Annotated in this window: 45 protein-coding genes (2 of these 45 running past the window's edge); 16 read left to right on the forward strand and 29 right to left on the reverse strand. The window is 39.6% G+C overall.

Going from position 1 to position 57,671, the window contains the following annotated elements:
- Positions 1-947, forward strand: the 3' portion of a protein-coding gene (locus CHB71_RS04910; RefSeq protein ID WP_089355788.1) for a Kelch repeat-containing protein. 289 nt of this gene lie to the left of the window's left edge; 947 of the gene's 1,236 nt are visible here — the last part of the coding sequence; its start codon lies beyond the left edge, outside the window; it ends in the stop codon at positions 945-947.
- A gap of 325 nt (positions 948-1,272) precedes the next feature.
- Here the strand turns inward: CHB71_RS04910 and CHB71_RS04915 are convergent, their stop codons facing one another.
- A complete protein-coding gene (locus tag CHB71_RS04915; protein WP_089355789.1) occupies positions 1,273-2,301 on the reverse strand; it encodes a LacI family DNA-binding transcriptional regulator in 1,029 nt (342 codons plus the stop codon).
- Between the two features lie 268 nt (positions 2,302-2,569).
- Here CHB71_RS04915 and CHB71_RS04920 point away from each other — a divergent pair, with 268 nt between their 5' ends.
- Genes CHB71_RS04920 through CHB71_RS04940 form a run of 5 tightly spaced genes read left to right on the forward strand, consistent with a single transcriptional unit; the run spans position 2,570 to position 9,417 of the window.
- Complete coding sequence (locus tag CHB71_RS04920) at positions 2,570-5,254, forward strand: TonB-dependent receptor (protein WP_179213312.1); 2,685 nt, start codon at positions 2,570-2,572, stop codon at positions 5,252-5,254.
- Between the two features lie 56 nt (positions 5,255-5,310).
- Complete coding sequence (gene gtfA, locus CHB71_RS04925) at positions 5,311-6,795, forward strand: sucrose phosphorylase (RefSeq protein WP_089355790.1); 1,485 nt, start codon at positions 5,311-5,313, stop codon at positions 6,793-6,795.
- Positions 6,788-8,224 (forward strand): MFS transporter, encoded by a 1,437-nt coding sequence (locus CHB71_RS04930; RefSeq protein WP_089355791.1) that lies wholly within the window; start codon positions 6,788-6,790, stop codon positions 8,222-8,224. Before gtfA ends, CHB71_RS04930 begins: the two co-directional genes overlap by 8 nt.
- Positions 8,221-8,544: a glutaredoxin family protein gene (locus CHB71_RS04935; RefSeq protein ID WP_089355792.1), complete on the forward strand. Its 324-nt coding sequence runs from the start codon at positions 8,221-8,223 to the stop codon at positions 8,542-8,544. The genes CHB71_RS04930 and CHB71_RS04935 overlap by 4 nt, the downstream gene beginning before the upstream one ends.
- 3 nt (positions 8,545-8,547) lie before the next feature.
- Positions 8,548-9,417 (forward strand): carbohydrate kinase family protein, encoded by an 870-nt coding sequence (locus tag CHB71_RS04940; protein ID WP_089355793.1) that lies wholly within the window; start codon positions 8,548-8,550, stop codon positions 9,415-9,417.
- A gap of 1,280 nt (positions 9,418-10,697) precedes the next feature.
- Here CHB71_RS04940 and CHB71_RS04945 read toward each other — a convergent pair.
- The 3 genes from CHB71_RS04945 to CHB71_RS04955 form a co-directional block, all read right to left on the reverse strand.
- Entirely contained in the window at positions 10,698-11,297 is a 600-nt protein-coding gene (locus CHB71_RS04945; protein ID WP_089355794.1) for a methyltransferase family protein, read from the reverse strand.
- Positions 11,298-11,302: 5 nt separating this feature from the next.
- Positions 11,303-13,459 carry a TonB-dependent receptor gene (locus CHB71_RS04950; RefSeq protein WP_089355795.1) on the reverse strand — a complete coding sequence of 719 codons (2,157 nt, stop codon included), beginning with the start codon at positions 13,457-13,459 and terminating at the stop codon, positions 11,303-11,305.
- Between the two features lie 73 nt (positions 13,460-13,532).
- Positions 13,533-13,934, reverse strand: a complete 402-nt coding sequence (locus CHB71_RS04955; RefSeq protein ID WP_089355796.1) for a Fur family transcriptional regulator — start codon at positions 13,932-13,934, stop codon at positions 13,533-13,535.
- 930 nt (positions 13,935-14,864) lie between these two features.
- Here CHB71_RS04955 and CHB71_RS04960 point away from each other — a divergent pair.
- From CHB71_RS04960 to CHB71_RS04975, 4 genes are all read left to right on the forward strand, one after another.
- Entirely contained in the window at positions 14,865-15,689 is an 825-nt protein-coding gene (locus CHB71_RS04960) for a DNA adenine methylase (RefSeq protein WP_089355797.1), read from the forward strand.
- 9 nt (positions 15,690-15,698) lie between these two features.
- Entirely contained in the window at positions 15,699-17,993 is a 2,295-nt protein-coding gene (locus CHB71_RS04965; protein WP_221406677.1) for a DGQHR domain-containing protein, read from the forward strand.
- A gap of 6 nt (positions 17,994-17,999) precedes the next feature.
- Positions 18,000-18,878 carry a hypothetical protein gene (locus CHB71_RS04970; RefSeq protein ID WP_089355798.1) on the forward strand — a complete coding sequence of 293 codons (879 nt, stop codon included), beginning with the start codon at positions 18,000-18,002 and terminating at the stop codon, positions 18,876-18,878.
- A gap of 175 nt (positions 18,879-19,053) precedes the next feature.
- Positions 19,054-19,491 carry a hypothetical protein gene (locus tag CHB71_RS04975; RefSeq protein ID WP_089355799.1) on the forward strand — a complete coding sequence of 146 codons (438 nt, stop codon included), beginning with the start codon at positions 19,054-19,056 and terminating at the stop codon, positions 19,489-19,491.
- A 747-nt stretch (positions 19,492-20,238) separates the two neighbouring features.
- Here the strand turns inward: CHB71_RS04975 and CHB71_RS04980 are convergent.
- The gene (locus tag CHB71_RS04980; protein ID WP_089355800.1) at positions 20,239-22,950 is read right to left on the reverse strand and encodes a DEAD/DEAH box helicase family protein; all 2,712 of its coding nucleotides are present in this window, start codon (positions 22,948-22,950) and stop codon (positions 20,239-20,241) included.
- A 281-nt stretch (positions 22,951-23,231) separates the two neighbouring features.
- On the opposite strand from CHB71_RS04980, the gene CHB71_RS04985 reads away from it, so the two are divergent.
- From CHB71_RS04985 to CHB71_RS05005, 5 genes are read left to right on the forward strand one after another with little or no spacing between them, the layout of a single operon-like run.
- Positions 23,232-23,429, forward strand: coding sequence for a helix-turn-helix transcriptional regulator (locus tag CHB71_RS04985; protein ID WP_089355801.1), 198 nt, complete (start codon positions 23,232-23,234; stop codon positions 23,427-23,429).
- Positions 23,426-24,760 carry a toll/interleukin-1 receptor domain-containing protein gene (locus CHB71_RS04990; protein WP_089355802.1) on the forward strand — a complete coding sequence of 445 codons (1,335 nt, stop codon included), beginning with the start codon at positions 23,426-23,428 and terminating at the stop codon, positions 24,758-24,760. Before CHB71_RS04985 ends, CHB71_RS04990 begins: the two co-directional genes overlap by 4 nt.
- Positions 24,757-26,274: an argonaute/piwi family protein gene (locus CHB71_RS04995; RefSeq protein WP_089355803.1), complete on the forward strand. Its 1,518-nt coding sequence runs from the start codon at positions 24,757-24,759 to the stop codon at positions 26,272-26,274. The genes CHB71_RS04990 and CHB71_RS04995 overlap by 4 nt, the downstream gene beginning before the upstream one ends.
- Positions 26,275-26,291: 17 nt before the next feature.
- A complete protein-coding gene (dgt, locus tag CHB71_RS05000) occupies positions 26,292-27,683 on the forward strand; it encodes a dGTP triphosphohydrolase (RefSeq protein ID WP_089355804.1) in 1,392 nt (463 codons plus the stop codon).
- On the forward strand, positions 27,667-28,395 hold the full coding sequence (locus tag CHB71_RS05005) for a hypothetical protein (protein ID WP_089355805.1): 729 nt from the start codon (positions 27,667-27,669) through the stop codon (positions 28,393-28,395). Before dgt ends, CHB71_RS05005 begins: the two co-directional genes overlap by 17 nt.
- An 839-nt stretch (positions 28,396-29,234) precedes the next feature.
- Here CHB71_RS05005 and CHB71_RS05010 read toward each other — a convergent pair.
- The 15 genes from CHB71_RS05010 to CHB71_RS05080 form a co-directional block, all read right to left on the reverse strand.
- Positions 29,235-30,587 (reverse strand): DEAD/DEAH box helicase, encoded by a 1,353-nt coding sequence (locus CHB71_RS05010; RefSeq protein WP_089355806.1) that lies wholly within the window; start codon positions 30,585-30,587, stop codon positions 29,235-29,237.
- 54 nt (positions 30,588-30,641) lie between these two features.
- The gene (locus tag CHB71_RS05015; RefSeq protein WP_089355807.1) at positions 30,642-31,523 is read right to left on the reverse strand and encodes a sterol desaturase family protein; all 882 of its coding nucleotides are present in this window, start codon (positions 31,521-31,523) and stop codon (positions 30,642-30,644) included.
- A gap of 9 nt (positions 31,524-31,532) precedes the next feature.
- On the reverse strand, positions 31,533-32,447 hold the full coding sequence (locus CHB71_RS05020) for a sulfurtransferase (protein ID WP_089355808.1): 915 nt from the start codon (positions 32,445-32,447) through the stop codon (positions 31,533-31,535).
- Positions 32,434-32,892 (reverse strand): hypothetical protein, encoded by a 459-nt coding sequence (locus CHB71_RS05025; protein ID WP_089355809.1) that lies wholly within the window; start codon positions 32,890-32,892, stop codon positions 32,434-32,436. Before CHB71_RS05025 ends, CHB71_RS05020 begins: the two co-directional genes overlap by 14 nt.
- A gap of 8 nt (positions 32,893-32,900) precedes the next feature.
- Positions 32,901-34,124, reverse strand: a complete 1,224-nt coding sequence (locus CHB71_RS05030; protein WP_179213313.1) for a sulfite oxidase — start codon at positions 34,122-34,124, stop codon at positions 32,901-32,903.
- 194 nt (positions 34,125-34,318) lie between these two features.
- Positions 34,319-34,732 carry a YeeE/YedE family protein gene (locus tag CHB71_RS05035; protein WP_089355810.1) on the reverse strand — a complete coding sequence of 138 codons (414 nt, stop codon included), beginning with the start codon at positions 34,730-34,732 and terminating at the stop codon, positions 34,319-34,321.
- Positions 34,733-34,742: 10 nt separating this feature from the next.
- Complete coding sequence (locus CHB71_RS05040) at positions 34,743-35,303, reverse strand: YeeE/YedE family protein (protein ID WP_089355811.1); 561 nt, start codon at positions 35,301-35,303, stop codon at positions 34,743-34,745.
- 33 nt (positions 35,304-35,336) lie between these two features.
- Positions 35,337-36,746 (reverse strand): MBL fold metallo-hydrolase, encoded by a 1,410-nt coding sequence (locus CHB71_RS05045; RefSeq protein WP_089355812.1) that lies wholly within the window; start codon positions 36,744-36,746, stop codon positions 35,337-35,339.
- A gap of 59 nt (positions 36,747-36,805) precedes the next feature.
- Complete coding sequence (locus tag CHB71_RS05050) at positions 36,806-38,527, reverse strand: SulP family inorganic anion transporter (protein WP_089355813.1); 1,722 nt, start codon at positions 38,525-38,527, stop codon at positions 36,806-36,808.
- A 60-nt stretch (positions 38,528-38,587) separates the two neighbouring features.
- Positions 38,588-39,208, reverse strand: coding sequence for a Crp/Fnr family transcriptional regulator (locus CHB71_RS05055; RefSeq protein WP_089355814.1), 621 nt, complete (start codon positions 39,206-39,208; stop codon positions 38,588-38,590).
- Positions 39,209-39,272: 64 nt separating this feature from the next.
- On the reverse strand, positions 39,273-40,418 hold the full coding sequence (locus tag CHB71_RS05060) for a tetratricopeptide repeat protein (RefSeq protein ID WP_089355815.1): 1,146 nt from the start codon (positions 40,416-40,418) through the stop codon (positions 39,273-39,275).
- A 14-nt stretch (positions 40,419-40,432) separates the two neighbouring features.
- Positions 40,433-42,976 carry a DNA gyrase subunit A gene (gyrA, locus tag CHB71_RS05065; protein WP_089355816.1) on the reverse strand — a complete coding sequence of 848 codons (2,544 nt, stop codon included), beginning with the start codon at positions 42,974-42,976 and terminating at the stop codon, positions 40,433-40,435.
- A 107-nt stretch (positions 42,977-43,083) separates the two neighbouring features.
- A complete protein-coding gene (locus CHB71_RS05070; protein ID WP_089355817.1) occupies positions 43,084-44,175 on the reverse strand; it encodes a hypothetical protein in 1,092 nt (363 codons plus the stop codon).
- Between the two features lie 92 nt (positions 44,176-44,267).
- On the reverse strand, positions 44,268-45,218 hold the full coding sequence (locus CHB71_RS05075) for an FKBP-type peptidyl-prolyl cis-trans isomerase (protein WP_144017334.1): 951 nt from the start codon (positions 45,216-45,218) through the stop codon (positions 44,268-44,270).
- Positions 45,219-45,249: 31 nt separating this feature from the next.
- A complete protein-coding gene (locus CHB71_RS05080; RefSeq protein WP_089355819.1) occupies positions 45,250-45,861 on the reverse strand; it encodes a hypothetical protein in 612 nt (203 codons plus the stop codon).
- Between the two features lie 108 nt (positions 45,862-45,969).
- On the opposite strand from CHB71_RS05080, the gene CHB71_RS05085 reads away from it, so the two are divergent.
- Positions 45,970-46,263: a thiamine-binding protein gene (locus CHB71_RS05085; protein ID WP_089355820.1), complete on the forward strand. Its 294-nt coding sequence runs from the start codon at positions 45,970-45,972 to the stop codon at positions 46,261-46,263.
- On the opposite strand, the gene CHB71_RS05090 is transcribed toward CHB71_RS05085, so the two are convergent.
- The 9 genes from CHB71_RS05090 to CHB71_RS05130 all read right to left on the reverse strand — a co-directional run.
- On the reverse strand, positions 46,264-47,658 hold the full coding sequence (locus CHB71_RS05090; protein WP_089355821.1) for a COG3014 family protein: 1,395 nt from the start codon (positions 47,656-47,658) through the stop codon (positions 46,264-46,266).
- A 108-nt stretch (positions 47,659-47,766) separates the two neighbouring features.
- A complete protein-coding gene (locus tag CHB71_RS05095) occupies positions 47,767-48,351 on the reverse strand; it encodes a penicillin-binding protein activator LpoB (protein WP_089355822.1) in 585 nt (194 codons plus the stop codon).
- Positions 48,352-48,394: 43 nt separating this feature from the next.
- Entirely contained in the window at positions 48,395-50,812 is a 2,418-nt protein-coding gene (locus CHB71_RS05100) for a TonB-dependent receptor (protein WP_089355823.1), read from the reverse strand.
- Positions 50,772-51,425 carry a ribulose-phosphate 3-epimerase gene (gene rpe / locus CHB71_RS05105; RefSeq protein ID WP_089355824.1) on the reverse strand — a complete coding sequence of 218 codons (654 nt, stop codon included), beginning with the start codon at positions 51,423-51,425 and terminating at the stop codon, positions 50,772-50,774. Before rpe ends, CHB71_RS05100 begins: the two co-directional genes overlap by 41 nt.
- Complete coding sequence (locus tag CHB71_RS05110; RefSeq protein ID WP_089355825.1) at positions 51,425-53,071, reverse strand: S8 family serine peptidase; 1,647 nt, start codon at positions 53,069-53,071, stop codon at positions 51,425-51,427. The genes rpe and CHB71_RS05110 overlap by 1 nt, the downstream gene beginning before the upstream one ends.
- Positions 53,061-53,723: a hypothetical protein gene (locus CHB71_RS05115; protein WP_144017335.1), complete on the reverse strand. Its 663-nt coding sequence runs from the start codon at positions 53,721-53,723 to the stop codon at positions 53,061-53,063. Before CHB71_RS05115 ends, CHB71_RS05110 begins: the two co-directional genes overlap by 11 nt.
- A 68-nt stretch (positions 53,724-53,791) precedes the next feature.
- Positions 53,792-54,907, reverse strand: a complete 1,116-nt coding sequence (gene mnmA, locus CHB71_RS05120; RefSeq protein ID WP_089355827.1) for a tRNA 2-thiouridine(34) synthase MnmA — start codon at positions 54,905-54,907, stop codon at positions 53,792-53,794.
- 92 nt (positions 54,908-54,999) lie between these two features.
- Positions 55,000-55,854 carry a hypothetical protein gene (locus CHB71_RS05125; RefSeq protein WP_089355828.1) on the reverse strand — a complete coding sequence of 285 codons (855 nt, stop codon included), beginning with the start codon at positions 55,852-55,854 and terminating at the stop codon, positions 55,000-55,002.
- Positions 55,851-57,671 carry the 3' portion of a class I adenylate-forming enzyme family protein gene (locus CHB71_RS05130; protein ID WP_089355829.1) on the reverse strand. Its footprint extends 24 nt past the window's final position, so 1,821 of the gene's 1,845 nt are visible here — the last part of the coding sequence; its start codon lies off the right edge, out of view; the stop codon is at positions 55,851-55,853. Before CHB71_RS05130 ends, CHB71_RS05125 begins: the two co-directional genes overlap by 4 nt.

A 57,671-nucleotide genomic window follows, 5' to 3' on the forward strand; every position in this document is an offset into this window, starting at 1 on the left:
GAACTACCATTGAAACTCGCGCTGAGAATTTAGACCTAAATTCAATATACTTTGTTAAAGTATTTGTCAAACTGGGCAATAATGAAGTTTTATACGGTCAAGAGTTTAGTATTACTACATCAAAAGGTGATTTCTGGGTCGAGCTAAATTATCCTGAGCAATATAAATACCTTGATAGACCAATAAGAGTTGCACATGAAGGTAAGTATTTCTATGGTATAGGAATGGATGATGGTGTGAACAGATCGTGGCATTCTTACAATACACAAAGTGGCATATGGACGGAGTTGAGCTCATATCCAGGTACCGGCGGATTTGACGGAACTGCATTTGTTATTAATGATAAAATATATGTAACTGCTTTTTCACACAGTAAGGAAACCTGGGAATACGATACTGAACTTGATCTATGGACTCAGAAAAGTGATTTACCTGTTATGGAATATGGAGGATTTTTCTCTTTTTCTTACAACAATGAAGGTTATGTTGGAGGGGGGTATGGCAACAACCAAGTTTGGAAATTTAATCCCTCCGATGAATCGAATGGTTCGGATGTAAGAGGAAATCCACTAGGAAAGTGGCATCAATTAGCGGATCATCCAAATTTTGAATTTTCCAGATCGCAAGGATTTGCTATGGGCAATAAAAAGTACGTTCTTAGTAAAAGCAGAATTTTCGAGTATGATATAGAAGGGGATGATTGGTCGTTGATTACAATCAGTCCATTTAATTTTGGATTACCATTTGGTATTGATAATACCATATATATCGTTGGCGAAAATGATGTGAGAACATATAATCTGGATTCTTCTGAATGGAGTACCCTGGGTTCATCGCCTTACAGTAATTATGTGAGGTTGGTATATGCTGATGCCTTTATTATTGGAGGTGCCGTATACATAGGGGATTTTGCCAGTTTTTATCGATACATTCCTTTAGTGGAGTGAACCTCAATAGTCTCAAAGTAAATCTGAATGCTAAATAGCAATATGATACGATATTCAATCGTTCATAGCTATTTATCCTACGCGGACTGAAATAATGTCTATTATTGGTAACACATAATGTGTTCGTTGATGGCCTGCGTTATGTCTGGCCCGACCGTAGCGTCGGGGTTAATATAGCTTTGGGTTCAGGGTGGGATTAATAGTTTAGGGGGATCGAGCACTCTTCCATCTTTTTAAGGCATGGGAGTGAGGTTGCTAAAAACTGAATGTATGCAGCTATCACACTAAATCCCTACTTAATTTGCAGGTAATACTTACTTAGTTCTTACGTGCTTCCTCTTTTGATCAAGTGGGTGTCAAGTACTATTTGTTTAGAACCAAACATGTGATTAGGATCCTTTTTTCTTAGTTCAATATCTTCAATAAGTAGCTTTGCTGCAGTTTCTCCAATTTCATATCCGGGTTGATGGATGGTGGTTAATGGTGGCTGTGAAACCTGTGCAATTTGAGAATCACTAAAACCAACAATTTTCATGTCTTCAGGGATATTCAATTTTGCATCCTTTAATGCATTCAGGGCACCAACACCCACCTGATCCGTAACTGCAAATATTCCATCTGGGGGTTTAGGTAGTTTTAATAACTCCTTACAAAATTGATACCCTTCATCATATACAACTTCTGTACATTCTTTAACTAGCGAAGGATCAAACACCATATTGGCTTCAATTAATGCCTTTTTATATCCTTCAAACCTTCCAATGGAATTCAAGGGTTTTTTGGGACCCCTGATGTGAGCGATCCGTTGACAACCCGAATCAATAAGATGCTTTGTTGCATTATAACCACCTAAGCAATCGTCAATGGTTACTTTATTGCAATGAAATTTATTGTCTACTTTGTCAAACATGACAACTGGAATATCATATTCTTTAAGAATGTCAAAGTGCTTTGTGCCCTTAGTTTCATTAGTTAATGAGACTAAAACTCCATCAACCTTGGTGCTAAATAATAAGTTCACCTGCTTCTTCTCCATTTCCAGCCTATTATTCGAAAGAGTTATAAGCACTCGATAGCCATTTGACTCAGCGTGGTTCATTATGCCATTGATTACACTAGAAAAGAAATAATGGACAATTTCAGGTATAATCAGTCCGATGGTCTTTGATCCCTTTCCTCGAAGTGCAACTGCTTGGGAGTCTGGTTGATAATTCAATTTTTTTGCTAATGCGTGAACCTTCTTTTTCGTATCCTCACTGATGTCGGGATAATCTTTTAATGCTTTGGATACCGTTGTAACGGTGATTCCAAGCTTTTCAGCAATGTCTTTGAGAGTAATTCTATGTTTAGTCATATATCGCTGTTCCGAAATTTACGGTAAAACCCACACATTGCTATTTAGAATGATTCTAAATTAAAATTTTTTGATATAGCGAAATGGATAACGTTAACGTTTTCGTTCACATATAATGTTTCTATCTATTGTTTTAGTCCTGCTAAACACAATAAATTTTCAAATAATTTCAATCTGAACGCTCTTTTTTATGAATACTTCAATTGTAGCCAAATATTATAAGGACAATATGAGATATTCAAAAATTAGAGAACGAAACAAAATGACAATGAAAACAATATTAATCACAAACCCATCTCATACCTTCCTTAGATTGATAGGTATGATTGTAGTTTTTCTAGGGTGCATTGCAAGCACTTTTGCGCAAACCCAAATTTCAGGAACCATCACAGACGAGACTGGTGAAGCAATTCCTGGTGTAACAGTAGTTATTCAGGGGACTTCTCAAGGAAGTGTCACAGGAATAGATGGAACTTACGCGTTTTCAACTAGTTTAAGTGGAGACTATGTATTAAGTATCTCATTTGTAGGCTATAAAACAATTTTACAGCCAGTGACATTAGGATCTGGCGATGTGAGTCAGGACTTCCAGTTAGAACTTGACATGATAGGTTTGGATGAGGTAGTAGTTACAGGTGTTGTAAACCCTAAATCTAAGCTGGAATCAAGTGTTTCTGTTACTACATTAAATCCAAAGACAATTGTACAGTCTGCCCCAAGAACAACGGCAGAAATATTCAGAACCATTCCGGGTATTAAGGCTGAAGCTTCTGCAGGTGATGGCAATACCAATATTACCGTTCGTGGTGTCCCAATATCTGCTGGTGGATCAAGGTACCTTCAACTTCAAGAAGATGGTCTCCCTGTGCTTCTTTACGGCGATATTGCATTTAGCACACAAGATCAATACGTAAGAGCAGATCAGACAATTGCTCGAATTGAAGCCATTAGAGGTGGGTCAGCAGCGACAACTACAAGTAATGGACCTGCCGGTATTATCAACTTCATTTCTAAAAACGGGAGTGTTGAAGGAGGAAGTGTTGGGACCTCATTCGGTGTTAACTACAATTCAATAAGAACAGATTTTGAATACGGATCTCCGATTGGCAACAACACATCCTTTCATATTGGTGGATTTTTCAGACAGGGTGAGGGTCCTAGAAATGCGAATCACACCGTCAATCAAGGAGGACAGATCAAGGCAAATCTGACCAAGTACTTCGATAAAGGTTTAGCAAGAGTATATTATAAAATGCTCAATGACAGAACCGCAGCGTATATGCCTATGCCCATCCAAGTGAGTGGGACAAACTCAGACCCAACATGGGAATCTGTTCCTGGGTTTGATGCTGTGTCCAATGGTTTACAAACTCCTTTTTTCCAACAAAATTTTGGGCTAGGACCTGATGGAAATGCAAGAAATGTTGATATTTCTGATGGACTTCATACCAATACGCATACAGTTGGCGCATACCTTGAGTTCGATCTTCCAAATGATTGGACCATCTCAAGCAATTCACGTATGGCATTTAATAGTGGCCGTTTTGTGGCTCCTTTTACTGCTCAGGTGGGAACTACCGCAAGCATTGTAGAGCCTATTTTAATAGCAAACGGAGATACAACTGCAGCAGGTGCCGTTTTGCCATACACAATGAATAGAGTTGCAAATGGAAGCACATTTAGTGATACTCCAAACGGTCTTATTCAGCGCATCCATTTGTTCGATGTAGAACTTGAGAATTTCAACAATTTCATGAGTGATACACAACTCAAGAAGTCTTTTGGAGAGCTTGGGGTTACTTTTGGCCTTTTCAAGTCGTATCAAAATATAGAGATGTCTTGGCTGTGGAACACTTACCTGATGGAAGTTGGTGAAGATGCTGATCTGGTAAATGTTAATGCCAATGGAGCTGATGTAACCGATGACGGACTGGTTAATTATGGAGTGCCATTATGGGGTAACTGCTGTACTGGTAAATACAATACGAATTACGATGTGACAGCTCCATATCTAAGTGCATCTTACGAAGTATCCGATGATTTAAACATTGATGCGAGTGTTAGATATGATAAAGTGAGGGTTGCGGGCTTGGTCACACCAAGTCAGCAAGTAGCGAACTTTGATATCAATGGAAACGGCACAATAGATGCTCCAGAAAGAAGTGTTTCTCGCGTAGACAATGCTAATGCTAAGATTGTTAATTACTCTTATGACTATGTCAGTTATTCTTTTGGCGCAAACTATCTACTATCCTCAGATAATGCCGTATTTGGACGTGTCAGTCAGGGATATGTCGGCAATGGAGAACGAGCAACGTGGCATCAGGGTGGACCTTATCTGGAAAATGGAGCTCCTAAGAACTCACTGTTTCAAGCGGAAGTAGGATATAAAAAACGATTTAATAATGGAGGTCTTTTTGTTACAGGATTCTATGCTAAAACAGAAGAAGAAGCAGGTGTTGAGGCTACCACTCAGCGTGTTTTGAGTAATGATTACCGATCATATGGATTAGAAATTGAGAGTAATTTCAGGTTCAATGCCCTTGATTTTAGAAGTGCAATCACTTATGTAGATGCAGAAATTGTAGATAATGATGGAAACACCAATATCGGGAATACACCCAGGAGACAACCTGCATTGCAATACAATTTGCTGCCTTCTTATAATTTCTCTGGTGGTCATGCCATCGGGCTTAGCTTAATTGGACAGACAAAAGCATATGCTCAGGATAATAACGATTTAATCATGCCAGGGTACATGATTGTCAATGCCTATGTGGCAGCCCAACTTTCTCAAGGCTTGGTATTCTCCTTAAATGCTAACAATCTGACTAATACCATTGGTATTACAGAATCAGAGGAAGGATCGATCACTGAGAATGCAACGAATTACATTCGAGCCAGGTCAATTGCCGGAAGATCAATAATGGCCAGTCTCAATCTTACGTTCTAAATAGTTGGTTGATACATTGATTTGATAGGGTGGCTTAGCCACCCTTTTTTACCACTATGAATAACAAGGTTCAATTAATTACCTATGCGGACAGGTTTGGTGATGGTGATATAGCCAGCCTTCATCGTCTTGTTAAGCAGGAACTGTCAGATGTAGTTAAAGGGATACATTTACTCCCATTTTTCTTTCCAATTGACGGAGCTGATGCTGGATATGATCCGCATGACAATAGGGTTGTAGATGCACGCTTAGGTTCCTGGAATGATGTTCAAAATTTGTCGAATGATTTTCCGACTATTGTTGATTTGATCATCAATCATGTTTCGGACAAGTCAAAGGAATTTCAGGATGTTCTCGAGAAAGGTAGCAAATCTGAATACTTTGAACTCTTCCTTACTAAAGATAAGGTTTTTGGAGGCCTACCGAATGAAGAAGATATAGATAAAATTTACAGGCCCAGACCTAATAGACCTTTCTCCCTAAGGAGACTGGAAAGCGGGGAGCATATAGAGTTCTGGACAACTTTCAGCCACAAACAGATTGACGTTGATATGTATTCTGAACAAGGCCAAGAATATGTCAATTCGGTTTTAGAAGTATTTGCAGAAAATGGAATCAAAACCATCAGGCTTGATGCCGTTGGGTACGCAATAAAAAAGGCAGGCACTTCATGTTTCATGATACCCGAAACGTATAGTTTCATAGAGAAGGTTGTAGAAAAAGCTCACAAGCATGGTATTGAGGTGTTGGTTGAGATTCATGCTCATTATGATGAACAAATCAAGATTGCCAAATACACTGATTATGTCTATGATTTTGCATTACCGCCACTTGTTTTGCATAGTATCATTTCACAGAATTTTGATCGCTTAAAACATTGGTGGTCTATTAGTCCAAGGAATTGTATTACGGTGCTGGATACGCATGATGGAATAGGGGTGATGGACGTTGCTTCCAATGGGAATAAAGAGGGCTTACTGAGTAACGAAGAACTGGATAAGCTGGTAGAAACTATTCATGAAAACTCAAAAGGACAAAGCCAAAAAGCAACCGGAGCTGCAGCCTCCAACCTGGACCTTTATCAGGTAAACTGTACGTATTATGATGCTTTGGCAAGAGATGATAGAAAATACCTTGTGGCACGCGCAATTCAATTATTCAGTCCGGGTATTCCTCAGATTTATTACATGGGTTTATTGGCCGGTACTAACGACATGGATCTGCTATCAAACACGAATGTAGGAAGGGATATAAATAGGAGCTATTACAGTTCAGATGAAGTCAGGGAAAGGTTGAGGCAACCTGTTGCAAAAGCCTTATTTCGATTGATAAAATTTCGAAATGAGCATCCATCTTTTCAAGGTGAATTTCAATTGGAAGAAAGTGATTCTGAAGTGCTGCATGTATCTTGGAAGCATGGCAAATTCATATCTGAATTAAAAGTGGACTTACACAATGGAATTTTTTCCATCTCATATGAAGATGGGAATAATACCGAATTTCTGAATTTTCAAGAAATAGAAGCTAAGAGTGATGTTTAAGAAACCAAGACTTAATTTCTGGCAAATCTGGAACATGAACGTAGGATTCTTCGGCATCCAATTCAGTTTTGGTCTCCAGCAAACGGCCGTGAATCCAATCTTCTCCTTTTTAGGTGCCGATCATGCTGATTTACCGCTACTAAATCTTGCCGGACCCGTAACAGGCCTGATTATTCAACCAATCATTGGTGCAATTTCTGATAAGACCTGGATACCTGGCTGGGGTAGGAGAAAGCCGTTCTTCATGATAGGAGCCATTTTGGCCAGCCTATGCCTTTTTGCATTTCCATATAGTTCTGAATTATGGTTTGCTGTTGGGCTGCTGTGGATTCTTGATGTGGGCAATAACACCGCAATGGAACCCTACCGTGCGTTTGTTGGTGATAAATTGGCGGATGACCAACTTACCTATGGGTTTCAAATGCAAAGCTTATTTGTTGGCGCTGGTATTACGTTAGCCAATTTCTCCATCTTTATGTTCCAGGATTGGTTTAGCGATCCAAGCGTGAGTTCAAGTATCTGCGACCCTACTGGTGAGACTGTTTCATCTATTCCTACCTGGGTATACTATTCATTTTTTCTAGGCGCTATCGCTTCAATTATTACAACAGTATGGACGGTAGTTACTACCCCGGCCATTCCTCCGTCTGAGAAGCAATTAGCTGAATTAAAAGAATTTAACAGCAAGCCGTTTGGGACAAGGATTTCGGAACCATTCAAAGAAATTGTGGGGGCGATTGGTGACATGCCAAAGTTGCTAAAGGATCTCTCGCTTGTTTACCTGTTCCAGTGGTATGCACTTTTTATCTATTGGCAGTTCATAACGCCCATGTTGAGAAGAAGCATGTTTGGAATTAGCAATGAAGACATAACGAAACTTGAAGGCATTAAAGAAACCTGCATGGCAGGCGGTGACATTATTCCAGCAGATTTGGGATTTGCAGAGCGCATACAAAACATGTCTGAACAAGCATTGGCTCAAACAGGCCTGATGAACGGAACTTACAATTTTGTAACGATGATAGTAGCCTTGGCTCTTGTGCCGATCGCAGCTAAAGTTGGAAACAAGCTAGTGTACGTTACCAGCCTTTTTCTTACAGGAATTGCCATGTTTATGCTACCATTTATTCAAGATCAATGGTTATTACTTTTTCCAATGATTCTATTTGGTATAGGATGGGCGACCATGATGGGTGTGCCATACTCCATGGTTTCTAAGGTGATACCTCAGGAAAGGAGAGGAGTTTATATGGGGATTGTCAACATGATGATAGTCATCCCAATGTTCATTCAAACCCTTTCATTTGGACCTATTGTAAAGCACTTGCTAAATGACAACCCGATCAATGCCATTCTGTTTGCAGGAACTTCATTTTTAATTGCGGGATTTTTAGCGTTGAGGCTTAAAGTTTCAAATCAATATTTATGAGCCTAAAGAAATTAACCTTTCTCGCATTGATATTCTTTGCATTTGCCTTTGCATCCATGCAGACCAATAAGGTGGTTATTTATGGAAGTGATTCATGCAATCATTGTATTGATCTTAAAAAGGATTTAGATAGTGCAAAAATCGAATATCAGTTTCACGATGTAGAGCAAAATAAGGAGAAAGAGAGTGAAATGATTGCTGTTTTGAATAAACATCGGAGCGATGGATATGTCACATTTCCATTGGTGGAAATTAACGGGGAAAAGTTAATCAATGGGGCCACTTTGGTTTTAATTAAAGAAGCGCTAAAGGAAGACTAGCAAATGAACATTCTTGTTTTCGGTGAAATACTGTGGGACATCATTGAGGAGAAAGAACACCTTGGCGGAGCGCCATTAAACTTTGCTGCGCATACCGCTCAATTAGGAAATAATCCCTCCATTATTTCAGCTATCGGGAGAGACCGGCTAGGAACACAGGCCTTGCAAGAACTTTCCAAACTATCAATTGATACGCAGTTTGTTCAGGTTTTAAAAGAAACACCAACAGGCACAGTACAGGTTAAGTTAGATAATGGGCAACCACGGTATGAAATCATTGAAAAAGTTGCCTACGATTACATTAGTTTTGATGAAATTGACACCCGTTTATTGAGTGAATATGACGTCTTTTATTTTGGCACCTTAGCTCAAAGAAGTCGAGAAAGTCGTGATACGCTTGCCAAACTATTTGTCCATGGCTCTTTCCAGCATATATTTTGTGATTTAAACCTACGTAAAGGTTGTTATTCCACTGAAACGATCACTTCATCTATTGAACAATGCACCATTTTAAAGTTGAATGATGAAGAGGTTGAGGTGGTCTCGAGCCTGGTATTTGATAGCAAGTCAGGTGATCCATCAGAATTTTGGAAATTGGTTAAGGATCGATTTCCGAATGTTGAAATAATGATTGTCACGCTTGGGAAGGAAGGATGTCAGATTATGACAAAGGATGTTGATCTACACATTCCGGCTGAACCTTGTCAAGTGAAGGATACCATCGGAGCTGGGGATGCGTTTTCTGCAGCTTTTGTAAGTGACTATTTAACGCATGGGGATCTAACGCTTGCAGGTCAAAAAGCAAACAAGGTTGCAGCTTTTGTAGCATCTTCCAACGGGGCAATACCTCAATTACCAGCTGATTTTTTGTAGTTGCCAATAGTTAGGTTTAGGATCTTTATTATGTTAAGTAGAATCTCATTTACGTGCTGGAAAGGCAAAATACCGAGAGTGCGGCGATTTGTGTTGGGAGTGATTATTTTACTCATACGCACAAGGCATGCGCACAGCCTCTCGTGAATCTCACTGCGTTCGATTTATCTCATACGCTCAGGCATGCCGCACAACCCCTCGTGAACCTCACTGTGTTCGATTTATCTCATACGCTGAGGCATGCGCTTAATCCCTCGTGATTCTCGCAAGCTCGAATTGACCTAGATTTTGTTTCGGGCGTCTGCCAAAATCACGTGTAGGCCATGTGGGATGGCTGGATTGATTTTGGCTTGATTTCTTTGTTTACTTTCTTCATCTAAGGAAGAAAGTAAAAGCCCAGCGGCTCGAGCGGGATTGAGCGTGAATGATTCATCCAGCGAATGAATCTAGCGAGAAGACAGGCTGTAGCGCTAGACGAACACAGAGCCAATCTAAATCATCACAACAGACTTATACTTCGACAGGCTCAGCATGACAGTCTGTTTTGTTGTTCGCCAAATGGCTTGTGCTGTGAGCCAAACAGAGCGGTGGCCTGGCAAGTGTTCCCGACGTTTCGTAACGTTCTATATTAAAGTATTCAGAATCAATGGCTAGGAACTAATCAAATATTCGAATCTCGTGCATTAGAAAGTCGGGATCTCTTGCATTTGGGCTGGTCATCCGCCATCTGGCGGAAAATGCGGGTGGGCTGAAAGCTATTAATAGGCGCTGGGCCAGGGCAAAGGTGTGCGATGGAATCGTGCGCCTGTCTGCCGACAGGCAGGCTGGCCGAGCGGCTACCGAAACCTCGGCCCGGTTAATATAACGGCTAATTACTCATACCCACTGGCATGCGCTCAAAAGCCCTCGTGAATCTCAGCAAAGCTTCGATTTATATAACACCTCAGCTAGAAGCTCTGAACCCAAAAGGTCATCACTCAAAAACGTGCACGTCAAAATTCCCTGCGATAGCAGGTTAACATAATATCATTATATAATCTAAGCTGACAGATATTCGTCAAACAGCGCAGCAGTAATAAATAACAGCTTTGTTATATAATGGCCTGCGTTATGTTAATGTAGCTTAGGGATTGAGGGGAGGGACTAATCATTTTTCTTTAAAGAGGGGGGAGAAAAGAGTTTTTCATTAGGGCAGGGTAGACACACTCTTTTGACATCTTGGGTCTTAGCGTTAGATTAGAGCGGATGACAAATGTGTGTGGCTCTTGTGTAGGCCTAGTTTAAATCCATCTTCTAACCTGTAATTTATAACCCAAATAATCTTGACCTTGAACACTTTCAAGATATTCTTCTTCAAGTCGAACCTGCGTCTGAATAGTCACAAATGTCACGTGTAGAATAGAGAAACTAAGGATGTTCGGAATAATCAGAAAGGTTCCTAAATAGGAAATGAGAACTCCTAGAAAAATTGGATTTCGAGAATATTTGAACAACCCATTGCTAATTAATTCGGTCTTCTCATTGTAGTCAATACCAATCCTCCATGATTTAGACATTTGATATTGTGCAATGCTCGTCCAAAGGAATGAAATAACGAGAAGAATCAATCCTATGGTTTTAAGCCAATCAATTTCCAAGTATTGAATAGGCACTAGATAAGAATACCAAGGTAAATAAAAAGAATAGATTCCAATGGAAACCCAAGTGCCAAGCACCATCAATTTATACACACGACCGATATAATCGTGAGCTTTTCCCGTATTGCCAAAAACAAAAGGATTAACCCCTGTTTGCTTCCATAATATGACAGATCTTAAAACAAAAACCAGCAATAAATAGAGTAGGGTAGCAATGGGTAAAAATATTTGATAAAAAGTCATAATTATTAAAGTTCTAAAATGAGTCCGGCATTGATAATTCGTCCATCAGTTGGAGCCCAGAGTTCCGGAAAATCAGGTTTCAAGTGCGTATCAATTTGGAAATCTTCCAATTTGTGCTGCCTGGTATCCGTGAAGTTCTCGAAATTGATATATAGGCTCAGTTTATTGATCTTACGCATGACCATGAAACCCATCATCCAATAATCATCGGTTTGTGTTCGATCATTTCTGAATTGTGATCCAGTATAGTAGGCTTCATATCCAATTCGCCATTTGTCTTCCACTTCATACATCAGTACTGAACCTATATTATGTTTTGGAGTAAGCGGTTTTTGCTCATTCAGATTATCGTACTTTAATCGAGTATTGATTAAAGCATAATTGGCAAATAGCTTGAAATCACGATAGCCCAGCTTGATATTAGTTTCTATGCCTTGGCTAGTAATTGGCCCATCCGCATTTTCATAAAAGAATTGACCCTCATTATTCTCAAGGAACACCATTGCATCATTCAGTCTAGTATAGAAAAAGAGTTGATTGATAGACAATGTCCAGTCATCACCAAGTAATGTCTTGTAGTTGATGTCTAAATTTCCACCAACGGAGCGTTCGGCTTTTGTACTGGTACTGATAGGCAAAATCCCTTGATAGGTCAGGTTTTCGGCATCTTCTGTAAAGATAGTTGGGAGCTTGTAACCTAATCCACCACCGATACGGGTTGACCAAGAATCATTGATTTTCCGAAGAATTGAAAGTCGTGGTAAGGCAAAGAAACCATAGTCCAGATCATAGTCAAATCTCAAACCTGTTTCCAGTGTATATTTTTCAGAAAAATCAAACGTGTTTTGTGTAAAGGCTCCATAAGTCGTGTAGCTATAATCACGTTCTAGCGAATCAAATGGATTCTCATCAAACTTATCGGTGTACAGGTTCAATCCTGAAATCCAATTGGATCGAGAGGTGCCATAGTTATAGGCCACCTCACTAAAAGATGACCATTGCTTGCCCATAAATATGAAATCAGGTTCTGTAATCTCACGCTCGAAATAAGTAAGACTATTTTTGATGCTGATCGACCTATTTTCATCAATTTGATTTTGATAAGTTAGTTGATAAGAAAATCTATCAGATTCATTTTCCTCAGTGAATTGATGGATGCCGTTTTCATCATTATTTATCACTTCCATATCGCCACCTAACCGATTTTCAAGTGTACTATTGAGTGTCAAACGTAAACTTGATTTTTCATCCGGGTAATAGAAAATCGAGGGATTCAAAGTTAAGCTTCTGATTCTTGGAATATCGCTAAAATCATCATTATTGGGGTCGTACGCTTCCTGGCGATTAGCTGAAGCATAGAATGTGAGTCCAAATTTGTTGAATCGCTCGGCATAGAATCCGTTGAACGTGGTTCCCAAAGCTTGAGTTTGATCAACCATCAATCGAAGCTTTCTTTCTTCTTCTTGAGGCGTGTAAGTAACCAAATTGATTAAACCTGCAATCGCACCCCCTCCAAATAGTGTAGAGTTACTTCCCTTAATCACTTCCACCTGTCTCAAGTCCAATGGAGGTATTTGCATGATACTTAGCCCACTAGAAAATCCACCGAATAGGGGAAAGCCGTCTTTCAGAATTTGGGTGTACCGTCCATCCAAACCTTGTATTCTGATACTTTGATTGGCTGAACTAGCCGATGTTTGCTGCATCTGAATACCTGTGCTTTCACGCAACACCATAGCAATATTGGAGGATTTCATGATGGCTTTTTCTTCCAATTCCTCTGAGCTTATGGCCTCTATTCGAGTTGGGATGTCGTCAATGGTTCTGCTGCTCCGAGTAGATGTTACAATGACTTCTTCAAGTTCCTCACCTTCAACTAATTCAATAATTTGAACATCGTTCAAAGGGAAAATATATGTTTGTTTGAATGGGCGATAACCCACAAAAGAAACAGAAACCTGAATGGTATCGGTTTCAATATTGGGTATCTCGACATGACCATTTAAGTCTGTAACGGCTCCAATAGTTTTACTGATTTTCACCGTTGCTCCTAATAGGGGCTCGTTTTCTTCCTTATCTATGACATGGGCTTTAAATGTATTTTGAGCTTGTGCTAATGAACCCAAAATGAACGATAGTAAGCAGATTATTATATATTTCATCAATGACGTATTGCCTAAATGTTTAATTACAATGCAATACTATGAAATAGGTTATGCAACCTATTTGCAAAGTTTAGGGGCAGTTTGCACAAGTGCCCTTGTACACCATACTGGCACTTGCCGCTCTAAACCCTGATGGGATATGTGTTTGAGGTATTTTAGATCCTGTTAGGCAGTATGTTTCTCCACACTTTACACAATGAAAATGAATATGCTGGTCTTGTGGTTCGCATTCACATCCTTCTTCACACAGGGCATATTTCACTGCGCCCGTACCGTCATCTATGCTGTGTATGAGTTTCTTATCTTCAAATGTTTTAAGCGTTCGATAAAGAGTGGCTTTATCCGCACGCTCAAACTTAGCCTCAAGATCAGTGAGACTAATAGCGGCACCCGTTTCTACCAACTTTTTTAATACCAACAATCGCATAGTTGTTGGTTTAATATCGCGTCCGGCTAATTTCTTTTCAAGCATTTACAAAGAAACAAATAAAGGCAGATAAAAGCTCAATATTATGTTAAGTAACGTCATTCTTCGTATAGGCGGGTTGGCCTGGCAAAATACCCGGGCGTGGGTTGGCCTTTGTGCGGCTGATAGGTGATTATTTTGGCTAGATTTTTTGCTTCCTTTTTTATCAATGAAAAAAGGAAGTGCCTGCCCGGCATGAGGGCATCAAGCGAACGCCATACGAAAACAAATCAATCAATTTGTGAGCTACACGATCTACGATACGGTGGGTCGGGAAAACACAAGTGTTCCTGACGTTCTGTAACGTTATATTTCAACGTAATCTATACCAATGGTCAGTGACCATTCAAATATTCGATTCTCAGCAATCAGGAAGTCAGGATCTGTTGTGTGTGCGGTTGGAGAAAAACTCTTTGAGGGTTGGCCAAAAAAGAAAAATTATTAGGCGCTTGGGATCAGGGCACGGCTAAGCGCTGGTTGAGGCGCTGGCCCGAGCGGCTACTTAATATAACGTCTAATTATATAACACCTCAGCTAGAAGCACAATCTAAAAACTTAAACTTTAGAAGCACTACACGTCAATACTCGCCGGCCTAGATGCCGGCTTAACATAATATCATTATATAATCTAAGCTGACAGATATTCTTCAAACAGCGCAGCAGTAACAAATAACAGCTTTGTTATATAATGTCCTGCGTTATGTTAATATAGCTTCGGTTTCAGGGGCGGGATTAATAGTTTAGGGTTTGGTCTTTTTTCGTCCTTACAAGCAGTCACTTAATTTCAGGTAGTCACGAGCACTCTTTCAACTTTTAAGGATAGGATGGAGGGAAGTAAAAGGTGAATGTGTGCGGAATATATAAAACGGTTCTGTATTTTTCATTTATGTTCTTAAATTGTAGTTTTTATTATTTAGATAACTCAGAACAGATTAAATGAAGCCATTTTTAAGATGGGCTGGCGGCAAAAATTGGCTAGTAAAACATATTGATTCAATCGTCGACTTGAATCATTTTAATAGTTACCATGAATTATTTCTTGGCGGAGGATCAATCTTTTTTCATCTAAATCATACTAATCAGGTTTTCTTATCAGATTTAAATGGTGCCCTAATTAATACCTACACACAGGTTAGAGATAATGTTGAGGATGTCATTAACTACCTATATACTTATACAAATAGCGAGGAATTCTATTACCAAATAAGACCGATTCAATTTGATGATCCAACAGAACAAGCTGCTCAGTTTATTTATTTAAATCAAACGTCATTTAACGGGATTTACAGAGTAAATCTTAATGGCATATATAATGTTCCATACGGTCGAAGAACTAAAGATTTCATACAGGCAGATTTGTTAAGAGAGGCATCAATTAAACTGCAAGGTGTAAACTTAGAGGCTGGACCTTTTTATGATTTTTCAAATAATATCCAGGAAGGAGATTTAGTATTTCTAGATCCACCATATACCATTACACATAATAATAATGGCTTCATTAAATATAATGAGCACCTATTTTCGGAAGAAGATCAAAGAGGATTGTCGAAATTCATTCAACAAATAATTGAGGTAGGAGCATACTATATCTTGACTAATGCCGCCCATCACGATATACAAACAATATTTCATCATAACCCTCCCATAACTTTATCCCGAGCAAGTTTGATTGGAGGGAAGCAGGCAAACAGAGGAAAATATGATGAATTTTTATTCACCAATATAGAAACTGAATTTATTACCGAAAACAGAAGTAAATAGGATCCACCAATGCTTATTACTGAAGATAAAAAAATTGAACTTTTTGGAAGACTCGTTACTGCTGGAGAGTTAAAAAAAGAGTTAAATAAACGTAACAAGGAGTTTGAATATGAAAGTATTCCAAAAAAGCATATAGATGATTACCTCGATGATGGATGGGAATTAGAAAGAGAGTTTAAAACAAAATTTAAGGTAAAAAAGGAAAAGCCTCACGATATTAAGTTTGAGGATAAAGTTTGGTCAGTAATGGCTAAACTTGGATTTCAGTTTCTTAATCGTGACAGAAACTTTCATTTACCCTATGACAAAAATGGCAATTCTCAGCAAATTGATGTTTTTGCAAAGGACAATGAGTCCATCATAATTATTGAATGCAAAGCAGCTAAAACAAACACTCAGGGAAATTTCAAGGAGCCATTAGAGGCGATGAAAGAAAAAATCAATGGATTAAGGACTTATGCTCAATCCCTGTTTCCTGAGTCTAAACTTAAGTTTAAATTCATTTTTGCGACTGAGAATTATGCAGTTGGTAACAAAGATCTTGAGCGTATTCGTGATATAGGAGGTATAGGCCATAATGTTGGTGTACATTTTGATGAAGAAGCGATTCAATATTATGATGAAATGTTCAAGCAAATTGGACTGGCAGCTCGATATCAATTGCTAGGATCTTTATTCGCAGGTCAAGACATTCCTGAACTCGATAACGAAATACCTGCCATAAGAGGCAAAATGGGTAAACATACCTACTACTCATTTTCAATAGAACCAGAAAAGCTTCTAAAAATCGGTTATGTTCTTCATCGGAATAAAGCAAATAGGCATATGATGCCCACTTATCAAAGAATAATTAAAAAATCAAGACTTAAGGCTATACATGAATTTATCGATGGTGATTCAAAAGGATACTTCCCCAATTCAATTATAATAAGCATTGATACAAACAATAAGAAGCTTGATTTTGTAAAAGCAAATACTCAGGCATCATCATCAATAGCATCAATAGGAATTTTGAAAATTCCTAAGAGATATAGATCAGCTTATATAATAGACGGGCAACATCGGTTATATGGATACGCAAATTCTATATATAAGTCTTCTAATTCTATACCGGTAGTGGCTTTTGTTGATTTAGATAGAACTGAGCAAGTGAAATTGTTCATGGAAATAAACAAGAATCAAAAAGCTGTACCAAAAAATCTAAGAAATACTTTGGAAGCAGATTTACTCTGGACTTCTAAGAGTTACACTGAGCAGATGGAAGCTTTGAGATCCAGAATTTCAATCGAACTTGGTGAGAATAGAAATTCACCATTGTTTGATCGAATCATGACAGGTGAGAATAAAAAAACAACTACACGCTGCATAAAGATCGATTATGTTAAGCGAGCGTTAAAGCGGTCCAATTTTTTAGGTCATGTAACAAAAAATAAAATTGAGAAACTGGGCACATTTTATAAAGGAGATCTCGATCTAGCGTATGATCGTCTTGTAGACTATTTGATCAAGTGTCTTAATTATTTGTCCTCTTATATTGAGGAAGAGTGGGAAAAAGGAGAGGAAGGAATAGCAACAATCAACAAAGGACTTTATGCACAGATAATGATATTGAGCGATATTGTTGATCATATTTATTCAAAGGGTATATGCGAACCAAATGACTCAGTCTCATCTCTTTTTGAAGAGTCCAAGCCTTTCATTGATCCAATCATTCACTTTTATAATGATCTTACTCAAGAGCAATCTGATGATTTGAGAAAAAGATATGGCTCAAGTGGAGACACTAAATATTGGAGAACACTCCAAAGCGCAATAAAAGATACATACAATGAATTTGAGCCTGAAGGACTTGATGATTATCTAAAAAAGGAGGAAAAAGAATTTAACGAGAAATCATTTGCAATAATTAGAGACCTGGAACAATACTTCAAAGTTGATGCACGAGAAAGATTGGAATCGAGATTTGATAAGAATTGGTGGAAAAAAGGGGTACCTAAGGATGTATATGATAGGGCAGGCTCACTAGCAAATGAAAAAAACAGAGAAATTGAAAATGTTGAAGATGAGGTAGAGCCATGGGATTGTCTCAACTTAATCGACTACAGAAAGATTGCTCTAAAAAATTGGCAAGACTGCTTTGATAAAGCATACACAATGCCAGACCATACCAAGGGAAATAAGGAGGATAAAACTAAATGGATGGTAAAGCTTGGTGAGATAAGAAATAAGAACTTTCATAGTTATATCGTATCTGAGGAAGAGTATGATTTCTTAGTATCTCTTAAAGAATGGCTCTTGCAGTAATTCAATATGAACGATTCTTTAGCATATCTAAGAGATGTCAGAGATCGCTTACAATATGTAGACTATGATATGATCTATGCCAGTATTGTAGATCTAAAAGATAAGTTTGTACCAACAGCTAGACTCAAAAAAGGACATATAATTGACCGTGTGAGGATTAACAGGGAAGGGGAGATTTTTACAAAAATTGAAGATGTCAGTTATATTCATGATAAGGAAGTATTGGAAAACCATGTTGGATTTGGTCGAGCTAATCTACCCGGTGAAGCGGTATTTTATGGATCAATCATTTCTAAAAATGTACCGCACCCAAGGGTTGTTGCTTATTTTGAAACCTCTGAATTAGTTAAAAATCTCAATGACAAAGATATTGTTGAAGAGAAATTCACTCTATCTAGATGGAGAGTGACCAAGGATATAGAAGTCCTTGAAATGATCTTTTCAGATGAAGCCCTTAAAGTGAATGAATATGTCCAGATGTCATTAGAGGATAAACTTACTAATCTAGAAACGTCATCTCTTAAGGAACACGCTATCGATCAAGGTAAATTCTTCAGCAATGAGTTTGCTCGAACTGATGTTAAAAATGGAGAAGAGTATAAATACAAAATAACAGCAGCATATATGAATTATATATGTAAAAAGATGGGGCTTGGAGGGATAACTTATCCGAGTGTCCCAACTGAGTTCAAAGGACAAAATGTGGCGTTATATCCCCAAGTAGTTGATAATTGTTTAGACCTTGAAACAGTTGGTCTGTTTCAGTTTAAAGGAAAAGACGTAGAAAATTTGATTTATATGCTAAAATATTGTCAAGATTTTGGCGAAGGTCATAAAGATTTCAAATGGCTTGATTATCAGGATGGCATCAAGATCTTTGATTAAGTATTATGTTAAGTAGAATCCAATCTTCGTCCAGGCGGGCTGGTATGGCAAAATACCGGGGGTGCGGTTGGTGGTGTGTTGGGAGTGATTATTTTGCCTAGATTTTTTGTTTACTTTTTTATCAATGAAAAAAGTAAAAGCCTAGCGGCTTAAGCGATCACTTAAAAGCATAAAAATGGGTAACAACAAGGAAACAATCTATTCAAAATTTATAGGTAAACTGGAAAACACTATAAAAGAAGAGTACTACTTTGAGGCTGCTTGGGTTGAATATGTAATACTAGAAGACAGGTTGGTTTCTTTATTAGAAAGCACAGGTGGAGCCGGAAGTGTAAGGATGATGGGTCCAAAGATCGGCGAAATCAAATCCAGAATGAGTAGCTATGCTTTTTTAAAAGGAAATATGGAAGCTGATGATTTGATTCCGAGACTAGAGAACTGGAAGGATTCTAGGAATATACTTATGCATTCCATGGCAAACGGTCAAATGACTATGACTGACATTGAACATGATATAGTCATTCTTGCTATTGATGGTGAAAAGCTTGTAAGAGATTTTGCATCCGCTGCGAGAAGAGTGAAGGATCGAGCTAAGAAAGAAGGTCTTATCTAGAGCGTTGGCCAGCAAGTGTATCACAGGCAAAATCCTAATCGCTGAGAATCGTGTATTTGAAAACGAATCGAACAATTACCCGAATAACCAAATTTTGAATGATAAGCTTTGCCTGAGATTCTCTTGCATTTGGGGTGGTCATCAGGCCAGAGCCTGAAAGAGCGTTGGGAAAACTATTAATAGGCGCTGGGCCAGGGCAAAGGTGTGCGATGGAATCGTGCGCTGGCGCAGCGGCTATTTAATATAACGTCTAATTATATAACACCTTAGCTAGAAGCACAATCTAAAAATTTAAACTTTAGGAGCACTACACGAACATACTCGCCGGCCTTGATGCCGGCTTAGCATAATATAGAATTATATAATCAATAGGCTGTAGCATTGGCCGTGATTTGCTTTAACATTTATGAGCAGGATCAGGATTACCGTGATTTGCTTTCAACATAAAATCGTTACCGATATGTAACTGACCGTCGCACAGGCAGCCGCACATTACATATCTGATTTTATGTTAATTGTTCGCTAAGGCTCACAAACAGCAAATCACTAGTATTGTTATATAATGGCCTGCGTTATGTTGAGTAAGCTTTGGGATCCTGAAGCCAAATCATTTTTCTTACTTTTTAGAGGGAAGGGAAAAAGAGTTTTTCAAATGGGGCAGGGGAGACACACTCTTTTGACATCTTGGGTTTTAGCGTTAGACTAATGCGGATGACAAATGTGTGTGGCTAGGGTAAAGGCATCAATCTATTTCCATCTATTAGTTCTCTCAACTTTTTCATGAAACTCAGATGCTAGAGAGTTGAATCTCGCTTTCAATAAAATGGCCCGACCTTGAGGATTTCTTGTAAATATTAAAGAACAATTACCCACCAAGTCTTTCCAATAACTTGCAAGCTGGTTAGCAAGAGATTTGTGTTTGCCAAGAACATCTGGTACAGAATGATAATCTTTCTGGTTAATTAGGCTTAAAAAAGTACTCTTTCTGATAATAAGGTATCGCGGATTATCAACAGGTGTGACTATCTCCTGAAGAGCTTTAATGAAAACGGCTTTTTCAAATGTTGTGCCGCCCTCCAAGTGGCAAAATACTTCACCGTATTGGTTAACCGTGGACTCCACTTTCAACTCTGATATATCGCTATGAATGTGCTTTGTATCAATGAGTGTACGAAGCAACGCATTTCCAATATGATCTATATCCTTTGATATATCTCTGTACTTTACAAAAAGCCTAAATGCTTGGTAGAGCTTTCTTCCAAAGAATGCCAAAGCACCCAAAACAAAAAAAGTCAAGACGGTCCACCTTCCTTCTTGAGTTCTAAATAAGTTTCTAAGTCGTGGGAGTTGTCCCATGAATTCATGAGCATAGAACGAAAGGCCCAAACCTAGTTCAACCAAAACGTACTTTATGGTTTTGTTTAAATAGAGATTTTTGAGTGCCTTATAGTCCTTCTCTTCTTCAAAGGGGATTTTAATCTCCTCGACTAGCGTATTCCCATTTTCTATTGCTTCATGCCACTGATTTTTCAATAGCTCCCTATCAGCAGCAGATGAAAACATTCTTTGATTGAATGAATTGGCAGAAACCTGATCTAAGTTCTTTGGAACCATCAACCTATTCAGACCATTTTCAATCGTCCTATTTTCTCTTTCAGAAATGCCTACAAAACTCTTAAACCTTCTATTTAGTGTTTCAAGGTCTTTGCCACCGCCTGAACTAGTAGGATCACTACATGCTAAATGCCAGATATTTCCTGTCTTTTTATGATTTGATCTTACCGTTCTAATGGCTCTGCCTCTCATCTGATTTGAAAGAACGAAAGACCCCACAAAACTTGCTAAAATCAGTGCGTTAATCGAGGGTGCATCCCAACCTTCTCCAAGTAAAGATTTTGTTCCAACAAGAACAGTAATTTCTCCAGATTCAAAAGTTTGAGTAACAATGTGAACGATATCATGCCTCATTTTATCGGTCACATTTACAATTAGGTAGTCTTGATCGTATTCCAGAGGTTTGGTTGGTATTTTATCTATTCCATACTTGCTTGACACTTCAGTCAATTTGCTAAGTGCAGTTTTTGGGATGATTATCAAAGACCCTGTAAGAACTCCAATCTTAATTGTTTGAAATTTTTTCCTTCTTAAGCTTTCAAAAATGGGAATCACTCCAAGCTTATTGATCTCAATAGAATCTGATAAATACTCTTTACGAATGAAGTCACCTAGAATAACTTGTCTTAAATCATCTTTGAGATGATTTGATTCGAATTCTGTAATTCTATTTATGCTTTCCAGTTTACCTAGACTGGATGTTAAAAACCTTTCAATTTTGGAATCATCAGTAAAATTTATTCTTCCTCTTTCCATTACTCCGGCTTTTCGGAGGATGAGAGAGGTTTCCTTTTGATGCTTAATGACTTCTTCATCTTCAGAATCAAGCTTTTTCAGATAAAACTCAAGAAGTAATTCAAGCCATTCTTTGGTCAGTTTTGGAAGTTTTGATGGCTTATTTCCGGTTATTTTAACGTGCCGATCTTCTATTGCAACATCATTGTGATTGAGATAGATAAGTATTGCTGAATAGTACTCCATATTGGAATAAATCCATTCCAATTGAGTCACTGGAGATTTGATTAGTTCTGATGAATTTAGGATACTGACTATAAAATCATCTTGTGAAAGACGCTCAAAAATGTCTTCTGTTGACTTCCGGTACATCTTGATCTTTTCAAGCTCTGATTCAGTCGGTTCAGAAACCAGAATGTAATCTTGATGTGGACATAAATCTCCTTCTTTGATCAGTTCAGGAACTGAGATTTCAGTGTCAACTGGTCCGTTCAATTCTATATATCTTGACCATTCAGTATATGAGACGTCATAGGGGGGTGTGGCCGTAAGGCCGACAATTATTGGATTAAGACTGTCCTTAATTTGAATTAAGCTTTTCCACCAAGCGTTTTTTAAATGATGTGCTTCATCCACCACAATAGTCCCAAGATTAGCTTCTTTGAGAGACTTGATTACAACATCAAGTTTGGTTGGCTGCAGGCCGTTTTCATCTTCCTCTGTTGTCTCATCCTCAAGCTCTTCGAATTCATCTTCAATGGTCTTACTATCTGTACATGCAGCATGCAATCCTTGATAAGTAGAGACAGTTACAAGTTTGGGATTTTTTATATCAGTTGATATCCATTTGGGTCTTTTTTCCACTTGTAAGAACAGCTCACAAAACCTTTCAATCCATTGATTCCTGATTGCAATAGTAGGAGCGAGGACTAGTGTCGGCTTTCCAAGCCTTATCATTACTTCTAGGCCAAGTACCGTTTTCCCTGAGCCTGGTGGTGCGATTACATGTAAGTGATCGTCCTCTAGATGTTCATCTAGTTCATCTAGTACACGTTGTTGATAGTTCCTCCAAGGGTATTTGAATACAATGTTATCAGGGAATACTTTCAATCTGAATCAATTTGCAATTAGAGCCCAATACTAGTTAAGTATTATTAGAGCTAAATGCCATTTCATACTTTTTTGAAGGAAGGGAAATAGAGCTTTTCAAATGGGTAGGGGATACATAGTCCTTTGACATCTTGGGTTTAGCCGTGGTGGCTTTAGCAAATGGTAAATGTGTGAGACTTAAGCGCAGGCCAATTATTCGCATCATAAAATATTTATATCTCATTCAGTGAGATGATTCTATTTCATTTCGTTATCTTGGACTTACATCAATTTAAGAGCTAATGAACAGGATTAAAGAAGTCCTAGACTCCAAGGGTATCAAGCAAACTTGGTTAGCTGATAAACTGGATAAAAGCTATAACATGGTCAATTCCTATGTGCAAAATAGGAGACAACCTAGTGTAGAGGACTTGTATAGAATTGCGAAAATCTTAGATGTGAGTGTTAAGGATTTGTTAGTTGACAACAAAGTAAAATGAGACAAACGATATTCATTAGTCATGCGGCACCAGAGGATAATGAATTTACTCGTTGGCTAAGCTTACAGCTAATTGGATTAGGGTATTCAGTTTGGAGTGATGTATTAAAGTTAAAAGGCGGTGAAGATTGGTGGCCGCAAATCGAAAATGAAATAAGAGAAAATACGATAAAATTGCTCATAGTACTTTCTAGTGATTCTAATAACCGAGAAGGTGTTTTAAAGGAGTTAGCTGTTGGTCAAAAAGTAAAAAAGCAACTGAATGATTCTCAATTCATCATACCCTTGCACATTGACAGTAGCCTTTCTTACGATGATGTTAATATTGAATTAAATCGCCTTAATTCAATCAACTTCAAGAAGTCTTGGGCAGATGGATTGCAGAGAGTGGTTGAGTTGTTTGAGGATCAATCCGTGCCTAAATCAGAAATTGATTACAATCGAGTTAATGAATTATGGCAAACAATTAGTTTGCATGATAAACATCCAGTCGAAAAAGAAGAGGTCTATTTTTCGAATTGGTTTCCAATTCTTAAGCTTCCTAAAAAGCTCAATTTTCACCGATTTAACTATGCGATTCCGAGAGGATTTGATGTGAGAACCTTGCCTTTTCCAGCCATAAAGTACAAGAACTGTTTAGTTTCTTTCGCATGGTGTTATGACTTCATGGAAGAACTGCCTAAAACCGTAACTTATAATCAAGCAGATACCGAACAAGTAGATACTGAAGAAATATTAAGTGGTGATTATGGAAATAGATTTATTTCAAATTCTGAGTCAAAAAGGTTAATAATACAGTTACTTAATAAAGGTTTCGATAAGTCTGTTTTAGGAAAGGAAGTGGCGAAATATGATATGTCGAATAAAACTTCTTTTTGGATAAAGAAGGGAGTTTTAGAGAAGGATAAAATTGATAGAATTCAACTTGTAGGAAAACAAAAAGACAAAAACTGGCACTTTGGTATTTCTGGAAACGTAAAGATGTTTCCCGAGAGATGCTTTGTTATTAATTCTCATATCTGGTTTACGTCTGATGGTCAAGAATTAATTCAAGAAGCTAGTAAGCAACATTCAGCTCGAAGAAAGCAAGGGAAGAATTGGTGGAATAATGATTGGAGAAATAAGACCCTTGCTTTTATGAAATACTTAAGAGACGATGATGAATCATTTCATCTTATCCTAGGTAGTGAAGAGAGGGCTGAAGTATCAATAACACCAATAATGTTTGAAAGTCCAGTTTCATATATTGATCCGAACAAAGCCAATTTGCCCGAAGAAGATGGAACATATGAGGAAGAAGATGAGATTGAATTAAATAATAATGAGGAATGAAAAAGGACTTAATTAGAATCAAAGAACCTCAAATATTATTTGGATTCAATCAAAAAATAGAAGACCCTAGGGATGGTCTAACACTGTTTGGACCCATCGAGAATAATATACCATATGGAATAATGAATGGTGTTGTAGGTACCAAAGAAAGTCTAGCCAAATTTCAATCCTTTATTGAATCTCTTCAAAAACCGATAAGTAATGCTAATACTGTTACAAGACCATTTTTCCCTGGGTTCGAAGCTGTTTTTAGGTCAAAATGGAATTCTAAAAAGGTCATATTCAAGGAAGTGACCAATGAAGAAATTGGCAAACATTTATACAATGAAGACACTCATACTAGGACTTATGAATTGGTTACATTGTTTACTGAAAAGATTATTGAGGCAGTAGAAAACGAGGATGCTAAAGCTGATGTATGGTTTGTAATAATTCCTGATCAGATATATAGTTATTGTCGTCCGAATTCTTCTTTGCCTAAAGAATTAGTTGAAATAAAAAGAAAAACAAAGAAGTCAACAGCTAAAAAAATGTTGAATACAGGTATGTCAAGTCTTTTTGACATTATCAATGAAGAAAACGAACCCTTCAAGCATGATGCACATTTTCATCATCAATTAAAGGCTCGCCTTTTACATAGAGCTATACCCACTCAAATACTAAGAGAAAGTACAATTGATTGGAGAAACTTCACAAAATCAAATGGAATGTTCCTTCGAGACTTTTCTAAAATTGAAGGTCACCTAGCTTGGTCATTATCAACAGCGGCTTTTTATAAAACTGGTGGAAGACCATGGAAGCTTGCCGATATTAGAGAAGGAGTTTGTTACATAGGTTTAGTTTATAAAAAGGATGAAAGAAGTGGCAATACCAGAAATGCTTGTTGCGCTGCTCAAATGTTCTTAGACAGTGGTGACGGAACAGTTTTTAGAGGAGCGGTTGGACCTTGGTATAATGACTCAACTAAAGAATATCACTTAAATAGAGCTAAGGCGAAAGAACTCATATCTATTGCTCTTGAAACCTATATTGAAAAAAAGGGTGTACCTCCAAAGGAACTATTTATACATGCAAAAACACGGTTTAACAATGAGGAATGGGTTGGCTTTTCAGATGCAGTACCAGAGTCAACCAATCTAGTAGGAATTTCAATTAATGATAGGAAGCCATTGAAGATTTTTCGACCTGATAGTGATTTTCCAATGATAAGAGGTTTGGCTTATATACAGAGTGAAAGATCTGGTTTTTTATGGACTAAAGGCTATGTTCCGCGGTTACAAACTTCACTGTCTATGGAAGTTCCCAATCCACTTTTCATTGAAATTTCAAAAGGAGAATCGGATATCAAAGTCGTTCTCGATGATATACTAGCTTTGACTAAACTCAACTATAATGCTTGTATCTACGGTGATGGAGTACCTGTCACTTTGAGATTTGCTGATGCAATAGGAGAGATTTTGACGGCAAGTCCGATTGAAAATACTCCTCCATTAGCATTTAAATATTATATATAAAATCTAAACTTAATTATATGAACTGGAAGCAATTTTTAAATGCAGAAAGAGACAGGCCCTCTGAAAGAGAACAAGACAGAAAGGTTGATCCCAGAAATGAATTTGAAAGTGATTTCGGCAGAGTGATTTTTAGTCCAGCTACAAGGAGAATGCATGATAAGACTCAAGTCTTTCCATTAACCACTGATGATAATATTCATTCACGCCTGACTCACTCAATGGAGGTAATGGCTATCGGACATTCGCTAGGATTGAGGGTGGTTGAAAATGATGATTTTCTTGAAAAGACAAAATTACCAAAAGACGAAATTCATCGAGATATTCCTGTTATTCTCAAGAACGCTTGTCTTGTTCATGACATTGGGAATCCACCTTTTGGACATTTTGGAGAAACGGTTATATCATCATATTTCAAAAGATTTTTCAACTACGATAAAGAAAGCAACTCATTTGGGAAGGTTGATCCAAACATTGCCAAATTGAGGTTGTCTGATGACGAGAAAAAGGATTTCACTTTGTTTGATGGAAATGCACAGGGCCTAAGAGTGCTAACCAAATTACAGGTGTTAAATGACGATAAAGGTCTCAATTTGACATATGCAACACTTGGTGCTTTCATAAAGTACCCAAATTACGGCGATCCAATAAAAGGAAATCTACCTTACAAGAAGAGAGGTGTTTTTCAATCTGAAATAAACATTTTTAAACAGGTTGTTGATGAATGTGGGTTAGAAAAAGATAACGAAGTAATGAGGCACCCCTTAGCGTTTTTAATGGAAGCGGCCGACTCAATTTGTTACTTAGTGATGGATCTTGAGGACAGTTTTAATAAAGGTTGGTATAGTTATAAATTTATCGCTGGGAAACTAAAAGGCGTGAGTCAGAGCATTGATGATAAGCTTGAGAAACTTGAAAGGAAGGAAGTGGGACTGGGATCGGAAATCACCAAGATGGTGAAACTGAGGATTCATTTGATTTCTGAATTGGTTAAAGTAGCAGTTAAAAATTTTGTTGACAATTTGGAACTTATATGTGCAGGACAGTACAAAAATGAATTAATTCACGATGATCCAAATAAGTTAGCGGACACGTTAGCTGACTTTTCTTACGATCACATTTTCCCTAAAAGAGAAATTCAGCAACTTGAATTAACTGGCCATTCAGTAATAACCGGATTGTTAGACTACTATATAGACTTTATCTTTTTCAATTCTGGTGATTACAGGAAACGAGCTGAAGGAATTCTATCGAATAGTTTGAAAAGAGCGGCTATGATTGAAAATAAAGTTGACAAGTTTGAGGATATAAGTGACTACTATAAGTTACGGACGATTGTGGATTACATTAGCGGAATGACAGATCAGTTTGCATTGAACCAATACCAAAAATTGAGTGGCCAGAAAATATGAGAACATAGAGAATAAAATCAAATCGAGTGAACAGCCGTTCTATCGATTTCTTCATGATGCCTTAGAAGGGGAGATGTTCGATTTTCTTATTAATCTTTCCAGTCACACAAATGTTTACATATTCAGCGGAATCATTAGAAACTACTTTCTACACAATTATTTAGTAAGAGATGTTGATGTGATAGTAGATTCAGATGAAACAGTCAGGCAGCTATTGGGCAACCACAAATACATAATAAATTCGTTTGGTGGATACAAATTAAAGCTGGGAAAGAAGAATCTGGATTTATGGAGAATTGACAATACTTGGGGACTTAAAAGGGTTCCTAAAATGTTTGATGTAGATCTCCAAACTTTTATTCCATCTACCGCATTCTTTAATTTTTCTTCAATCATTTATTCAATTAATGATAAACAGTTCATCTATACTGAAGACTTTTTAAGTTTTCTTCATAGTAAGACATTAGACTATGTGTTTTCCCCAAATCTCAATCAGGAGCTATGTATTGTTAACACGGTTTATTACTCTGAAAAATACAAGCTGAAAATTGGAAATAGGTTGTTAAAACTTATTCGAGCTTGGCATTTGGAAGGTGGTAGAGACTATAAACAAGTACAATTGAAGCATTTCGGAGAAGTCTTGTTTTCAAATCAGAAAATTGATTCAATGCTGAATTCTAGAAAGAAAGTTGATAACAATTATGTTAAATAGAATCTATTAAGCGCTGGCTCGCCAAAATACCCGGGCGTGGGTCGGAATGTGCGGTTGATAGGTGATTATTTTGGCTAGATTTTTTGCTTCCTTTTTTATCAATGAAAAAAGGAAGTGCCTGCCCGGCATGAGGGCATTAAGCGAACACCATACGAAAGCCAATCAATCAATTTGTGAGCTAATCGATCTACGATACGGTGGGTCGGGAAAACACAAGTGTTTTGACAGGCGGTTCTTAATCGCTGAGAATTCAATATTTGAGACAATCTCGTATTTTGGTTCAGAATACTTCAAAATAACGAATCACACAGCCTGGCAAATCTGTTGTGTGTGCGGTTGGAGAAAAACTCTTGCGGGTTGGCCAAAAAGAAAAATTATTAGGCGCTCAGGATCAGCGGTTGGTGCGAGAAGGATTCGTGCGCTGGCCTGAGCGGCTACTTAATATAACGTCTAATTATATAACAACATTCTTAGAAGCAGAATCTAAAAACATAAACTTTAGGAGCACTAAACGTCAATACTCGCCGGCCTTGATGGCGGCTTAGCATAATATAGAATTATATAATCAATGGGATCTAGCAGTGGCCGTGATTTGCTTTAACATTTGAGAGCAGGATTAAGGTTACCGTGATTTGCCTTAACATAAGATCTGTACCGATATACAACTCAGCCGCGCTAGAGCCAACACACAGTTATATATCTGATCTTATGTGTAAATGCTCGTAAAACTCGCATTACGGCAAATCACTAGTATTGTTATATAATTTATATTATGTTAAATAGAAATATAGAAAACCTGCCCTATGGTATTGATTTGGACTTAATGAGAAACTACTGTATTACTTCCGCTTCTTACGGTTTTGATTCTTGTCACCACGTGTCAGTGGCTTCTTGTACTTCTTAGCGAGCTTGCGGCGGTACGAACCTCCCAGATTCGTTTTCTTATTCTTGTCCTTCTTCTCGTGTGTGGCCTCTCCTTTTGGTTCGTTAGAGCGCAACTTATGAGATAACTCCTTCTGCTTGTCCTTTGGTCGTTCCTCTGGCAGAAGTTCATTCGATCGTTCTACTTCTTCAGGAAATGGTTCTTCAGCAATCGCAATCTTCATCAGCTTTTCGATGGCTACCTTCTGTTCTGTTTCTTTTTCTGTGTACAGTAAAATGGATGAGCCTTCTTTCTCTGCACGCCCGGTACGGCCAATCCGATGCATGTAGTTTTCCGGATAGATCGGCACATCCATATTCACCACATGGCTCACGTCTGTAAGATCCAATCCCCGGGCAATAACGTCAGTAGCAATCAAGATGCGTTTCTTTCCTTCATTGAATGCTTCCAGCGATCGTTGACGGTAATTCTGGCTTTTGTTGCTGTGGATGATGCACAGGTCTTTCTCGTACGTTTCCTCCATCTCCTCGTATAGCCGATCGGCGTTTCGTTTGCTGGAAACAAACACCAATACTTTAGGGAATGCTTTAGCAGAAACCAATAAATGCTTGACCAGCTCTACTTTCGTATAGAAGTTTGGCGCTTTATACGCTACTTGTGTGATATTCTCCAGCGGCGTACCACTCAGAGCGATCGTGATTTTTTCCGGTTGGCTGAAGTAATCATCGATCAGCTCGTCCACTTCTTCGGTCATGGTGGCTGAAAACATGATGTGCTGGCGCCTTGTTGGCAGCATATCAAAGATATTCGTCAACTGAAATCGAAAGCCTAAGTCCAACAGCACATCCACTTCATCGATTACGACCTTTTTTACGCTTTTAAGCGACAGTGATTTGTGCAATACCAGGTCATACAGTCGTCCGGGCGTACCCACTAAAACGTCCATTCCTGCTACGACCGCTGGTTTTTGCGTGTTGATGTTTTTACCTCCATGCACGCCAAGCACACGGATGTTCATGTAGGTAGTCAGTGATTCCAACTGTTCTACCACCTGCCCTACAAGCTCTCTTGTTGGGACGATGATCAGCACTCTTGGAGGTATTTCTTTCGAAAATTTCAGGTCTCTGAGCAGCGGTAAAAGGTATGCGAAGGTCTTCCCTGTTCCTGTTTGAGAGATTCCTACCAGGTCCTTCCCTGATCGTATGGCGTTATAGGCCTGCTCCTGGATGGGCGTTGGTGTGTGAAAGCCCAGATCTTCCAATGCGTGTTGGAGAGAATTGGAAAGGTCTAGGTGCTCAAAGTTGTTCATGGAGTGGGAATTTGCGCAAAAGTACGGAATCCCAGCTTTGCATTCGTTCCCTGACTATTCAGATTGTTTTTTTCCAAATCCATGTAGGTTCTGTTCTGCAAAATTTTTCGGAAATTTTTCTACCCCCGGGAAGCCCAGTTTGATGTCTTTGCCATCATGTGGGATGTAGTTTGTCTTAAACAGGTAGTCCCACAGGCTGAGCGTAAGCCCAAAATTCACTCCGTACCTACGTTCCTTTGGTAAGTGATACGAATGGTGCCAGATATGCATCTGAGGGTTATTGAAGATGTACTTTAAAGCTCCGAGGTTGAGTTTGAAGTTGCTGTGGTTGAAATGACCCACAGCCAGAGTGAATATGTGAATGATGAAGAAGTCTCTTAATCCGATCCCGATCAGTGCCAATGGAATGTACTCGATCGTACGATAAACTACGTTTTCCATCCAGTGGTAACGTAGATGCGCCGCAAATCCCATTTGTTCCACCGAATGATGCACTTTATGAAACTCCCAAAGGAAATCAACCCGGTGCAGCAGCCTGTGCGTCCACCACTGCACAAAATCACGAACCACAAAGCCTATCAGTAAGTGTGACCACATGGGCCAGCTCATCACCTCAAAAGCCAAAAGATTGGTGATTCCGATGGATTCAAGTAAACCATTGAAGAAGTTTACTACAACGTTGGAGGCGGCATTGTAGATAATCAGCGAAAACAGGAAGAAATTGAAAAACATGTAGAAAAAATCCAGCCAGAAATCCTTGCGAAACCGTGGTTGGTTTTCCCGCCATGGACGTATCAATTCCAGTCCATAAAAGAACCCTGAAACCCCTATTAACCAGTAAAAGTAGTTGTGCCAGCTGGGGGTTTTAATTTCGCTCCACAGGTAGTTGGCGTACCCCTGATAGCTTTCGATGATGATGTTGATATACTCTTCCATGGCTTGTTTCTAATTAACTAATTCCTGCTGAAAATGATTTGTCCATTCCACCCATGAACCATCATAATTGGTAACATTTTTTCTTCCTAATAATTCTGTCAACACAAAATACGTATGCGTGGATCGTACCCCTGAATGACAATACGTAACGGCTAATAGATCATTATTAAGTACTTTATTGTAAATTTTTTGCAATTCTGCTGATTCTTTGAATCGGTAGCTGGTTTGATCCACGGCCTCCATCCAGTCGATGTGAATGCTCCCGGGAATATGGCCTGCCCATTGGGCTCCTTGCTTTAAGGTTAGGCCTTCATGCTCTTCCTTTGAGCGTGTATCCAGGACCACCACCTGGTTTTGGCTGATCATATCAGATAGATCCGCCACCAATATGTTGTCGGATGTTTGTGCTATCGCTTGTTCAGGAAATTTGAAATCACCCTGCGGTCTGTCGGCAATGACGCTTGTCAGTGAATCTACCTGAGACCATGCCTGTGTGCCACCATTCAGGATGGCCATTCGGTCATGACCATAATGCTTAAGCACCCACCACAGTCGGGTTGCCTCACACGATCCTCGGTTGTCATACAGTATCAAAAAAGCATCCGCTGAAACGCCTTTTCTCTGCAGAACTGTTTCCAGTATTTCCCGCTCCGGCATCATTCCGTCGTAGTTAAATGAAGGATTATTAAGTGCTGAACGCCAGAGGTTTATGGCGTTTGGTAAATGGCCTTTCATGAAATCATCGGGACGTTGCAGGTCCAGTAAGACAAGGCTGTCCTGATCAATGATCGCTCGCAATTCATCCGCTTCTATCAGGTACTTAGTTACTACTGGCAACTCGGTCCCCACATCCTTTACGGATTGATTACATCCTGCACCCAGGCAAAGGACGACCCATACACTTATGTAGCTATTCCATTTCATACCATTCTATGTTTTCTAATCGTGCCCTTCTGCCCTTTTTTTGTGGGGCATAGTTGGCGGCCAGGTAGTTAATAATTGGTGCCTCCTGATCCCCCAGATCCCAAAGATTTTGCGTCTCCTGCATCCACTGGATAGTGCTCTGCCATCCGGTTTTGGTCATGCGGTTTTGTGTTATCAGCTTAGATGAGTGGCAGGTTGTACAGTTTTGTATCACCAAATCCAATCCTTCCCCTTCTACAAGCCCGGTCCGCACATGTACCCCATTCACAATTTCCGGTGCTTCTACCCTTTCAGCTGCTACCGTACGGTCGTTGTTAAATTCCTTTTTGAGTAGATTATAGCCCATATCCATCACAAGCACCAATAGCAGAATCAATGAAAATATGGCTGCTTTCAGTATGACAACCACCTGCTTGAGAATCCGAATATATTGCTTGTTGTCCATAATAAATGCTAACCTACCTTGATTGCAATCCGGTGACAGGCATTGTTGAGGTATCCTTTGGGATTCCAGCCGGGAACCAGCATCGGTTGCATATTACCCTCGGAATCGGTTGCTCTTGCCCATATTTCATAATACCCATCCTTAGGAAAGGAGACATTGCCACTCCAGTGCTGCCAGGCCAATCGGTTTGCAGCCGCTTGTAACTCACACTTTTGCCAGGTAACTCCAAAATCGATGGAATAATGAACGACTGATACGTTTAGCTCTCCCGCCCATGCATGTCCCCGAATAGCTAATGATTTTTTGGTCCCCAGCATCGCTCCGGACTTTGGATAAGTGATGAGTGACTTAACAGGCATGGACTCAATGATGCACATGTTTTCATCAAGCACTTTCTCTCCGGGCGCGACTGGTTCGCAGGGCACTCTATAGGAGCTGCCTTCCATCTTGGCACCATCGTGTACCTTGTTTCTGATGCTTAACCGATGCAGCCACTTTCCTGAAGCGGAAGCCGGCCAGCCACCTGCCACCAGCCTAAGTGGAAAACCATGAACCAGGGGTATGTCCTCACCATTCATCTCATACGCGATCAGAGTCTCTTCCATCATTGCTTTGCTGATGGGCACTCCTCTGGATATGGGGTTCTTATCCGGACTGCCACTCAGGTGCATGTCTTTTCCATAGTAACCGACATAGATGGCATCCTCCTTCACTCCTACGTCCTTGAGTAGGTCGCTGAGTCTGACGCCACCCCAGCTGGCACAGGAGACCGCACCGATCGACCACTGATTGCCTTTTGCCGGCGGGTCAAATTCGTTCCGACCATTACCGCCGCATTCCAGCGTCAATTGGTACGTGTGCTTTGGAAAGCTTTTGAGATCTGCTAATGTATATGTTTTGGTTGTTAGCGCCGATTCACCATCAATCGTTAAGGTCCACTGATCTGTTTGTATATCCTGAGGAATCAATCCATTATTCCTCACGAACATTCGGGAAGCCGGGGTGACCTTGTCATCTAATATGTGGGCCTGTGCTTCCGCATTCCATGGCTTGTCGTTGAGCACGACCATGGCCGGATCTTTACTGAATTTGTTGTGAAAATCATTCTGATCGAGAATGAGCGGGATGTAATCTTTGGGTAGCCATTTACCAAAAACAATGGGAGCTCCAATGATCCCGGAGAATGCCGCAAGGGTACTCTTTTTAATGAATTGTCTTCTACTTGAACTCAAAATGCAATTGTTAAATCATAAAGCTAGTCGGAACTTGCTTATATAAATGTAACAATTGTTACCAAGGCTCAGGAATGGTGTGGCCCTTCGTCTTTGAAGATGTAACGGACAAAAAGAATGATTCCGACCAGCGTCAGAAGTAGTAGAATTTTAAGTAACATGGCTGTAAGTTACTATTGGAAACTAACCTACTCCTAATGTGGTAAATGATTCTTCAGTATTCCGTATACATAGGTTCCAAGAGTTGCAGATGCAATAGCAACCAGCATAACACTTACACCATTCCCTACCAACGTAAACAAGGGTCCCGGACAAGCGCCTGTCAGTGCCCAGCCAAAACCAAAAATAATTCCACCAACCAGGTATCTCACGACACTTTTTTCCTTTGGTTCAATGGTAATGGGATTACCTTCTATCGACTTAATTTGCTTTCGTTTGATGATTTGAATAATGATGATGCCCAAAACGACTGCTGATCCTATCACACCATACATATGAAAGGACTGGAATCGAAACATTTCATAGATGCGATACCAGGAAATCACTTCTGCTTTTGTAAGCGTGATACCAAAGAGGATTCCAAAGAATAAAAACTTAATGAATTTCATATGCTTGTGCTTACAGGTTTAACAAAAAAGGTGTGACAAAATAGGTAATAGCCAGTCCTCCAATGAAGAAGCCAATCACCGCAATCAGCGAAGGCAGTTGCAGATCGCTGAGTCCACTAATGGCATGTCCGGATGTGCATCCTCCGGCATATCGTGCGCCGAATCCAACCAAAAATCCACCTAAAATAACAGCTATTAACCCCTTAATTGTCAGCAGGTTATCCCAGCTAAATAATTCTGATGGTACCATGCTCTGTCCGGGGTTGATAACCCCCATGTTTTCGAGCTCGGCAATGGTTTGCTGGGAAATGTTTACCCCATCTGCACCCATCCATTGATTGGCGATAAAGCCTCCTGCAATCAGACCAACAGCAAAAATCAGGTTCCAGCTTTGTGCTTTCCAGTTGAAATCGAAGAACTCACAGTGCTTTCCTGCTCCCATGATGGAGCACATACTTCTGAGGTTGCTACTGAGCCCAAATCGCTTTCCACTCAATAAGAGACTCAGCATAATAAAGGCAATAAGTGGTCCTGCCACGTACCACGGCCATGGTTGGCTAATAAATTCCATATTTTTTTGATTTAAATGTGCCTTAACTAAGTGCTATTTCAGCGTCGTTGGGCATACAAAGTTTGTTGTTGGGATATCAGTTTCTTTGATGGCCTTATAGCCACCTGCTATATCCACCAGGTTATGAAAGCCTCTGGATTTCAGAATAGATGAAGCAATCACCGATCGGTATCCACCTGCGCAGTGAATGTGATAGGTTTTGTTTTCATCAATTTTGTCCATCTGCTCACTTATAAAGTCCAATGGGATGCTCTCCGCATCTTCTACATGTTCAGCTTCAAATTCTCCGGGCTTGCGGACATCCATTACATGGAGATCTCCTCCTTTATGGCGTTCTGCAAACTCACTCGCCGGAATGGATTCCATGTCCTGCACTTCTTTCCCTGCTGCCTGCCATGCTTCCATTCCACCTTTCAGATAGCCAAGGGTGTTGTCATAGCCCACACGTGAAAGTCGTGTGACTACTTCCTCTTCTCTCCCTTCAGGTGCAAGGAATACAATTGGTTGCTGTAGATCAGGAATTAAAGCACCAACCCACGGCGCAAAGCCGCCATCAATTCCGATAAAAATGGAGTTAGGGATGTGACCTTTAATAAAGTCTTTCTGATGACGAGTGTCTAGCACCAAAGCCCCTTCATGATTGGCCATCGCCTCGAATGTTTCAACATCCAATGGCACATTTCCTTTTTCGAGTACTTTGTCCAATCCTACTGCTCCTGATTTATTCATGGCTACATTCTGAGCGAAATATTGTGGCGGAGGCAATAATCCATCTGTTACCTCTTTGATAAACTCTTCTTTGGTCATATCCGCTCGCAAGGCATAATTATTCTTCTTTTGGTTGCCTAATAGATCATGTGTCTCCTTGCTCATATTTTTACCGCATGCAGAGCCGGCTCCATGTGCCGGATAGACGATCACATCATCCGGAAGTGTCATGATTTTAGCTCTCAGGCTATCATAAAGCATTCCTGCCAGGTCTTCTTGTGTCATGCTTCCTTTTTGTGCTAAATCCGGGCGGCCTACATCACCTATGAAAAGGGTGTCTCCACTAAAAATGGCATGCTCCTTCCCTGCTTCGTCAAACAACAGATAGGTCGTGCTTTCCATTGTATGACCAGGGGTGTGAAGTGCTTTGATTGTGATTTTTCCAAGCTTAAATTCTTCACCATCCTGTGCCTGATGTACATCATACTTAGGATTTGCATTGGGGCCGTATACAATTGTAGCACCGGATTTTTCAGCCAGATCTACATGGCCTGATACAAAATCGGCATGAAAGTGAGTCTCAAAAACAAATTTGATTTTCGCTCCCTCTTTCTCAGCTTTCTTCAGGTAAGGAGCTGATTCTCTTAGCGGATCAATAATGGCCGCTTCTCCTTCACTCTCAATGTAGTATGCGCCTTGTGCAAGGCATCCGGTATATATCTGTTCAATGTTCATATCTGAATGATTTACAACACAAAAGTACGAAGCTTTTATGGTCGGGTTTGTAACATTTGTTACGTTTTGATATTGGTTTGAAGTGTCACTTTCTTGTACGGGTCTTTGGCATTGGTCAAGGCATTTTCTACTGCCTCACTCAAGCTCAAAAACAAATTTTTCTTTCCGATGACTTTCGTTAACCCTGTTTGTTTCATGGTGTCACGCACTGGGCCTATGATGTCGCATAAAACCAGCCTCACTCCTTTTTGGTTCAGCTCGTCCAGGATGTCGTGCAAGCCGTCAGCAGCTGTTGCGTCCAGGTGACTGACAGGCCCGGCATCAATGATAATTTCCCTGATCTTGCTGTCAGCTGAAATGAGGTGTTGAATGTACTCCCTGATCTCCTGGATATTGATGAAACTTAGCGGTGCATCTATACGCAAAATAGCCAGCTCCTCCCAGGTTTCCAGGTCATGAAAGCGGGTGATGTTTCGAAATTCGTGGTGACCTTTGATTCTGCCCAGACGTGCAATATGCGGATAAGCCGACCGATACAGAAAGAGTAAAATCGAGAGAATAATTCCGGTGACAATACCGATGACCATACCAATGTTTAAGGTCACCAAAAATGTAAATAATAGTACCAGAAACTCTTTTTTGCTATCGTGCCAGAGCTTTTTGGCATAGCCCCAGTCAAAAAGGTTACTTACCGCTACCATGATGATGGCTGCCAGAATAGCATGTGGAAGATAGTAGAATAATGGCGTGAGGAAAATAAGCGTCAATGCAACCAAAGCAGCACTGATGATAGCAGCCAGCGGAGTATTGGCGCCTGCTTGCTGATTAACTGCGGTTCGTGAAAAACCACCTGTTACCGGGTAGGATTGAAAAAGTGATCCGATCAGATTGGCTGCTCCCAGTCCGATAAGCTCCTGGTTTGGTATTACTTTGTAGTCTCTTTTCTTAGCTTCAACTGCTTTAGCAACTGAAAAAGCTTCCATAAAAGCTACCACAGAAATGGTGAATGCGAGTGGAAGCACTTCTCCAAAGCGGCCAAGTGAAAAATCAGGTATAGTAAAGGCTGGCAGCCCATCTGGGATGGTTTGCAGGATACTTACACCAGCTTCTTCGAGGCTTAAAAAATATACGACAAAGGTGCCTAGAACAACAGCTATCAGAGCTCCCGGTACATTCTTATGAATTCTTTTGAGTGATTTTATCACGACAATTCCGCCCACACCAATCAACAAAGTGAATAGGTGTGTTTCATCTATTTTATCGAGCGCATTAATAATGACTTCATAAAAGCGATTGCTTTTTACTATATCGGTACCCAGTAGGTATTTCAATTGATTAAAGCCTATAATTAATGCAGCAGCTGAGGTAAACCCACTGATCACGGGTTTAGATAGTAAATTGGTAATGAATCCCAATCGAAAAATGCCCAGCAGAAATTGAAACGCACCCATGAAGAAGGCCAGCAAAATGGCAAAAGCAATGTAAGTGTCTGTTCCTTCGGTAGCTAGCACTGAAACACCAGCCGCCACAAGTAAGGAATCCATCGCTACGGGTCCTACAGCCAGCTGTCTGGAAGTACCGAGTATGGCATAAATCACTTGCGGGACGATAGAGGCATATAGCCCGTAAACCGGAGGAAGTCCGGCGATCAGGGCATAGGCCATGCCCTGTGGTATAAGCATAATGCCAACAGTAGCACCGGCAAAAAGATCACCGCTTAGTTGTGCTTTCTTATAAGATGGTAGCCATTGCAGAATGGGGAAATAATGCTTGATGCTCATAATTGCCTCAAAAGTAGCAGCCCCCAAGATAGTGCCTTGTAACTTTTGTTACATGCCTGACTAAAGAATTTCAATACAATTTCTTCGTTGGATTATTTTTTCCTCACGCTCCAACTTTTTTAAGAGCCTGGAAACGACAACTCGTGAAGTACTTAGTTCATTGGCTATTTCCTGATGTGTTTTGTTTATTTCAAATGATTCGGTGGCTTGTTTGGTGTCAAGGAGGTACTTATATAGCCGCTCTTCCATATTTGTAAACACCAGACTATCAATGGTTTGCATCAGTTCATCAAAGCGAGTTTGATAGGCTTGAAACACATATCTTCTAAATGAAGGATACTTAGAAACCCACCGATCCAGATTGGAGCTTGGAATCATCCAGATTTCTACATCTGTTTCAGCTACTACTTTTACTTCTGAAGGCTTTCGCTCCATACAGCAGGTGATAGACATTGCACAGGTTTCTCCCTTTTCCAGGTAATACAGTAATACTTCACTTCCGCTTTCCTCTTTACGGTACACTTTAAGCACACCATTTAATACAAATGGTATGTCACTTTTATCTAACCCTGAGGCGATCACATAATCGTTCTTTTTAACCGTTTTCAGATAACCAGTTTCATTGATTTCCTGAATGAGTTGCGGCTCAAAGTCCGTTTGATAGAAGGTTTCATCAATCATTGCCACGTAACAAAAAAAGCCGATCAAAAGATCGGCTTAGTTAAAAATTTATTGGGGGATAAGATTAGTTTCCGCCCATTGCGTCAAGCTCATCCTGAATTTTGTTGTACTTGTCTTTCATACCAAGACTATTGTAGATGTAACCAAGTGTTTCAAGCACTGTTTGATCGGAGCTGTTTAGCGAGTAAAGTTTTTCCCAGATAGGAAGAGCTTTCTCTAGCTCAACGTTGATTTTCTTAGTTAACTCATTGCTTTTCTTTTCTTCTTTATAGCTAAGAGCATTTCGTTCCTTGATTAATTCATTCGCTTCATTAAAGACTGCCACACCCAGGTTGAAGTTTGAGTTGTAGTGATCAGGATCAACTTCCAAAGCATCTCTATAACTTTTAAGCGCACCCTCTTTATCGCCAAGCTCTTCTTTTAAAACACCTAAGCTGAAAAGTAGATCAGCATTTTGAGGGTCTGCTTCAATCGCTTTTTCAAGTTCTGCTTTTGCATCTTCAGTTTTTTCCAGCTGTATCAAAAGATTGATTTCATATTTAGCAAAATCGATATCATCAGGATATGCTTCTTTACCTTTTCTTATTACATCAAGCGCTTCTTCCATTCGCTCATCTTTCACAGCATAATTGTAAAGCTGTAGAAATACAGTTTTGTCTCTCACTCCAGCATCGTAAGATTTCTTGAAATTTTCTTCAGCTCTCTTAGTGTCGCCTCCTGCTACAGCAGCATAAGCAGCATTTAGGATGGCGTTTGTATCCGTTGGGTTAATGAAATATGCGGTCTCAAAGTTGTCAGCCGCAGTTTCAAAAGACTCAGCATTATAATCTGCAATCGCCTGATTATAATAATAGGCGTAGTAACCTTGTCTTTTGGTGTCCACGTTTTCTATACCCACTCCTGTGAAAGAAGAAATCTTCTTCTGCTCCGGATCTAATTCAATGGCTTTATCAAATGCTTTTAGTGATTCTTCTAAGGCACCTTCTTCATTATTGGCCGTATCAAGTGCTGCATAAATCTGACCTCTGAAATACCATGTTTCAGGATCATCTTTGGTTTTTTCATGCTCAATTGCTGCATCAATGATTGACTTTGCCTCTGCTAGTTCGCCATCTTCCATGGCAGACATTGCCTGATTTATTTTAGGCTTTTTCTGCGAGTATCCTACTACACAAATAGCCGCTAACAATAAGGTTAATAATGTTCTCATTATACTTTTTTTAGTTATTCGTTATCCTTTTGGTTTTCATTTTGATCGGAAGCAGAGTTTTCTTCACCCCCATCTTCCTCATTATCATTCCCGATATTAGAAATTTTCTCTACCGCTGATATTTCGTCCTCATCATTCAGCTTTATGAGACGAACACCTTGAGTGGCTCTTCCCATTACTCTAAGATTATCAACTGACATCCGAATGGCAATACCTGAACGATTTATAATCATCAACTCATCACCGTCTATTACATCTTTAATAGCTACGAGCTGTCCTGTTTTATCCGTTACATTGAGGGTCTTCACCCCCTTACCACCTCGTTTGGTGATTCGATAATCTTCAAGGTCAGATCGCTTGCCGTATCCTTTCTCCGATACTACAAGCAGATTTGGTGGGTTTTTATAGTCTACACAAACCATACCAACTACAAATTCCTTGTCCGTAATGTTGATTCCCTTAACTCCTGCAGCCATTCTACCCATAGATCTTACGTCCTTCTCATGGAAGTTGATTGCCTTGCCAGTATTACTCGCAATTACAATGTGACTGTCACCGTCGGTCAACCTTACATTCAGGAGCTTATCATTTTCTCTGATAGTGATGGCGTTGATCCCATTTTTTCTTGGTCTGCTATATGCTTCGAGAGAGGTCTTTTTGATCACTCCTCTTTGCGTACACATTACCAAGAAGTTGTTATTAATATAATCCGGATCTTCCAATGTTTTCACATTGATTACTGATCGTACTTTATCTTCAGATTCAATATTGATCAGGTTCTGGATTGGACGTCCTTTTGATGCCTTGCTTCCTTCCGGAAGTTCCCAAACTTTTTTCCAGAATACTTTCCCGAACTCTGTAAATATCAATAAGTAGTTGTGTGCTGAAGCAATAAACAGGTGCTCTGTGAAGTCATCATCTTTTGATGTTGCTGCACGGCTTCCTACGCCACCTCTGCCCTGCGTTCTATATTCAATTAGCGGAGTTCGTTTAATGTATCCCTGATGTGAAATGGTAATCACCATGTCTTCATCAGGAATCATGTCTTCCGCTGTAAATTCATCTGCACTGTGTTGGATATCGGAGCGTCTTTCATCTCCATATCGTTCCTTCATTTCAAGTAACTCATCCTTGATGATCTGCATACGTCTGCCTTCATCTCCAAGAATTTCGTTCAGCTCCTTGATCAAAGCCTGAATTTCTTCGTATTCTTTCTGGATTTTATCTCTTTCAAGACCTGTCAACCTTTGCAAACGCATATCCAGAATAGCTTTTGCCTGAATCTCTGAGAGACTAAACTTCTCTATCAATCCGATTCGAGCCTCATCCGGATCCTTAGAAGATCTGATTAGGTTAATGACTTCATCCAGATTATCAAGCGCGATAAGATATCCTTCAAGGATATGCGCTCTGCGTTCAGCCTCATCCAGCTCATACTGGGTTCTTCTAACAACCACTTCATGTCTGTGGTCAACAAAATGAACAATTAAATCCTTGAGGTTAAGGGTTTTAGGTCTCCCTTTTACAAGTGCTACATTATTCACACTAAATGACGACTGAAGTGCTGTTTGCTTGTAGAGATTATTGAGAACAATGTTTGGAATGGCATCCTTTTTTAGATCATAAACCACTCTCATTCCTTGCTTATCAGACTCATCTCTGATGTCTACTATCCCTTCAATCTTCTTTTCATTGATGAGTGCAGCGGTCTTCTCGATCATTGTCGCCTTATTCACCTGATAAGGAATTTCCGTTACAATAATTTGCTCACGACCAGTACTGGTAGTGTCAAACTCGGCTTTTGCACGAAGCACCACTCTACCTCTTCCCGTCTCAAACGCTGCTCTTACGCCCTGATATCCATAAATGGTAGCGCCAGTTGGAAAATCAGGAGCTGTAACGTGCTCCATGAGTCCTTCAATTGTGATTTCATTGTCTTCAATGTAGGCGATGGTTCCATTTACTACCTCTGTGAGATTATGTGGCGCCATGTTGGTTGCCATACCTACGGCAATACCGCTGGCTCCATTGACTAATAAATTCGGGATCTTTGAAGGAAGTACACTTGGTTCTTCTGTACTGTCGTCATAGTTAGGAACATAGGTCACTGTATTCTTTCGAATATCAGCCAATAGTTCCTCAGAAATTCTTCTAAGACGAGCCTCAGTGTAACGCATGGCTGCTGGTGAGTCACCGTCAACAGAACCGAAATTACCTTGTCCATCTACTAATGGATATCGCATAGACCAATCCTGGGCCATACGCACCATGGTGTCGTATACTGCTGTATCACCGTGTGGGTGGTACTTACCAAGCACATCCCCGACGATTCTAGCACACTTTTTATAAGATTTATTGTAATTAACTCCCAGCTCATCCATTCCGTAGAGGATACGTCTGTGAACCGGTTTTAATCCATCTCTTACATCAGGAAGAGCTCTTGAAATGATTACACTCATCGAATAATCGATGTATGCACCACGCATCTCCTCTTCAATATTTATTGGGATAATATTCTCTTCTGATGAGGATAGATTATCGATATCTCCGTCTGCCATTTATGCTTATTTGGGTTAGCCAAAAATCAACCCGCAATTTAGGAAAAATATAGGTGAAATCATCAGGTTTTCGAAAACAGAATTTTCCTCTTTAACGTATATGAACGCTAATTTTTGGTTGGATTAAGCTTGCGCTTGTTCTTACGTTTATATCTCCACAATTTTCGATGGTTTTCTCCAACTTTTGGATTCTGTCTTTTATGAATTGGCTGCCCCCTCACCTCCATCTTCTGACCTGTGACAGGATGCCTGTAGACATGCTTTAATTGCACATGATCGCTCTTCATTGGTGACCTGGGAATGTCAGGGATATTAATGCTAATACCAGCCTGTATGGAGAAGGTTGGGTACTTGTGTGAAACCGCTGCTCCGTCGGGTAGATTTACTGTATAAGATTTGAAATCTACACTTGGTCTTATAATAACCCTAAAGTACTCCGACCAATTATTTTCTATGCTTACTCCAATGTTGGTATATAGTCCACGAGATATTGCTCCACTGTTGAATTGACTACCAGCTGTTACCTTTCCAACTTGCAGTTCCGCTACAAAATCATAGCTCCAAAACTGATAGAATCTATATCCAACCAATCCAAACAAACGGGAATATCGAGTTCTTACTGTGTTAGGTACATAATTTCTAACCTGATCACCAAAAGCAGTTGGTTCCAGGCTTCTTAAGAAATGGAATTCATAAGAGTAGCCCCCACCAATCCTGAAACCATCAAAATTATAATGGATACTTAATGTAATGGGTATACCCCGGGAGGCTCCTTTGAATCCAAAGTCTGTGGTGTCTGTGTTGATAAGAAATGTTTGATCTCCTAAAGCAGGATTGTAGACCGGGTTTTCCAGATAATCAAATGGCACATCAAATGGATTTTCTAACGAAGTTTCAAATCCTGGTTGTGGATCATTTAACCAATCGGTGTAGCCGGAAAATGAACTCCCTAGGTTTTCTATTCCATTAGAAAAAATGAACTGGTTTTCAGCTTCCTGATAGAAATAAACACCTTCTAATTTGTGAGAATAGTTCGTGATTGCTAATCCGGTTGTAGCTGTAATGCTAAACTTATTAAGAAATACCATTGCAGGATTCCGATAGATGTCGTATTTCTCATAGATATCCTGAGCAATGGAGACACAGCTTATTAGGCTGAGTACAAGATGGAGTCCGTATCGTTTAAATGCAGCGAGCAAATCCTTTCAAAATTACATGGTATCTATGATATGGTTGCTATAGAAGCTTTTATGAGATTCTTAGGCTTATTCAGCTATCCTTTCCAATAATTTTAGTCTAATCGTGTAATTTCAAATAATAATGTTTGATATGGAGCAATCCTTAAAACATAATCAGGAATGATATTATCTTCCACCAAATCAGCATCTATGAAATCCGGAATGATTAGTGCGCTTTCCTGGTAACCTTGAGAAGATGGAATCATGATTAATGCCTCTTCTCCAGTCTGCATTAAAGAAACGCCAAATTCAAAGCCTGAGAGGATATCACGAGGCTCTCCTGATTGAAAAAACCATTGAAAATCAGTATCGCTACCAAAAGCTGTATCGTCAATAAACCTTCCTGTATAATCAACGATAATGGTATCACCTGGCGATGGCAATGGCCCCACTCCAACACTTCGTCTTTTGTATGCAATTCCGGAAGGAAAATGTTCAGTTGAATCTGATGGGTTGATTGCAAGGCTGTCTAAAAAATTATCGTCAATGTACTGCTGGATATCCATCTGTTCCTGTGCAAACAATGTGGGTTCGTCATGAACTGCTGTCAGGTGAATCTGTAAATGAGCTATTAGATTGGGATTAATGGCTCCTGAAGATAAGTCCGTATAAGCCTGATCTGGCGGTAATATGAAATTATATATCTCCCCTTCTCGCATGAGTGATATTCCACCATCAATACCAATTGGATATATGGCTGAAGCGCCTATTTTAAATAAAAGTGAGTCACCATCGACTCTTTGATGGCTGGCAATAATATTCCCCTCCAAATCAGAAAGTATATAATAAATAGCAGCTACTCTACCTGTAGCAGCTTGTGTTCCTGTGGGATTTAGGGAGTCTGCATAGTAATAGATGCCTGAGTTTTCTTCCCTTGTTGCAATAACACCTGTTGAATCTAACCACAGCTGAATTTGCTCATCTGCAGTAGCTGTTGCTATATCATCATTTCGACACGCAATGAGTAAACTACCAAATACGATAATAGCTATGCACCTTTTCACTAATACCAACAACGTCTTAGCACTAAATAGATTATTTAAAAGTCTTACAAAACATTTTAAATACGGACATATGATTCAGCTCTAGTTTTTCTCCAATTAATAGCATACGCTCATATTCTGATTTGCCGATCTTATGATTTTTGTTGATGATGTCTTCATCATTTTCCAGAAAAAAGCTGGCAATGAACCGTATAAGAAGATATGGTGAGTGCAATACTGCCTCACGGTAGTCATGGTAATTCAGCTCCTGACTCTCATCGAAAGGTTTAAGGTTCATTGTATCTAGCCCACATGTCACTTTTATGGTCATTTTGAGCACATCAAAGATTTTGTCCTGCCAGTTGTAATAATTTTTAATTAAAAACTTCATTGCATACACCACTGGGTCTTTCTTCATAAAATAGCCCCCTTTAGAAAGTTTTCTGGCTTTCTTATTTAAAGCCATCTCCTCAAAGAGGCTTATTTTTCCATCAGCCATTGCTATTCCTATGGTTGGCGTCATGATGATAAGCGAAAAGAAATCTTCATCACTTATCTCCAGATATGGTGCTTCTGTTTTTAGAAATTCCTTTTTCAAAGCAACGGTCGCTGCTTTTACTTCAGGATATTCAATCATTGATTCTATTTCGTACTCGGTGAACATGCCAGGGTTGGTTAAAATATGTGACCTCAAAATAAAGCCTTTTAACTAAATAGGGAAAAGTGCGGGCCTATTAATTGTAAGAATTATTTTCGCCAAAAACTCACACACATGACAGATAAAGATATTCAACTTGCTATTCAAGTCGTTCCATTGGAAAGAGACGGTGACACCTATCAAAAAATTGATGCGGCAATTGACGTAATTCAACGCTCTGGAGTACAGTATATGATAACCCCAATGGAGACCGTGATGCAAGGCCCTTACGAAAAGCTTCAGGAAGTCGCCAGAGATGCTCAAGAGGCATTGGTAGCTGCAGGATGCAAGGAGTTTTTAGTAAACATCAAAATGCATGTGCGTCTTGATGAACATGTAACCATGGAGGAGAAACGATTAGATAGATAATTAAAAAGAAATCTCGCTTTCCAGTGACTGATACGTTTGAAACTGAGTCTCTCCTTTTTCGCCTGCAAAGACGAAACTTTGCTCAGATTTGCCTCTAGGTCCTTCAGTAATCAGCTTAACATTATTTTCTCCCTCTTTGAGTGGGACTCTGGTATAATGGATGCTATGAGGAATGGTTTGCCAGTTTCGAGTGTCCGCTTGCTCGGAAGCGAAGTTCATAATCCCAACTAAAAAGCCGATTGTTTCATCTTCTTTCCTCACTTCTTTTTCAATAGTTTTCTTTAGGGCAACCCGTAACAATCCCTTTCCTAATTCTTCTAACATTCGTTCTCTAAGGGTCTTGAACGCTATGGCATTGAGGTCTTCTGCTTTCTCTACGGGATAGAAATAATTATCAAGCTCAAGGCTTGCAGATTGGAAAAATGGCTCACGCTCTACGTACTTAGGAAATGCAACTCGAGTTCCTGTAATGTCTGTAATACTTGCATTACCATCTTCGCCTGTATCATAAAAGAATGGGAAGTTTAAGCCATACTCATCATTCTGGAAGATGATCTGTCCTCCAGACCCTTTGATTGCAACAAAATTGATAGACCATTCGTCTTTGACTGGCGCCAAACCATTATGCCAAAAGAAAACTAGTTCGCCTCCTTCAGAGGCTGGTTGTGAAGTATATGACATGCCAAACTCCTGACTGTACTGATCAACTTCACTTTGAAAACCAGCCAGCGTTCCTGTTCGTAGCAGGTCCTTCTTCAACTGTTCCGGAGCGGATAATCCAAACATCTCCGCATATTCATTTTGATAAATATTCAATGAATTGCGATAAGCAATAAAAGCGTTGTTATAATCTCCTGATGCATCATAAATGATTCCCATTAAGTTGTTAATGAAGGCATCCTTTTGATATTTATTTTCCGACCTGTATTTATCACCAAGCTCTAGAAGCCGTTGGTTTAAACGTCTGCATTCAACCAAAGCAGATTCATAGTCCTTCATTTTCAGGAAGTTGAGTGCTTTGTAATAAAGCAATATCAAATGCTCGTGATCTTCCCCGGGATAAACAATCAGGTTAGGATTCAAAAAATAGGAAGCTGCAAAATTCAAATAGTTTTTCTGGTAGTCTTCTCCGAAAATGTATGCCTGCTCCAGCCATTCATTGCTAGCCTCGTAATTCCCAAGCAGGTGCTCTACAACACCTTGGTTGGCATAATAAAGGAATCGGGTTTTGCTTTTGGCTGCTCGCTTATTTTGATCGAGTATACTGGCAGCTTCTTCTATATTTCCTTCCTCAAAGTTTTTATTGAACTCATAGTTAATCTGATAGAACGAAGCGCAACCGCTTGTAATCAGTAGAATAATAACAAAATTCAAAAAGGCTTTTCGAAAAGACATGAAGATGGTGATATTACTAAGTTCTGATTCTGAGGTTTAGAGCTACAAGTCAGGATTACTTTTTTGCATCGTGACCAGAAACTCTAAACCTTAAACAGCCAACCTGTATTAGTTCTTAATATACTTTTTGATCTCCTTATCTCCCAGCCAAACTTTTTCGTTGGTTTCAATGTCAACGAGCTCAAGGTTTACTTTGTAATTCACCACTTTTTCTTTCTTATAACTATCCGTTACTGCAGTGATTACACCAAACATCATAAAGTCAGCACCGAGTTCTTTTCCCCACTTGGCTTGCGTTTCAGGAGATGCAAACTCTCCCTGCTCTGCTCTTTCTTCTCTTAGTTTTTCTCTGAATACAGAATTAGAAACAACACGCACAAACCCTGAGTTGATAAACTCACGCTCTATGTCTTTGATAAATGTTTCTGATTCAATGTGCTCAGTACTTTTGTTTTGTACATAGCCTACGATAACAACCGGCTTTCGATCGTTTTCAATTTTAAAATTATTGTGCCAAGGTCTGCCTGTAACATCCTGGATCATTTCCTCTGCTACCAGCTTAGAGTCGGTATCATTCCAACGACCACTTAGGTCTACCTGTTGATCCGGATTAATTCGGGTCACCTGCCTGTTACACGATGACAAGACAACAACGGCAAGCAGTATCATGGAGAATTGAGTGATTCTATTCATTTCTTTTTTAATTATGGTGAAACAAAGATAGGTGATTGATCACCTAAAAGTCTGCAGAAATTCTGAGGTTCAAAAACCTTGCCGATAATGAATTTGGAATGGCAAGTTGTGATCCTGTCACATCTTGAATCCATGAATATGAAAGGGTGTTATCCGCCCCAAGAACATTCAATACTTCAGCTCTTAACCAAAAGGTTTTCAGGTATTTATGATTCTTCAATTCAAATGATTTGGAAAGGCCCATATCAATTCTATAATACTCATCTCCTGAAAAAATATTTCGTGCATTTATTTCATTAGGCGGGCCAAGCGGGTATCCGGAACCAAAAACAGAATTTACATAAACCCTGAGTGTTGGGTCGCTGGGTAAATGATCTTCGAAATAAAAAGCGAGGTTAATGTTCTGATCAGAAGGTCTTCGGATGAAGCCTTTGTCATCTTCAGCAATGTCTTCTTTTGTTTTTAAGATACCCAGGCTAAACCAGGATTGAGTGCCTCTAATGAATTCTCCATTGATTCTGAAGTCGAATCCATATGCGAAAGCATCTGCATCATTATTTGCGAAATATCGCAAGCGCACATTGTCAATATCGTAAGGAATTACATTGGTCAAAGATTTGTAATAGCCTTCGGCTGTGAATAGAAATGGACGGTTCCACCAGGTTATGATACGCTCCATTGCGCCAATAAAATGAAGGGATTGCTGTGCCTTTACATTTTCTCTAATTTCTCCACTTTGATCTCTTAATTCGCGATAGAATGGCGTTTGACTGTATTTGCCGATTGAAACCCGAAAGGAGGTTTCCTTTTCCCAATTCGTTTTAAATCGGTAAATAATACGAGGACTTATTAAAAGTTCTTCATTGTAGCTTAGACGGTTAACTCTAACTCCTGCATTTACTGCATGCATTGAGTCTTTTGAAAAGATTGTTGCTTGCGTGTATGCAGTTAATGTTGTTGTGTTTAGAGCCAATTCATTAAATGTACTCTCATTGATTGTTACAAATCCTGCCGAATCCAGAAATGCGTACTCATTTAATTCATCATCAATGATGTTTTTGTTGTAACCTATACCAGCTTCAAGTAGTGTCCAATCTGAAAGCAGGTATTCATTGCGCCACTCCATATTATAAATTTGAGCTTTCAACCGGTTTCTGCCATAGTTGAAGTTTGTGCCGATACCTCTTACAACCACGCATTCGTTGAAACTATTGGATCCGGGGTTGTTATCGATATCACATATGCGATATGCTCCTTCTACATTATAATTTTCTCGTTCTGAAGTGTATACGCCGGAGGCTATAAGCCTGCTTAAAAATCGATCTGACCATCTATGCGATAGGTTGAAGCCGCTTTGATAGGTGTCATAATCCAATTCCTCTCTCCCATCAAAAGCTGTTTGCACTCTTAGATTACTTGAAACAGAACCAAACTCAGTGGTTTGTGAAGCCGGCAAGGTGAGGTACCTGTTGCGACCATAAGCAAGCAACCAGTTGAGTTTTGTTCGATTAATTTGCTCACTATGATCGCCTGTCAAGTCAAACGTGAAAAAGGCTTGTGCATCTGTGTAAGAAGGTAGGTATTGGCCATCTGTTTCCAGGGTGTTAAGCAAATAGCGACTATCTCTGTGTCTCGCTCCGAAGAGGTACTGAACATCCTCGCTGATCCGATTTCCAATATAAGCTGAACCACCAAGGAGCCCTCCGTTTAGCTGACCCTCAAGTGACTCGGGTTCTTTGTAATCTATATTCAATGATGAGGAGAGTTTGTCTCCATATTTTGCTTCCCAGCCACCTGCATAAAAGCTTATATCCCCTACCAGGTCGGGATTGACAAAGCTAAGGCCTTCCTGCCTTCCGGCATTTGCCAGAAATGGTCGATAAACCGGTATATCATTAACGTATACAAGGTTTTCATCAAAATTTCCACCTCTTACATTGTATGCAGAAGATAGTTCATTATTTCCTGCTACGCCGGGAAGGGTGAGCAAGACCTTGTTGAAGTCGCCGAAAGCTGAAGGCAGGTTCTGAGCTGCCTTTGCATCGATTTTGGCAGCTGGATCAATGGCATCTCTTTCCCTTACACCCTCTACCTGTACATCATCCAATTGAGTGCTTCCGGAGGACATTAACACCTGAAGAACTTGTGTTTCACCTTCTTCCAGTAAAATGTCAATTTCCCTGGAATGGTATTGAACATGGGAAAAAACGAGTGTATGTTTTCCCGGTGAAAGGTTGATTTCAAAAACGCCATTGATATTAGAAATGGTACCAATAGAGCGGTCAGATTTAAGAATAATGTTTACAGAGGGGACTATTTCATTGCTTTCATCTACAATAACACCACGCACCCTTGTGACTTGCGCAGCAGCAATAATGCAGCTGATTGAAAAAATTAATGCCGTCGCTATCCGCAAGGTATCAGGCCTTTTTAAGGTTAGATATAGTTTGCCGTGGATCATCAGATTTAAAAACGAAACTTCCGGCCACTAACATATCTGCACCTGCATTAAATAGTTCACCTGCATTCTTGTCATTCACTCCTCCATCAATTTCGATAATGATCTCAGGGTTAGCCTGATCCACCATCTTTTTCAATTTTCTGACTTTATCGAATGTGGTTTCAATAAACTTTTGCCCCCCAAATCCCGGATTTACAGACATCAACAATACCAGATCCACATAAGGAAGAATCTCTTCCAATGCGCTTACTGGTCTATGTGGGTTGATTACAACACCTGCTTTTGCACCAAGTCTTCTGATCTCGGTAACTGTTCGGTGTAAATGCCTGCAAGCCTCTTCATGAACAGTGATGATCTCTGCTCCCGCCTTTATGCAATCCTCCAGATAAGGATCTGCATGTTCGATCATTAAATGGAAGTCCATGGGTTTCTTGGCATGCTGATGGATGGCCTGACACACAGGAAAGCCAAATGAAATATTTGGAACAAACACTCCATCCATAATATCGATGTGGATATAATCTGCTTCGCTGCTGTTGAGCATTTCAACTTCCTGCTGGATGTTGGCAAAGTCAGCAGCAAGAAATGATGGGGCGATTAGTTTTCGGGACATTAGAAATTGATGAGTTTGACGATCTTTTGATTATTTCCTATTTGCAAGAATAAGAAATAAACTCCTTGCTGACTACCGTCAATGTTTAATTCCATGTTTTCTTTAATGTCTTTCTTCTTGAAAGCCTTATTATACACCATAGATCCTTTGGGATCAATGACTTTAATGTTCATTCCTTTTTTAAACTTCCCTTCAGTAATGAGGTAGAGTGTATCTCCATTGAATGGGTTCGGATAGACAGTGACTTTATCTTCAAGAATATCTTCAACATTCAGAGCTGTCTCACCATTAACAGCGTACCAGTAATTAGGTACACCCCATCCTCTTAGGGTGTCAGGACTGTGATTTCTATGGCCAGAATTTTTAATTGCCTGTATGACCTCTTCGCTGGTCCAATCAGGATTGGCTTGCCAAATGCCAGCAGCAAAACCGGCAATTAGTGGCGATGCGAAACTAGTCCCGCTTCCTCTTACAATATTTCCTGACCCTCTGACCACAGCTGTATTACTACCGAAAGCTGCTACATCCGGTTTTATTCTTCCATCTGCGGTAGGCCCAACAGAACTGAACCCTGAATAGGAAAAATCCGGATCTACGCTACCTACGGTAAGGATACCAATGGCATCAGCTGGTGGAGTGATCCTTTTCCAGCTTTTATTTCCTTCATTCCCTGCACTAACAACAACGATTATCCCTTTTTCAGCAGCCTTGGTTGCAGCATACGCTACGACATTGGACTTTCCGTCCATGTCTTCGAATGTATAATTATGTTCATCGATATCAAATACCCTGTATCCTAAAGATCCGTTGATGACATCAGCGCCTAAACTGTCTGCATACTCAGCTCCGAGCAGCCAATTGTATTCTTCCACCCTGTTTTCGTCTTCATTATCCTCGGTGATGCAGAGTATAAATTCTGCCTCGTAAGCAGTACCATAAAGGTTTCCGGTAGCTGACACGAAATTTGAACTAATAATGGAAAAAACAGATGTACCATGATCTCCATATTGAAATACATTTCCTGAATTAGAAACAAAATCTTTGGTGGCAATAATGCGGTCGTTTTCCCATAAATGTTGAAAAGGTGTGTACTGATTTACTCCTCTATATCCATTGTCTAAAACTGCAATGCGCATACCCTGCCCTTTGATGTTATCACTATGCATATCGTCAGCACCTAACATTGCCAGTTGAATATCAGAATCTCCTCCGACAGAAGCTGGCTCTAAAAATTCAATTGGATCATCCGGGATATTGGTTTCAAAGGTGAGACGCGTGCCATTGGCAATCAGCGCAATACTATCAACAAATTCTAAAGCTGAGACTGAACTTATTTGATTTTCTTGAGCATTGATTAACGATCCGTTAATCCATCTGGAAGTAAAAAATACTTCAACACCTGTTGCTCGTAATCCGTCCACATATTCAGGATGAACAGGTAAATCTGTGTTGTCAATATCGATTCCTTGTTTTTCTCTGCGGTCGATTGCACGTTGAGTTAAAAACGCTTCAGGGCTGTCAATGGTATAAGAGTAGTTTTCACCAGTTTTGTCAGTGAAGTAAACAAAATATCGGTTTTTTGCCTGGTTGTACGCTGATGTACTAAGGCTTGCAAGAAAGATTATCAGAAGCAGCTTATTCTTCATTATTAATTTCAATTAATGTTTGTTTTAATGCTCTCCCTGCAATTATTTGCCCAATCTCTCCACAATCGCTAGAGGTACATTTTTTATATGTTAGATAGTCTTTTTCAACTAATCCCACATCACGAACGTATACTTCACTCTTTAAATCAATTCCAGTCACGTTCTCTTCAATATTTTCAATAATAACACGGATGTGATTGTCTATTGATACTGAATCTATCGCAGGGTTTTCTAACGTCTGGTAGTAATAAGTTACCTCACCTCTTGAATTTAAACTGTTTCCATCCCATTCCCTCCCCAGAGTTACAGGAAAGGTCAATTTGATAAAAGGAATGTTGTTTTCTGTGATGGAAAGATAGTTTGCTGTACGTGTGGCGGTCCATAGCGAATCACTTTCCCATTCTTCTGACTCGCTTGCTCGTATATCTCTTCTAATCAAGTAAGTAATTTGATCCAGAGCTGGAATAGAGTCAAAAATAGTCTCTCTTAGCTGGTAATAAGATGTGTCAAAACCGGAAATCTGATAGCGAATTTCTTTGACATCATAGATTTTATACTCTCCTGCATTTATTGGATAAAAATCATATCCGAGGACTTCAGGGCCTATTTCTTTGGTTTCATTGCAGGAGGACAGAATAGATAATATAATCAACAAGGAAATAAACATCCCCCTGCCCCCCTTCAAAGGGGGAATCCTCTCCGTTGATGAAATCGAAATTTTCAATTTTCTCTGTTCTGATGAAAGCTTGAAGTTATCCAACCGCCACCAATTACATCATCTCCTTCATAAAAAACTGCAGCCTGGCCGGGTGCAATTGCACTTACTCCATTGCCAAAATACACTTTCATTGTATCTCCGACCTGCTCAATAACGGCAGGATTGCCTTTATCATTGTATCGTACTTTAGTGACAGTGTCTTTTCGTTCTCCTTCGATGCTGGCATATTTCTGCATGTTAAGTTGCTTCACATACATACCATCTCTGCTCAATTCATCAAAAGTTCCAAGAATGACTCGATTCGTATCTTTCTGTATTTCAGTAACATATACAGGATAGCCTAAAGCAATTCCCAGTCCTTTTCGTTGACCTACAGTATAGAATGGATATCCTTCATGTTCACCTACAATCTCTCCGGATTCCAGCACAAATTCACCGCCGGCAACTTCCTTTTCCAGCTCTGGCACACGCCTTTTTAAGAATCCTCGATAATCATTGTCTGGCACAAAGCAGATCTCATATGATTCCGATTTAGAGACAAGCTCATAAAACTCGCGTTCTCGAGCCATATCGTAGATCTCTGATTTTTTCAGGTGCCCAAGTGGATACTTTGTTCGTGCAAGACTTTCTTGAGAGATACCCCAAAGTGCATACGATTGGTCCTTGTAACCGTCAACTCCTCTGGAAACAATATGCCTGCTATTTTCTTCACGGATATTTGCATAATGACCCGTTGCGATAAACTCACAGTCAAGCTTGTCTGCTCTTCTAAGCAAAGCATCCCATTTTATGTGTGTATTACACATCACACATGGATTTGGGGTCCTACCTGCAACGTATTCATCTGTGAAGTAATCGATCACAGCATCGCCAAACTCTTCTCTGATGTCAACAATAAAATGCGGGAATCCCAGACTTACTGCAATGTTTCGAGCGTCATTTATGGAGTCCAGGCTGCAACAGCCTGTTTCTTTACTACTTCCACCAGAGGTCTGATAGTCCCATGTCTTCATGGTCATTCCTATCACCTCGTATCCTTCTTCGTGTAGCATCACTGCGGCTAGTGAGCTATCAATGCCGCCGCTCATGGCGACTAAAATTCGTCCTTTTTTACTCATTGTTTCGTACTTCTGCCGGGTTCACAGCCACGGTTTATACAAATATTTGGTGCAAAGTTAACTGGTATTTTAGTTAATTAGTAATTAGTGGATTATTCATTGTGGATGCCGCTTATCCTTTTAAGGAGCCAGTCAGTATATACCTGTTCACCGATATCATTCATGTGGCTTACATCAAAATAATGAGAAAATGGGTGGCTATTAGGGTACGCAACGTATGTAAAGTCTGTTTGTCTTTTCACGCGTGTAAAAATTTCCTTATACTGGTTAGTTTGTCTAATAGAATCCTTCAAGGTTTCAAAATATGCAGGGAGTGGTATTTCAAAAACAATAAGTTTAGCATCGAATGCAGTTCTAAATGGTTTTAGCGATGAGGATGATCGAATGTTACTTCTCTTGACTAGAAAATTAGAGGTTCTCATTAAGGAATCAGGGTGAATACTACGAGTATTTTTATTTTGTATACCCTGCTCCATTATGCTTCCTGACCCATCAAGTATTTCCTTAATGTTCTGAAAACTTATGGTCTTTCTGAGAGAGAATGAATTTATATTTTTAATTAGGTCTATGAACAGATACGATTCCTGAATCAATAGGTAATCAGGATTATAATCAGCTAGTCTATCAATTAAAAGTTGGTTAGTGGTAAAATCCTCCAAAGCTGCTCCCGGAATGGGAACTTTTACAAATTCATAACTTATTGAATCTAGCTTCTTCATTTTTTGATTAAGAACAGGGCCATCACTGATTGCGTCCTTTCCATGTGAAGAACAAAGAAATACCACCTTTACTTCAGCATCACTTTTAGCATATGAATCGAATATATATTTAATCCGACCGTTAATAATATGCTCACGTATCACTTCTCTGAATTGCAAATTAGAAAAAAACAAGGCAGAAAAAACCATGATCACCACTCCCCAGACTCTTGGATGAGGATATTTCATTCTTTACCCATTTTATCTAACAAAATTGACTCAGCTGCAGAAAGACTGGTTATACTCATAATTTCTTTGGTCGATAGCTTCACGTTAAAAGTCTCTTCAATTCGTGTAGCAAGATGTAGATGAGCCAAAGAGTTCCACCCCTCTAATCGCCCTGATTCCATGTAATATTGATCTGGTTTAACATTACTATTGAATGACTCTTCCGCGAGCTTTAGCAAAGATGCCTTCAACTCACTTCCAATCGTTTTGCTGCCAGGGTTGTCGTCCGCTACCTGAATTGATTTTCGAACCTCTTCTTCAATAATTTTTCCAGAAGCCCCTCTCTTCAATGAACTGACAAAGTGAATCTGATTTGGGATATGCTCTTCGGCAACATGTTTGGATAAATATTGGATAACACCATTGCTATCGAGGCTTGATCCGTCATTCGAAACTAACGCAACAACTATTCTTTCTCCCCAGGTGTCATCTTTTTCACCAAAAACAAAAGAGTCCTGGATTTCTGGGTGCTGATTCAACACTTCGATTAGCTCTTCAGGATATGTATTAATACCACCCCTAATAATGACGCTCCCCCTCCTACCTTTAATATGGTAAAACCCTTCGCTATCCATAAAGCCCAAATCTCCGGTATAAAACCATCCCTCCGGATCTGGATTACTTCCCCGAATCAAATAAGAACTTATAATGTGTTGTCCTCGAATTACCAATTCTCCTACATCATTAGGTTCGACCGATTGCCCTTGCTCATCAACAATTTTAACTTCGGTATCAACAGGCTTACCAACTGTACCTATTTTAAAGCTGTCATCATTAGGACCACAAAAAAAACTTCCAGCCACCGTTTCAGAAAGGCCATAAACATTGACTACACGAACGTTAAACCGACTCATAAAGCTCGACCATAGATCTTCGTCCAGGTAAGCAGCAGTTGAAACAACAAATTTAAATTCATCGGTATCAAAGCTATCTTCCAGTCCACTTCCAAAATCATTTATAAGCTTAAGAATAGTAGGAACGGCCACAAAATGTGATACTCTATGCTTATAAATTGAAAGCATCAATTCTTCAATTTTCTGAATCTCAAACTCAAGTGGTTTAGACAAGGTGATACCGCTATACATGGCTAAAAATGGACCCTGAAAAAGTCCATCCCCATGAAAAATGGGCAGCACATTGGATATCACAGACGAATCATTCAATTGGTAGTGAACAGACAATGTTCTTAAGTGACTTAGTATATTCCCATGAGTTAACGGTACCCCTTTCGGGTCCGCTGTAGTTCCTGACGTAAATAAAATGATTGCAATAGAGTCAGGATCAATTTTCGGAAAAGAGTCAAGCAGTTCAAGCTTATTGATCCAGGAATAAAATGTCTGTTTCTGATTTACCTGCTTCTTTTTTAGAAGCTTACCAACAACCCCCTTTTCGGAATTCTTTGCAGAGTGTATATCGATGTTAATTATCGCTGGCTGCAACTCCCATTCTGCAACCTTATCACCGTCCACAATCCAACCATCTATTTTCGCGACGGACAATATATTATCTAATCTCCGCTTCTTTGTCTTAGGGTCAAAAAGCAACACAGATACCCCGACAGACATCAATCCAGCGATAGTTGATATTAACTCAAATTCATTTGAAAGAGAAACCAAAACAGTTTTCCCTTTAAGTTCATTGACTTGTCCAAAATGGCCAATCGCCTTTACCTGATCTAAAAGTTGTTTGTAAGTAAATTTCGTTTTTTCAGAAATCAGAAAAACACGATCCTTACAATTAGGCTGATCTAGTTTATGAAATAAGTCGGATATGAATTC

Source organism: Ekhidna lutea, from assembly GCF_900188325.1.
Classification (GTDB): Bacteria; Bacteroidota; Bacteroidia; order Cytophagales; family Cyclobacteriaceae; genus Ekhidna; species Ekhidna lutea.

What these genes read in the sequence shown, in the direction of transcription:
- CHB71_RS04950 (WP_089355795.1), bottom strand. Translation starts at nt 13,459, where the DNA reads ATGAAATATATAATAATCTGCTTACTATCGTTCATTTTGGGTTCATTA.
- CHB71_RS05100 (WP_089355823.1), bottom strand. Translation starts at nt 50,812, where the DNA reads ATGATCCACGGCAAACTATATCTAACCTTAAAAAGGCCTGATACCTTG.
- gyrA (WP_089355816.1), bottom strand. Translation starts at nt 42,976, where the DNA reads ATGGCAGACGGAGATATCGATAATCTATCCTCATCAGAAGAGAATATT.
- rpe (WP_089355824.1), bottom strand. Translation starts at nt 51,425, where the DNA reads ATGTCCCGAAAACTAATCGCCCCATCATTTCTTGCTGCTGACTTTGCC.
- CHB71_RS04975 (WP_089355799.1), top strand. Translation starts at nt 19,054, where the DNA reads ATGGGTAACAACAAGGAAACAATCTATTCAAAATTTATAGGTAAACTG.
- CHB71_RS04995 (WP_089355803.1), top strand. Translation starts at nt 24,757, where the DNA reads ATGAAAAAGGACTTAATTAGAATCAAAGAACCTCAAATATTATTTGGA.
- CHB71_RS05055 (WP_089355814.1), bottom strand. Translation starts at nt 39,208, where the DNA reads ATGATTGATGAAACCTTCTATCAAACGGACTTTGAGCCGCAACTCATT.
- CHB71_RS05045 (WP_089355812.1), bottom strand. Translation starts at nt 36,746, where the DNA reads ATGAACATTGAACAGATATATACCGGATGCCTTGCACAAGGCGCATAC.
- CHB71_RS05050 (WP_089355813.1), bottom strand. Translation starts at nt 38,527, where the DNA reads ATGAGCATCAAGCATTATTTCCCCATTCTGCAATGGCTACCATCTTAT.
- CHB71_RS05035 (WP_089355810.1), bottom strand. Translation starts at nt 34,732, where the DNA reads ATGAAATTCATTAAGTTTTTATTCTTTGGAATCCTCTTTGGTATCACG.
- CHB71_RS05095 (WP_089355822.1), bottom strand. Translation starts at nt 48,351, where the DNA reads ATGAATAGAATCACTCAATTCTCCATGATACTGCTTGCCGTTGTTGTC.
- CHB71_RS04990 (WP_089355802.1), top strand. Translation starts at nt 23,426, where the DNA reads ATGAGACAAACGATATTCATTAGTCATGCGGCACCAGAGGATAATGAA.
- CHB71_RS04970 (WP_089355798.1), top strand. Translation starts at nt 18,000, where the DNA reads ATGAACGATTCTTTAGCATATCTAAGAGATGTCAGAGATCGCTTACAA.
- CHB71_RS04920 (WP_179213312.1), top strand. Translation starts at nt 2,570, where the DNA reads ATGAAAACAATATTAATCACAAACCCATCTCATACCTTCCTTAGATTG.
- mnmA (WP_089355827.1), bottom strand. Translation starts at nt 54,907, where the DNA reads ATGAGTAAAAAAGGACGAATTTTAGTCGCCATGAGCGGCGGCATTGAT.
- CHB71_RS05060 (WP_089355815.1), bottom strand. Translation starts at nt 40,418, where the DNA reads ATGAGAACATTATTAACCTTATTGTTAGCGGCTATTTGTGTAGTAGGA.
- CHB71_RS04915 (WP_089355789.1), bottom strand. Translation starts at nt 2,301, where the DNA reads ATGACTAAACATAGAATTACTCTCAAAGACATTGCTGAAAAGCTTGGA.
- CHB71_RS04955 (WP_089355796.1), bottom strand. Translation starts at nt 13,934, where the DNA reads ATGCTTGAAAAGAAATTAGCCGGACGCGATATTAAACCAACAACTATG.
- CHB71_RS05110 (WP_089355825.1), bottom strand. Translation starts at nt 53,071, where the DNA reads ATGAAGAATAAGCTGCTTCTGATAATCTTTCTTGCAAGCCTTAGTACA.
- CHB71_RS04935 (WP_089355792.1), top strand. Translation starts at nt 8,221, where the DNA reads ATGAGCCTAAAGAAATTAACCTTTCTCGCATTGATATTCTTTGCATTT.
- CHB71_RS05080 (WP_089355819.1), bottom strand. Translation starts at nt 45,861, where the DNA reads ATGTTCACCGAGTACGAAATAGAATCAATGATTGAATATCCTGAAGTA.
- CHB71_RS04945 (WP_089355794.1), bottom strand. Translation starts at nt 11,297, where the DNA reads ATGACTTTTTATCAAATATTTTTACCCATTGCTACCCTACTCTATTTA.
- CHB71_RS05010 (WP_089355806.1), bottom strand. Translation starts at nt 30,587, where the DNA reads ATGAACAACTTTGAGCACCTAGACCTTTCCAATTCTCTCCAACACGCA.
- CHB71_RS05090 (WP_089355821.1), bottom strand. Translation starts at nt 47,658, where the DNA reads ATGTCTTTTCGAAAAGCCTTTTTGAATTTTGTTATTATTCTACTGATT.
- gtfA (WP_089355790.1), top strand. Translation starts at nt 5,311, where the DNA reads ATGAATAACAAGGTTCAATTAATTACCTATGCGGACAGGTTTGGTGAT.
- CHB71_RS05025 (WP_089355809.1), bottom strand. Translation starts at nt 32,892, where the DNA reads ATGGACAACAAGCAATATATTCGGATTCTCAAGCAGGTGGTTGTCATA.
- CHB71_RS04930 (WP_089355791.1), top strand. Translation starts at nt 6,788, where the DNA reads ATGTTTAAGAAACCAAGACTTAATTTCTGGCAAATCTGGAACATGAAC.
- CHB71_RS05020 (WP_089355808.1), bottom strand. Translation starts at nt 32,447, where the DNA reads ATGAAATGGAATAGCTACATAAGTGTATGGGTCGTCCTTTGCCTGGGT.
- CHB71_RS05125 (WP_089355828.1), bottom strand. Translation starts at nt 55,854, where the DNA reads ATGAAATATCCTCATCCAAGAGTCTGGGGAGTGGTGATCATGGTTTTT.
- CHB71_RS04965 (WP_221406677.1), top strand. Translation starts at nt 15,699, where the DNA reads ATGCTTATTACTGAAGATAAAAAAATTGAACTTTTTGGAAGACTCGTT.
- CHB71_RS04960 (WP_089355797.1), top strand. Translation starts at nt 14,865, where the DNA reads ATGAAGCCATTTTTAAGATGGGCTGGCGGCAAAAATTGGCTAGTAAAA.
- CHB71_RS05085 (WP_089355820.1), top strand. Translation starts at nt 45,970, where the DNA reads ATGACAGATAAAGATATTCAACTTGCTATTCAAGTCGTTCCATTGGAA.
- CHB71_RS05040 (WP_089355811.1), bottom strand. Translation starts at nt 35,303, where the DNA reads ATGGAATTTATTAGCCAACCATGGCCGTGGTACGTGGCAGGACCACTT.
- CHB71_RS04985 (WP_089355801.1), top strand. Translation starts at nt 23,232, where the DNA reads ATGAACAGGATTAAAGAAGTCCTAGACTCCAAGGGTATCAAGCAAACT.
- CHB71_RS04940 (WP_089355793.1), top strand. Translation starts at nt 8,548, where the DNA reads ATGAACATTCTTGTTTTCGGTGAAATACTGTGGGACATCATTGAGGAG.
- dgt (WP_089355804.1), top strand. Translation starts at nt 26,292, where the DNA reads ATGAACTGGAAGCAATTTTTAAATGCAGAAAGAGACAGGCCCTCTGAA.
- CHB71_RS05015 (WP_089355807.1), bottom strand. Translation starts at nt 31,523, where the DNA reads ATGGAAGAGTATATCAACATCATCATCGAAAGCTATCAGGGGTACGCC.